This window comes from Micromonospora sp. NPDC023814 (genome assembly GCF_040639595.1).
Taxonomy (GTDB): Bacteria; Actinomycetota; Actinomycetes; order Mycobacteriales; family Micromonosporaceae; genus Micromonospora.
The window spans coordinates 1-57,671 of record NZ_JBFAAF010000048.1; the positions used below are offsets into that span (position 1 = coordinate 1).

49 protein-coding genes and 1 pseudogene (1 of these 50 running past the window's edge) are annotated in these 57,671 nt (G+C 71.6%); 19 read left to right on the forward strand and 31 right to left on the reverse strand.

The window, feature by feature from the left end:
* Positions 1-656: 656 nt before the first annotated feature.
* Positions 657-1,943 (reverse strand): tyrosine--tRNA ligase, encoded by a 1,287-nt coding sequence (gene tyrS, locus AB0G14_RS23445; RefSeq protein WP_357700795.1) that lies wholly within the window; start codon positions 1,941-1,943, stop codon positions 657-659.
* Between the two features lie 79 nt (positions 1,944-2,022).
* Here tyrS and AB0G14_RS23450 point away from each other — a divergent pair, with 79 nt between their 5' ends.
* Positions 2,023-2,433 (forward strand): PaaI family thioesterase, encoded by a 411-nt coding sequence (locus tag AB0G14_RS23450; protein ID WP_357700797.1) that lies wholly within the window; start codon positions 2,023-2,025, stop codon positions 2,431-2,433.
* Between the two features lie 140 nt (positions 2,434-2,573).
* Here the strand turns inward: AB0G14_RS23450 and AB0G14_RS23455 are convergent.
* From AB0G14_RS23455 to AB0G14_RS23465, 3 genes and pseudogenes are all read right to left on the reverse strand, one after another.
* Positions 2,574-2,633, reverse strand: a pseudogene (locus AB0G14_RS23455) (hypothetical protein); the annotation flags it as partial.
* 210 nt (positions 2,634-2,843) lie between these two features.
* A complete protein-coding gene (locus tag AB0G14_RS23460) occupies positions 2,844-3,488 on the reverse strand; it encodes a hypothetical protein (protein ID WP_357700699.1) in 645 nt (214 codons plus the stop codon).
* A 54-nt stretch (positions 3,489-3,542) separates the two neighbouring features.
* Positions 3,543-4,025, reverse strand: a complete 483-nt coding sequence (locus AB0G14_RS23465) for a GNAT family N-acetyltransferase (protein ID WP_357700701.1) — start codon at positions 4,023-4,025, stop codon at positions 3,543-3,545.
* A 156-nt stretch (positions 4,026-4,181) separates the two neighbouring features.
* Here AB0G14_RS23465 and AB0G14_RS23470 point away from each other — a divergent pair, with 156 nt between their 5' ends.
* The gene (locus AB0G14_RS23470; RefSeq protein WP_357700703.1) at positions 4,182-4,430 is read left to right on the forward strand and encodes a hypothetical protein; all 249 of its coding nucleotides are present in this window, start codon (positions 4,182-4,184) and stop codon (positions 4,428-4,430) included.
* Positions 4,431-4,481: 51 nt separating this feature from the next.
* On the opposite strand, the gene AB0G14_RS23475 is transcribed toward AB0G14_RS23470, so the two are convergent.
* The 4 genes from AB0G14_RS23475 to AB0G14_RS23490 all read right to left on the reverse strand — a co-directional run bounded on the left by AB0G14_RS23475 (position 4,482) and on the right by AB0G14_RS23490 (position 8,569).
* Entirely contained in the window at positions 4,482-5,138 is a 657-nt protein-coding gene (locus AB0G14_RS23475) for an SGNH/GDSL hydrolase family protein (protein WP_357700705.1), read from the reverse strand.
* Between the two features lie 357 nt (positions 5,139-5,495).
* Positions 5,496-6,485, reverse strand: a complete 990-nt coding sequence (locus tag AB0G14_RS23480; RefSeq protein WP_357700707.1) for a BtrH N-terminal domain-containing protein — start codon at positions 6,483-6,485, stop codon at positions 5,496-5,498.
* A complete protein-coding gene (locus AB0G14_RS23485; RefSeq protein WP_357700709.1) occupies positions 6,482-7,339 on the reverse strand; it encodes a GyrI-like domain-containing protein in 858 nt (285 codons plus the stop codon). The genes AB0G14_RS23480 and AB0G14_RS23485 overlap by 4 nt, the downstream gene beginning before the upstream one ends.
* 288 nt (positions 7,340-7,627) lie before the next feature.
* Positions 7,628-8,569, reverse strand: a complete 942-nt coding sequence (locus tag AB0G14_RS23490) for a LysR family transcriptional regulator (protein ID WP_357700711.1) — start codon at positions 8,567-8,569, stop codon at positions 7,628-7,630.
* 124 nt (positions 8,570-8,693) lie between these two features.
* Between AB0G14_RS23490 and AB0G14_RS23495 the strand changes: the two genes are divergently transcribed.
* The gene (locus AB0G14_RS23495; RefSeq protein WP_357700713.1) at positions 8,694-9,944 is read left to right on the forward strand and encodes an MFS transporter; all 1,251 of its coding nucleotides are present in this window, start codon (positions 8,694-8,696) and stop codon (positions 9,942-9,944) included.
* 118 nt (positions 9,945-10,062) lie between these two features.
* Here the strand turns inward: AB0G14_RS23495 and pdxY are convergent, their stop codons facing one another.
* The 3 genes from pdxY to AB0G14_RS23510 form a co-directional block, all read right to left on the reverse strand.
* Positions 10,063-10,914 (reverse strand): pyridoxal kinase PdxY, encoded by an 852-nt coding sequence (pdxY, locus tag AB0G14_RS23500; protein ID WP_357700715.1) that lies wholly within the window; start codon positions 10,912-10,914, stop codon positions 10,063-10,065.
* Positions 10,915-11,122: 208 nt separating this feature from the next.
* Positions 11,123-11,683: a hypothetical protein gene (locus tag AB0G14_RS23505; protein WP_357700717.1), complete on the reverse strand. Its 561-nt coding sequence runs from the start codon at positions 11,681-11,683 to the stop codon at positions 11,123-11,125.
* Positions 11,684-11,880: 197 nt separating this feature from the next.
* On the reverse strand, positions 11,881-13,434 hold the full coding sequence (locus AB0G14_RS23510; protein ID WP_357700719.1) for a sugar porter family MFS transporter: 1,554 nt from the start codon (positions 13,432-13,434) through the stop codon (positions 11,881-11,883).
* Positions 13,435-13,520: 86 nt separating this feature from the next.
* Between AB0G14_RS23510 and AB0G14_RS23515 the strand changes: the two genes are divergently transcribed.
* The 3 genes from AB0G14_RS23515 to AB0G14_RS23525 all read left to right on the forward strand — a co-directional run bounded on the left by AB0G14_RS23515 (position 13,521) and on the right by AB0G14_RS23525 (position 16,420).
* Positions 13,521-14,288: a hypothetical protein gene (locus AB0G14_RS23515; protein ID WP_357700720.1), complete on the forward strand. Its 768-nt coding sequence runs from the start codon at positions 13,521-13,523 to the stop codon at positions 14,286-14,288.
* A gap of 281 nt (positions 14,289-14,569) precedes the next feature.
* Positions 14,570-15,952, forward strand: coding sequence for a transposase (locus tag AB0G14_RS23520; protein WP_357700722.1), 1,383 nt, complete (start codon positions 14,570-14,572; stop codon positions 15,950-15,952).
* 54 nt (positions 15,953-16,006) lie between these two features.
* A complete protein-coding gene (locus AB0G14_RS23525) occupies positions 16,007-16,420 on the forward strand; it encodes a hypothetical protein (protein ID WP_357700724.1) in 414 nt (137 codons plus the stop codon).
* 179 nt (positions 16,421-16,599) lie between these two features.
* Here the strand turns inward: AB0G14_RS23525 and AB0G14_RS23530 are convergent, their stop codons facing one another.
* On the reverse strand, positions 16,600-16,962 hold the full coding sequence (locus tag AB0G14_RS23530; RefSeq protein ID WP_357700726.1) for an STAS domain-containing protein: 363 nt from the start codon (positions 16,960-16,962) through the stop codon (positions 16,600-16,602).
* A gap of 246 nt (positions 16,963-17,208) precedes the next feature.
* Here AB0G14_RS23530 and AB0G14_RS23535 point away from each other — a divergent pair, with 246 nt between their 5' ends.
* A complete protein-coding gene (locus AB0G14_RS23535) occupies positions 17,209-17,964 on the forward strand; it encodes a GAF and ANTAR domain-containing protein (RefSeq protein ID WP_357700728.1) in 756 nt (251 codons plus the stop codon).
* A gap of 90 nt (positions 17,965-18,054) precedes the next feature.
* Here the strand turns inward: AB0G14_RS23535 and AB0G14_RS23540 are convergent, their stop codons facing one another.
* From AB0G14_RS23540 to AB0G14_RS23550, 3 genes are all read right to left on the reverse strand, one after another.
* Positions 18,055-19,266, reverse strand: a complete 1,212-nt coding sequence (locus tag AB0G14_RS23540; RefSeq protein WP_357700730.1) for an amidohydrolase family protein — start codon at positions 19,264-19,266, stop codon at positions 18,055-18,057.
* On the reverse strand, positions 19,263-20,036 hold the full coding sequence (locus tag AB0G14_RS23545; RefSeq protein WP_357700732.1) for a 6-phosphogluconolactonase: 774 nt from the start codon (positions 20,034-20,036) through the stop codon (positions 19,263-19,265). The genes AB0G14_RS23540 and AB0G14_RS23545 overlap by 4 nt, the downstream gene beginning before the upstream one ends.
* A 79-nt stretch (positions 20,037-20,115) precedes the next feature.
* Positions 20,116-21,090: a LacI family DNA-binding transcriptional regulator gene (locus AB0G14_RS23550; protein ID WP_350709880.1), complete on the reverse strand. Its 975-nt coding sequence runs from the start codon at positions 21,088-21,090 to the stop codon at positions 20,116-20,118.
* A gap of 104 nt (positions 21,091-21,194) precedes the next feature.
* On the opposite strand from AB0G14_RS23550, the gene AB0G14_RS23555 reads away from it, so the two are divergent.
* The 3 genes from AB0G14_RS23555 to AB0G14_RS23565 are packed head-to-tail and all read left to right on the forward strand — an operon-like array spanning position 21,195 to position 25,264.
* Positions 21,195-22,430 carry an AGE family epimerase/isomerase gene (locus AB0G14_RS23555; protein WP_357700735.1) on the forward strand — a complete coding sequence of 412 codons (1,236 nt, stop codon included), beginning with the start codon at positions 21,195-21,197 and terminating at the stop codon, positions 22,428-22,430.
* Positions 22,427-23,737 carry an enolase C-terminal domain-like protein gene (locus AB0G14_RS23560; RefSeq protein ID WP_357700737.1) on the forward strand — a complete coding sequence of 437 codons (1,311 nt, stop codon included), beginning with the start codon at positions 22,427-22,429 and terminating at the stop codon, positions 23,735-23,737. The genes AB0G14_RS23555 and AB0G14_RS23560 overlap by 4 nt, the downstream gene beginning before the upstream one ends.
* A gap of 33 nt (positions 23,738-23,770) precedes the next feature.
* Positions 23,771-25,264: a DUF4127 family protein gene (locus tag AB0G14_RS23565; RefSeq protein ID WP_357700739.1), complete on the forward strand. Its 1,494-nt coding sequence runs from the start codon at positions 23,771-23,773 to the stop codon at positions 25,262-25,264.
* 33 nt (positions 25,265-25,297) lie between these two features.
* On the opposite strand, the gene AB0G14_RS23570 is transcribed toward AB0G14_RS23565, so the two are convergent.
* Positions 25,298-28,192: a carbohydrate binding domain-containing protein gene (locus AB0G14_RS23570; RefSeq protein WP_357700741.1), complete on the reverse strand. Its 2,895-nt coding sequence runs from the start codon at positions 28,190-28,192 to the stop codon at positions 25,298-25,300.
* On the opposite strand from AB0G14_RS23570, the gene AB0G14_RS23575 reads away from it, so the two are divergent.
* Positions 28,108-29,493: a transposase gene (locus AB0G14_RS23575; RefSeq protein ID WP_357700743.1), complete on the forward strand. Its 1,386-nt coding sequence runs from the start codon at positions 28,108-28,110 to the stop codon at positions 29,491-29,493. The genes AB0G14_RS23570 and AB0G14_RS23575 overlap by 85 nt on opposite strands.
* 13 nt (positions 29,494-29,506) lie before the next feature.
* Here the strand turns inward: AB0G14_RS23575 and AB0G14_RS23580 are convergent, their stop codons facing one another.
* The 7 genes from AB0G14_RS23580 to AB0G14_RS23610 all read right to left on the reverse strand — a co-directional run bounded on the left by AB0G14_RS23580 (position 29,507) and on the right by AB0G14_RS23610 (position 39,569).
* A complete protein-coding gene (locus AB0G14_RS23580; protein WP_357700745.1) occupies positions 29,507-31,981 on the reverse strand; it encodes a hypothetical protein in 2,475 nt (824 codons plus the stop codon).
* A gap of 85 nt (positions 31,982-32,066) precedes the next feature.
* Entirely contained in the window at positions 32,067-34,139 is a 2,073-nt protein-coding gene (locus tag AB0G14_RS23585) for a hypothetical protein (protein ID WP_357700747.1), read from the reverse strand.
* Between the two features lie 94 nt (positions 34,140-34,233).
* Positions 34,234-35,118 carry a carbohydrate ABC transporter permease gene (locus AB0G14_RS23590; protein WP_357700749.1) on the reverse strand — a complete coding sequence of 295 codons (885 nt, stop codon included), beginning with the start codon at positions 35,116-35,118 and terminating at the stop codon, positions 34,234-34,236.
* A complete protein-coding gene (locus AB0G14_RS23595; RefSeq protein ID WP_357700751.1) occupies positions 35,115-36,050 on the reverse strand; it encodes a sugar ABC transporter permease in 936 nt (311 codons plus the stop codon). Before AB0G14_RS23595 ends, AB0G14_RS23590 begins: the two co-directional genes overlap by 4 nt.
* A gap of 67 nt (positions 36,051-36,117) precedes the next feature.
* The gene (locus AB0G14_RS23600) at positions 36,118-37,380 is read right to left on the reverse strand and encodes an extracellular solute-binding protein (protein ID WP_357700753.1); all 1,263 of its coding nucleotides are present in this window, start codon (positions 37,378-37,380) and stop codon (positions 36,118-36,120) included.
* Between the two features lie 228 nt (positions 37,381-37,608).
* On the reverse strand, positions 37,609-38,613 hold the full coding sequence (locus AB0G14_RS23605) for a hydroxyacid dehydrogenase (RefSeq protein WP_357700755.1): 1,005 nt from the start codon (positions 38,611-38,613) through the stop codon (positions 37,609-37,611).
* Positions 38,610-39,569 (reverse strand): acetylxylan esterase, encoded by a 960-nt coding sequence (locus AB0G14_RS23610; protein WP_357700757.1) that lies wholly within the window; start codon positions 39,567-39,569, stop codon positions 38,610-38,612. Before AB0G14_RS23610 ends, AB0G14_RS23605 begins: the two co-directional genes overlap by 4 nt.
* Before the next feature lie 217 nt (positions 39,570-39,786).
* Here AB0G14_RS23610 and AB0G14_RS23615 point away from each other — a divergent pair, with 217 nt between their 5' ends.
* From AB0G14_RS23615 to AB0G14_RS23645, 7 genes are all read left to right on the forward strand, one after another.
* Complete coding sequence (locus tag AB0G14_RS23615) at positions 39,787-40,650, forward strand: Gfo/Idh/MocA family oxidoreductase (protein WP_357700759.1); 864 nt, start codon at positions 39,787-39,789, stop codon at positions 40,648-40,650.
* Between the two features lie 13 nt (positions 40,651-40,663).
* Complete coding sequence (locus tag AB0G14_RS23620; RefSeq protein WP_357700761.1) at positions 40,664-41,671, forward strand: Gfo/Idh/MocA family oxidoreductase; 1,008 nt, start codon at positions 40,664-40,666, stop codon at positions 41,669-41,671.
* A 15-nt stretch (positions 41,672-41,686) separates the two neighbouring features.
* Entirely contained in the window at positions 41,687-42,343 is a 657-nt protein-coding gene (locus AB0G14_RS23625) for an SGNH/GDSL hydrolase family protein (protein WP_357700763.1), read from the forward strand.
* A gap of 72 nt (positions 42,344-42,415) precedes the next feature.
* Positions 42,416-43,477: a dihydrodipicolinate synthase family protein gene (locus AB0G14_RS23630; RefSeq protein ID WP_357700765.1), complete on the forward strand. Its 1,062-nt coding sequence runs from the start codon at positions 42,416-42,418 to the stop codon at positions 43,475-43,477.
* Positions 43,474-44,964, forward strand: coding sequence for a mannitol dehydrogenase family protein (locus AB0G14_RS23635; protein ID WP_357700767.1), 1,491 nt, complete (start codon positions 43,474-43,476; stop codon positions 44,962-44,964). Before AB0G14_RS23630 ends, AB0G14_RS23635 begins: the two co-directional genes overlap by 4 nt.
* 172 nt (positions 44,965-45,136) lie before the next feature.
* A complete protein-coding gene (locus tag AB0G14_RS23640) occupies positions 45,137-46,111 on the forward strand; it encodes a helix-turn-helix domain-containing protein (RefSeq protein ID WP_357700769.1) in 975 nt (324 codons plus the stop codon).
* Between the two features lie 158 nt (positions 46,112-46,269).
* The gene (locus tag AB0G14_RS23645) at positions 46,270-48,930 is read left to right on the forward strand and encodes a S8 family serine peptidase (protein ID WP_357700771.1); all 2,661 of its coding nucleotides are present in this window, start codon (positions 46,270-46,272) and stop codon (positions 48,928-48,930) included.
* A 232-nt stretch (positions 48,931-49,162) separates the two neighbouring features.
* Here the strand turns inward: AB0G14_RS23645 and AB0G14_RS23650 are convergent, their stop codons facing one another.
* On the reverse strand, positions 49,163-49,750 hold the full coding sequence (locus AB0G14_RS23650; protein ID WP_357700773.1) for a TetR family transcriptional regulator C-terminal domain-containing protein: 588 nt from the start codon (positions 49,748-49,750) through the stop codon (positions 49,163-49,165).
* Positions 49,751-49,830: 80 nt separating this feature from the next.
* Here AB0G14_RS23650 and AB0G14_RS23655 point away from each other — a divergent pair, with 80 nt between their 5' ends.
* Positions 49,831-50,289, forward strand: a complete 459-nt coding sequence (locus tag AB0G14_RS23655) for a GNAT family N-acetyltransferase (RefSeq protein ID WP_357700775.1) — start codon at positions 49,831-49,833, stop codon at positions 50,287-50,289.
* A 171-nt stretch (positions 50,290-50,460) separates the two neighbouring features.
* Here AB0G14_RS23655 and AB0G14_RS23660 read toward each other — a convergent pair whose 3' ends face one another.
* The 7 genes from AB0G14_RS23660 to argS all read right to left on the reverse strand — a co-directional run.
* Positions 50,461-50,955, reverse strand: a complete 495-nt coding sequence (locus AB0G14_RS23660; RefSeq protein WP_357700777.1) for a hypothetical protein — start codon at positions 50,953-50,955, stop codon at positions 50,461-50,463.
* 113 nt (positions 50,956-51,068) lie between these two features.
* Positions 51,069-51,704 carry a hypothetical protein gene (locus tag AB0G14_RS23665; RefSeq protein WP_357700779.1) on the reverse strand — a complete coding sequence of 212 codons (636 nt, stop codon included), beginning with the start codon at positions 51,702-51,704 and terminating at the stop codon, positions 51,069-51,071.
* Positions 51,705-52,140: 436 nt separating this feature from the next.
* A complete protein-coding gene (locus AB0G14_RS23670) occupies positions 52,141-52,890 on the reverse strand; it encodes a hypothetical protein (RefSeq protein WP_357700781.1) in 750 nt (249 codons plus the stop codon).
* Between the two features lie 648 nt (positions 52,891-53,538).
* Positions 53,539-54,054, reverse strand: a complete 516-nt coding sequence (locus AB0G14_RS23675) for a sigma factor-like helix-turn-helix DNA-binding protein (RefSeq protein ID WP_357700783.1) — start codon at positions 54,052-54,054, stop codon at positions 53,539-53,541.
* A 102-nt stretch (positions 54,055-54,156) separates the two neighbouring features.
* A complete protein-coding gene (locus tag AB0G14_RS23680; protein ID WP_357700785.1) occupies positions 54,157-56,115 on the reverse strand; it encodes a bifunctional aldolase/short-chain dehydrogenase in 1,959 nt (652 codons plus the stop codon).
* A 35-nt stretch (positions 56,116-56,150) separates the two neighbouring features.
* Complete coding sequence (mtnA, locus tag AB0G14_RS23685) at positions 56,151-57,164, reverse strand: S-methyl-5-thioribose-1-phosphate isomerase (RefSeq protein WP_357700787.1); 1,014 nt, start codon at positions 57,162-57,164, stop codon at positions 56,151-56,153.
* An 89-nt stretch (positions 57,165-57,253) separates the two neighbouring features.
* On the reverse strand, positions 57,254-57,671 hold the end of the coding sequence (gene argS, locus AB0G14_RS23690) for an arginine--tRNA ligase (RefSeq protein ID WP_357700789.1). The gene runs 1,301 nt beyond the window's last position; the window shows 418 of its 1,719 coding nt (coding positions 1,302-1,719); its start codon lies off the right edge, out of view — the gene reads right to left on this strand; the stop codon is at positions 57,254-57,256.

A 57,671-nucleotide genomic window follows, 5' to 3' on the forward strand; every position in this document is an offset into this window, starting at 1 on the left:
CCAACAAAAACCTTTGTTGAAACAGTCATCCCGACAACAAATGTTGCCAAAGGAATCCAAAACCAGCCAAACCAAAAGGCCTGACCAGTCCCGGGTATAAATCAATTTGGCACTGGCTTATCAAGCACCCTGTTGAGTTCTCAAAGAACAACCACACACCGCCCGGAAACCCCACACCGTGGAGCCCCCGACCCGGGGCATTTCGTTCACCGCACCCGCCGCTCTCGCGCCGGGCACTTTTACTACGTTACCCGCTGGTTTCCGCCGTGTCAAACCGCTCTGTCGCGATCCACACCACTTCAACCCAATTTCCGGACACCACGAACGAAACCGGCTTGCGCCGTTTCCGATCGCAGCTTCCGACAGACCGGCCGCCGCGGTCTCCCGCGAACTCGCCCGGTTTCCTGCCGGCGTCGAACCTTACCCGGTCGGCTCCGCTTCACCAAATCCGCCTCGCGGCGAATCCGGGGCACCGCCCGGTCCCGGGTCCGAGGAGTGCAACCCCTCGAACCGGAAGCTCATTCCCACGCTCCGGCCTCAAGGACTTTCGCCCTGTTTCGTCCGTTCCGCGCTGGCAGAGAGAAAGTTACGCCCCCGGCGGATTGATCGTCAAATCCGCCGGGGGCGTCGCCCGTCACAGTCGCGCGGGCGTACGGCTAGCTGCGCAGCTCGACCCCGGCGAACGACCGCTTGCCGCGGCGCAGCACCAGGTACCGGCCGTGCAGCAGGTCCTCCGGGCTCACGGTGGCGTCGGTCTCGGTGACCCGGTTGTTGTTGACGTAGGCGCCGCCCTCGGCGATCACCCGGCGGGCCTCCTTCAGGCTCGGGACCAGCCCGGAATCGCGCAGGAGCCCGGCGACGTCGGGCAGCTCGTCGAGGTGGACGAGGCCGGCCTCGGTCAGCGCGGCGCGCAGCGTCGCCGGCGTGAGCTCCTCCAGCGAGCCCCGGCCGAAGAGCGCCTGGCTGGCGGCGACCACCTGCGCCATCTCGCGCTCGCCGTGCACGAGCGTGGTCAGCTCCTCGGCGAGCGCACGCTGTGCCGCCCGGGCGGCCGGCCGCTCCGCCGTCTCCTTCTCCAGCGCCTCCAGTTCCTCCCGCGAACGGAAGCTGAAGTAGCGCAGGTAGTGGCTCACGTCCCGGTCCTCGACGTTGACCCAGAACTGGTAGAACGCGTACGGGCTGGTCAGCTCGGGGTCGAGCCAGATGGCGCCGCCCTCGGTCTTGCCGAACTTCGTCCCGTCCGACTTCGTGACCAGCGGGGTGGTGAACGCCTGCACCGGGCCGGCGCCGCGCCGGCGGATGTAGTCCACCCCGGCCGCGATGTTGCCCCACTGGTCGGAGCCGCCGAACTGGAGCTGGCAGCCGTGCCGGCGGTGCAGCTCGAAGAAGTCGTTGGCCTGGAGCAGCTGGTAGCTGAACTCGGTGAAGCTGATCCCGCTCTCCAGCCGCGCCTTGACCACCTCCCGGGCCAGCATCCTGTTGACCGGGAAGTGCTTACCGACGTCGCGGAGGAACTCGACCACCGACATCTCGCCGGTCCAGTCGAGGTTGTTGACCAGTTGCGCGGCGTTCTCGCCCTCGTACGAGACGAAGGGGGCGAGCTGGTCGCGGATCCGGGCCACCCAGCCGGCGACCACCTCGGGCGGGTTGAGGGTCCGCTCGGCGCTCTCCTTCGGGTCGCCGATCTGGCCGGTCGCGCCGCCGACGAGCAGCAGCGGCCGGTGCCCGGCGAGCTGGAGCCGACGGGCCGTGGTGACCTGCATGAGGTGGCCGACGTGCAGACTCGGCGCGGTCGGGTCGAAACCCACATAGTAGGTGGCGGCACTGCCGTCGAGCAGCGTACGCAGCTCGTCGAGGTTGGTGGAGTCCTGGATCAGGCCACGCCACCGCAGGTCATCGGTCAGGGAGTCCCGCCCGGGCGGCGGGAGGCTGCTGTCGGTCACGGTCACCCATTCTCCCCCATGACCGGGCGCCTGCCGTAGCGGGTTTGCGCAGCGGGCGGCGGCGTAGGCTGACGACGCCATGATCGGGAAGGGGAACGCCGTGGACATGCCGGATCTGACGGGCGGCTTCGTCGCCCTGCTCGGCCTCAGGTTCGACGAGGTCGGCGGGGACCGCGTGGTGATCCGCTGGCAGGTCCGCCCCGAGCTGCACCAGCCGTTCGGGATCCAGCACGGCGGCGTGTACTGCTCGGTGGTCGAGACCGCGGCCAGCGTCGGCGGGTCGGTGTGGCTGGGCGACCGGGGGCGGGTCGTCGGCGTGTCGAACCAGACCGACTTCCTGCGCGCGGTCCGCGACGGCGAGCTGACCGCCGTGGGCACCCCCGTACACCGGGGCCGCAGCCAGCAGCTCTGGCAGGTGGAGATCACCGACGCCGACGCCCAGCTCGTCGCCCGCGGCCAGGTGCGACTGCAGAACCTCTCCCCCGCCTGACCCGCACCCCGGCCCGGGGCGCGGTGGCGACGGTCAGCCGCGGGCCTCGTCCAGCACCGGCTCCCCGGCGTCGTCGCGCGGCGGCGCAGCCGGACGCCGGTGATCGCGCGGTGGTCGATGCGGGCCACCTCCAGCTCCCAGCCGTCCACGGCGACGCTCTCCCCGGCGACGGTGGGGATGTGGCCGAGGCAGGTGAGCACCAGGCCCGCGATGGTGGTGTAGTCGCCGCCGGGGCGGCCGGGCAGCTCGACCCCGCTGGCGCTCGGCCTTGAACTGGCGCAGCGCGTCGACCACCGGCAGCGAGTCCGGCAGCAGCATCGGCGGGCGGGCGCACTCGTCGACCGGCCGGTCGTCGCGGACGCCGACGAGGTCGCGCAGGTGGATCAATCCTCGCCCGGCCCGGGAAGCGGTCAGGCTGGCTCGGCGACCGGCGGGGCCGTCAGGTCGAGCACGTACGAGCGGCCCTCGGGGCGGAAGCCGAGCCGGTGGTAGTAGGGGGCGACCATGCCGGGCGGGGTGACCACCCGGCGGAACCCCCGGTCGGTGAAGAGGCGGCTGCGCCGGTAGACGAACTCGCCCGGGGTGAAGTCCCGGAACCGCCGGGTGACGTAGTCGAGGTCGACCTGCGCCACGCCGTCGGGCTCGGCGTGCGACAGCACCACGCCGACCACCTCGTCGGCCCGCAGCACCAGGAAGGCGGAGCGCTCGGCGGAGGTGCCGGGCGGCCAGCGGAAGCCGGGGTTGAAGCGGGCGATGTCCGCGCCGTGGACGCGCAGCGTGTGGGCGAGGAACTGGTCGTCCACGCCGACCTCGACCACCTGGTAGGTCGCCTCGTCGTGGCGGGTGGCGAGCATGGCGCGCAGGTACCAGACGTTGATCACGGCCAGCACGACGTTCAGCCCGACCATCGGCCAGACCTGCACCGCGGCGTTGTAGCCGATCAGGATCAGACACCCGAGCAGGTTCAGGGCACGCAGCCGGAGAATACGCGTCTGCAGCAGCGACCAGACCAGCAGCGCCGAGCCGGTCCAGCCGATGAGTTCCAGCCAGTCCACCCCGCGAGAGTAGTGGTCACCCGGGGCAGCCCGCGCGGCGGGCGCGGGGCCGGTTCAGCGGTCGGCGAGTTCCAGCACCCACTCCTCCACCTCGGCGCCGCGGCCGTTGGCGTACCCCCTGTCCTCGCCCGTGACGACGAAGCCGCACTTACGCAGCACGGCGAGCGAGGCCCGGTTGTCCTTGGCGGCGCGGGCGTGCACGGGCCGCTGGGGCAGCTCGCGCAGCAGGGCGGCGAGCGCGGCGGTGGCGTAGCCCCGGCCCCAGCGGCGCGGGTTGATCCAGTAGCTGACCTCGGTCTTGTCGTCGACCGGGAAGGCGGTCACGTGGCCGACGACCTCGTCGTCGACGACGGCCGTGCGGGCGACGATCCGCTCGTCGGCGCGGACCCGGCGCCAGTGCGCGTCGAACCGCGCCCGGTCGGACGGGTCCTCCGGGCCGAAGGCGGCCATCCAGTTGGCCTCGACGTCCTGCTCGTGGTCGAAGAAGTGGGGCAGGTCGTCGTCGCGTACGGGGCGCAGGCGCAGGTCGGCGGTCACGGGCCCGAGGATAGGGCCAGGCGGTGACATCGCGGACCTCGCGTCACGCCCGCTCCGCGGCGTTCGCCAGGTCCGGCCGCGCCCCGATCAGACACGGACGCCCGTCGGTGCGCGATTCCGGGCACGCCGGGCCGGCGCCGCGCGGACAATGAGCGGATGACACGAGCGGTACGGGGCGCGCGGGCGGGCGGGACGCCCGTCGGCACGGCGGCGGGCGCGCGGGCGGCGGGCGCGGCGTCGCTCGGAGCGCTTGCCGTGGGCGCGCTGGCCGTCGGGGCGGTCGCCGTCGGGGCGCTGGCCGTCGGTCGGCTGGCGATCCGCCGGGCCGTCGTGCGCGAGTTGCGCATCGGTCGGCTGGAGATCGACGAACTGGTCGTGCGCGAGCGCCCCGCCGGCGACGGGTAGGAGAGGTCATCGGCGGACATCCCTGGTCCCGCCGTCTCCGCTCGCGAATCGTCACAGGACAGTTGTCGGGGCGGTTGCCAGGTCCCGGGCGGCGACCGCCCGCAGCCACTGCTGGGCCAGCAGGGCGTGACCCGGTTGCGTCAGGTGCACGCCGTCCGCCGTCCAGACCTGCTCGTCGGCTGTCCCGGCACCGAACAGGTGGTCCACCGTCACCAACGTCGCGTCGAAGTCGACGGCCAGTTTGCGCACCACGTCGGCCTTCGGCCCGAGGTCTTCGCGCCATGCCCGCTGTCCGTCGTCGAGCGGGATGAGGAAGGGCTCGATCAGGATGACGGCGGCGTCGAGCCGCCGTCGGGTCAGGTCGAGGATGTGCCGGTAGTCGCGTTCGAACTCCTCCACAGTGGTGGGATCACCGGCGCTGTACCGGCGCCAGGTGTCGTTGATGCCGATCAGCACCGACACCACCTGCGGCGCGAGCCGCAGGCAGTCGTCGTCCCACCTGGCGCGCAGGTCGCGGACCCGGTCGCCGCTGACACCCCGGTTGAGGAAGGTGACGGCGTGCTGCGGGTGCCGGGCGGTGAACCAGGCCGAGGCCATCATGGCGTATCCGCCACCGAGGTCGTCGGACCGCTCGCGGTTGCGTCCCGCGTCGGTGATGCTGTCGCCGATGAACAGCACCCGTCCGCCGGGTGGGATCTCTTCTGTCATCACGAGCCTCCATTGCTTCGCGTGGGCCGGTGCCGGAGCCGGGCAGGGCGATCGTACGCGTGCCCGGCTGGGAGGTCGGCTGGGCAGAATCGTGGTAGGGGCCGGCACGTTCCGGGCGCACCGCCCGCATCGGACGGTCGGAGGACACGTCCCTGCCGGAAACGGGACGCCGAGAGACCACGTAGCGTGGGGCGACGAACTGGCCGTCGTACGGAGGATCTTCGCCCGGTACGGATGACTGGGACCTCGTGCGCGACACGTGACCCGCGACATGCCGCTTCGAGGTGACCGACGAGCGACAGGCGATGCCGGACCCGCTGCCGTGTTCGAGCGGGCACGGGAGCCGCGTTGAGGTGGTCAGTCGGTGCGGATGCCGGTCAGGATCTGCATGGCGTGGCGTTCCCTGGCCGCGAGTTCGGTGAGGAGTACCGAGGCGCGGGTCAAATGGTCCGGGTCGCCGGTTTCTCCGGCGGCCGTGATGTGGTGGGAGACCTCGGTCCATGACGGGGCGATCTCGGCGTACAGCTGGTGACCGCGGCGGACGTTGTCGTCGTCGACGATCGTGGCGCATTCGGCGAGGAAGTCGTGGTACATGGCGCGGAACAGGGCGCCACCGGTCCCGCCGCCTTCCATCAGCGCTGCGGCCAGCGGGAGGTCGCGGGACGGGTCGCTGGAGCGGTCGAGCCATCGCGCCACCTGTCGGGCCGCCTTGTCGATGCCGCGATGGCCGAGGTTGGCGATGGGTGGATTGAGGAAGGTGTGTGCGTTGTTGCGGATGGCCGCCCGGATGGCGTGGCCCAGATCGGGCCGGCCGGTGGGGCTGGCGATGGTGTAGGAGAGGTTGCGGGCGGTCATCGGTCCGCGTTCGTTGCGGGCCCGTTCCAAGCTCGTCAGCGTGGTCGTCACGGTGCCGCCCTGCTGGGCGGTGTCGATCAGGTAGGCGTGGGTGTCGTCGTAGCCGTACATCGCGGCGAAGTGGGCCCCGAAGTGGACTTTCGTGCTGAAGTAGTCCAGGTGGTAGGAGTCCAGTTGCAGGCCGACCGGGCGTCCGGCGGTGAGGGCGGCGACCACGTTCTGCCAGGCCTTACGGGGCGAGGCGGTCTCCTGGATGTGCAGCGTCAGGCCCAGCCGGTCGGCCACGGTCCGGGTGATCGTGGTCGGTTTGGTGCGGCCGCCGAGGAACGGAAAGTCCATGCTCCTGGCATCCCAGTAGACGAAGCCCAGCCCTTCGCCGAGGCCAAACAGCATGGGCTCGGACAGGTCGACGCCCTCGTGGCGCAGCAGGGCACCGAGCGTGGTGGTCTCGCAGTGCCGACCGGCGGGGAACGCCACGTTCTCGATGATCATTTGGTTTCCTTGTCTGCTGGTCGGGACGGGCCGGACGGGGGACGGACCGGCCAGGCGATCTCTGTGCGGAGCGCGGCCGTGGGTGTGCCGGGTGCGGGCGATACGAGGTAGCGCTCCTCGGCCGGGCCCGCCAGCGCCCGGTCGTGCTCGGCGATCCAGCGTCCCAGCGACCGGTAGGCGGTCTCGATGTCGTCGTAGCCGCCCTCGTGGACGGTCGCGGCGAGCAGGCAGCCCGGCAGTTCCCCGGCCGCAATCGCCGCGGTGGGTCGGGGCGGGCGCTCCACCGGCGCGAACAGCTCGACCTCCAACTCCGCCGCATCGAGGTCGTCGCTGAGGTATCGGGCCCCGACCGGCCCCGCCGGGGCGATCCCCTGCGCGGCGAGGCCGCCGAACAGCCGCGCGAACCCGGGCGCCAGCGCCTCGGCCAGCCCGGTCAGCGGGGTACGCACCAGTATGCGGGCGGTGGGCTGGGCATCGCGCCACCGTTCGTACACGTGCAGCCAGCTCGGCACGCGTCCCGGCTCGGCCAGCACGGCCCCCAACCGCCCGGCGATCTCGTCGAGCCGGGCCGCCCGCGCGGCCACGCGTTCCCGGTGCCGCTCGATGACGGCGCGCGTCTGCTCCGGGGTTTCGGCCGCCAGGATCTCGGCGATCTCGGGCAACGGCACCTCCAGCTCTCGCAGCCGCCGGACCAGCCCCGCTCGGGGGAACTGGTCAACGCTGTACCGGCGGTAGCCGGTATCCGGATCGACCGACGCCGGGACGAGCAGACCCAGCCGGTCATAGTTACGCAGCACTCGAACGGACAACCGGGTCGCTCGCGCGAACACCCCGATCGGCATCAACCCCGTCACCGGCGCCTCCAACAGCCTCGACCCTCCCCCCGGGAGAGGGTCAACCCCGGCCGGCCCCTGCCGCGCCGACCACGGAACGAATCATCATGGAACGGGTCCGGCCGGCCCCGTACCCGGCGCGCTCGCGGGTCGCGTGCCCGGCAGCTCACCGTCATGCAGGCTGAACCGGTCGGCACGGGTCGCACGACGTGCGTTGCCGGCGGCAACGACCCCTCCGGCTCCGCGAACAGCGACCCGTACTGCCTCTTCGGGGGACAGGGGTGACGCCGGAGCGCGTCCCGTCCGGCGTCAGGCGCGGCGGCTGGCCCAGCTCGGCACCCAGACCTCGGCCGGAGTGGCCGGGCGGGCAGCCGTCAGGTGCTGGCGGAGTGCGGTGAGAGTGGGGTGCGGGTTGCCCGCGAGGCACACGAACGAGTGCGGGTAGACCGGCGTCGGGCCGTACAGCGGGATGCGGCGCAGGTCGTGGGCGGTTGGCCAGATGTACCGGTCACCGCTGCCCACGAGGGTGGCCAGGTCGGCGGAGTCGGCGATCGCGTCGAGCAGCGCCTCGGTGCCGAAGTTCGGGCCGATCGCGTCGATCCGCAGGTCGAACGCTTCGGTGAGCTCGTCGTAGTAGGCGGCCCATTCGGTGCCCCGCTTGATGCCCGGAATCCAGATGCGGTGCCCGGCCAGGTCGGCCGGGGTCAGGAAACGAGCAGCGGCAAGCGGGTGGGAGTGGCCGACGAGCAGTTGCAGCGGGTCGTCCAGGGCCCGCTCGACCAGGATGCCGTCGGGTAGCTCGCGGGCCGGTACGGGTACGGCCCGGAAGGTTCCGTCGATCTCCCTGGCGCGGACGGCCTCGATGGCCGTCTCGACGTTGGCGTTCGAAAGCGTGACGACGTCGAGCTCGATCCCCGGGTGCGCCCGGTAGAAGCGTTGCGTCGTCACGGCCGGGGCGATGCGTCGGTTGAGGACGTCAACGCGCAGCGCGCGTTCGCCCGGCCGGACCGAGGCGGCGGCCCGTTCGGCAGCTCGGAGCAGTTCGCGGGAGTGCGGGAGGAACGCCTGCCCGTCGAGGGTGAGCTGGGCGCCACGGGCGGTGCGGGTGAAGAGGGTGACTCCGAGGCGGCGTTCGAGGTTGGCCACGCGCTTGGAGACAGCCTGCTGCGTGATCTCCAGGTCGATGGCCGCTTCCTGGAACTGTCCTGCGTCGGCGACGGCGACGAAGGTGCGCACGGCCTCGATATCCACGCCCAGATCCTACGGCTGCACAAACGCTGGTTGTGGCTCGCCAGCGCGGTCGTTGTTGGATTACTGGTCACCCGAGCTGGTCGAATCGTCGCCGTCAACGATTGGTTGTGACGGGAGGGGCAGCGTGCGGCAACGTCTGGGGCGTTCGTTCGGGTGGTTGTGGTCGGCGTTCGCGGCCAGCACCATGGGTACCTGGTTGGGGTTCGGGGCGTTCCCGCTGATCGCGATCCAGGTGCTCGGCATCGGTCCGGCCGCGGTCTCCGCGTTGGCCGCGGCGGGGCTGGCGGTGGGCGCGGTGCTGGCGCTTCCCCTCGGCCCCTGGGTCGAGCGGCAGCGCAAGAAACCGGTCATGATCGCCGCGGACGTCGTCCGGTTCGCGGCCCTGTTGAGCATCCCGATCGCCTTCGCGTTCGGGCTGTTGACCTACACCCAGCTGCTGATCGTCTCCGTGGTCGGGGCGGCGGGGAACATCGCGTTCGTCTCCGCGAGCGGTGCCTACCTGAAGTCGATCGTGCGCCCCGACCAGCTGCTGGCCGCCAACGGGCGTTTCGAGTCGACCACCTGGACGGCCACCGCCGTGGGGCCGACCCTGGGCGGGGCGGCCATCAGTCTCATCGGGCCGGTCGTCACCCTGATCGCCAACGCGGTCGGGTTCCTGTTGTCCGCGCTCGGGATCGGCATGATCCGGGAGCGGGAACCGCGCCCGGCGCACGGAACGGCTACCCGGCTACGCGGTGCGGACCTGTCGGAGGGGTGGCGGTTCATCCTCGCCGACCGTGAACTGCGCGCGCTCTTCCTGAACACCGTGACCGTCAACGCGCTGATCATGGCAACCGAACCGCTGCTGGCCGTGCTGCTCCTCGGCGACCTGAGCTGGGCGGCCTGGCAGTACGGCCTGGCGTTCGGGCTGCCGTGCGTCGGCGGCTTCGTCGGCGCCCAGCTCGCCCCGCGTCTGGAAGCCCGCTACGGGCGCCGCCGGATCCTGCTCGTCTCGGGGACGCTGCGCGCGCTGTGGCCGATCGGCCTGTTCTTCGTGACGCCCGGCGCGGCCGGCGTGGTCCTGGTGATCGCGGTCGAACTGGGGCTGATCACCTGCATGGGCCTGTTCAACCCGCTGTTCGCCACCGAGCGACTCGAGCGGGTACCGGCTGACCGGGTCGGCCGCGTGCTGGTCGCGTGGAACATCGCGGGCACCGGGGCGATCGCGGTGCTCACCGCGCTGTGGGGCGTTCTGGCCGGGGCCACCGACGTACGCGTCGCGATCGGTGTCGCCGGCGTGCTGCTCCTGGCCACCCCGTTCCTGCTCCCGCGCCGCTCCGGCACGCAGTCGCCGGCCACCGGGCCTGCGCGGCCGTTCGTCAGCGCCGCTCGATGACCGGGCCGTGGCCGATCCCGGCCGGACGGGCTCTGGCCCGTCCCCCGGCTGTTCTCTGGTGGCCGGACCACGACCCGCCGGCGAGGCGTCAGACGTACCGACGCCGCCATGCTGACAGTCAGCGCAGCCGCCGGGCGGTGAACCTGGTCGGCGGCTCGGCGATCGCGTCCTGGGCCGCGATCAGCTGGATCTCCCGGGTGCCCGCCGCGAGGGTCGCCTCGAGTACGGCGAAGACGGAGGCGATGGTGCGTTCCAGTGCCGTCGCGGGCGAGCCCGTCGTCCGCAGATGCGCGAGATACAGCGCCGCGGTGACGTCACCGCCGCCGTTCGGGCTGATCGGCAGCAGCGGCGTCGTCACGGCCCAGGCGCCCTCGTCCGAGACGGCCACCACCTCCAGCGACCCCACCGGCACGTCGCCGTGGAGCACGCTGGTGACCAGGACGTGCCGCGGCCCCGTCTCGCGCACCACGTCGACCGCCTCCAGCAACTCCGTCAACGAGTTCGTCGTACGGCCGGCGAGGAAGTCCAGCTCGAAGTGATTCGGGGTGATGATGTCCGCACGCGGGACGACGACGTCCCGCATGAACTCCGGGATGCCGGGCCGGACGAACATCCCGCGGCCGGCGTCGCCCATCACCGGGTCACAGCAGTACACGGCATCCGGGTTGGCCGCCTTGACCTTGTCCACCGCGTCGAGGATCACCGCGCCCATCGCCGGGTCGCCCTGGTAGCCCGACAACACCGCGTCAGCGCTGCCGAGAACCCCGCGGTCCGCGATGCCCGCGATCACCTCGGCCACGTCGGCCGGCGCCAGCAGCGGCCCTCGCCACGCGCCGTACCCGGTGTGGTTGGAGAAGTGGACCGTCAGTACCGGCCAGACCTCGTGCCCGAGCCGCTGGAGAGGAAAGGCCGCCGCCGAGTTGCCGACGTAGCCGTAGGCGACCGAAGACTGGATGGACAGGATCTTCACCGGCTCATCATGCCGGTTCCCGCCGGTGCCACACGTACTGCCCACCGTTTCTGTCGGGTGGCCCACTCCGGGCCCTCCTGCGATGGCGGAACCGCTGACGCGGGCTTCCACCGCCGTTGACCGGCCGGGGCCACCGCAACCGTGGCGAGGCCGTCGGAACGGCCTCGCCGACAGGTCACGGCTTGTCGACCAGCTCGGCCAGGCGGCGTCAGGTCGCCGGCCCGTACGCCTCGAGTTCGAGGATCCTGGAGTAGTCACCGCTGTTGGAGCTGTGCACGACGACCCGCACGCTGTCGGTTTCCCGGACCGGGAAGGAGGCGGTGATGTGCGCGGCGGTGTTGTTCCGGAACTCGCGGACCGTCGTCCACGTTCCGCCTTCGCGCACCTGCACGTCGAAGTCCTTGATGCCCTGGCGGGACGCGGGACTGGTGGGGGTGGCGTAGGTGTGGATCTCGACGCGCTCGATCCGCTCGGGCTTCGGCCATTCGACGGCCAGCCAGTCGGGGAACACCCGGCTGGTCCCGTCGTTCCAGCCGGTGGACGTGGACCAGTTCTGCCAGGCGCTGTCGCCGTCCACCGCGCCGCACGGATCGAACCTGCCGTGGGTCGAGGATGCCGTCGCCTTCTCTCCGTAGGCGAGGTTGTCCCCCGGCTCGCGCTCGGGGAGTGCTGTCACCTCGACCGGCACGGTCACCCGTTGCCTACCCGACCGCAGCAGGATGTCGTAGGTGCCGGCGCCGTGTCGCGCGGCAAGTCTGGGATCAGCCACGACATGGTAGGTAACCGACCCATGCTGAACAGCCAGTGACGCCGAAGCTGCCGCCCGAAGGCCACCGACTCATCAGCGGAAGAACGCCGGTGTCCATGACCCGCCTCCCCCTGGGCACCTCGCCGATGATCGCCCAGGCCCTGCTGACCGTCCTCGTCGCGCCAGCGACGGCAGCACCCCCGTGGCGGCTCGGGCCGCTACATCGTCTCCAGCTCCCGTCCCCTGGTTTCGCGGACGCGTCGGACGAAGACGAGGGCAACCGCCGCGAAGGCGGTGTACATGCCGTAGGTGAGTGGGAGGCTGACGTGGGCGAGGCTCGGAAAGGTGATGGTCACCAGCCAGTTGGCGATCCACTGCGCGGACCCCGCCACCGCGACCGCGGTGACGCGGATGCGGTTGTTGAACATCTCGCCGAGCAGCACCCACAGTGTCGGTCCCCAACTTGCCGCGAAGAACACCACGTAGAGGTTGGCCGCGAGGAGGGCGACGACATCCACGCCGGGAGGGAGAGTGAGGTTCTCCCCGGTGCCGGAGGCGCGGCTGAAGCACCAGGCGAGGGTCCCCAGGGTGACGACCATGCCGGCAGCGCCGACGGTGAGCAACGGCTTGCGACCGACCCGGTCGATGAGGGCGATCGCGAGGAGAGTGCCGGCGATGTTGATGACGCTCGTGATCACGCTCGTCACCAAGGCCTCGTTCTCGGTGAAGCCGACGGCGCGCCAGAGCGTGGTGGAGTAGTAGAAGATGACGTTGATGCCGACGAACTGCTGCAGCGCCGCCAGGATGATCCCGGTCCAGACGATCGGCAACAGCCCGGAGCGGCGGTCACGAGCCGTGGCGCCGCGCAGGTCGGACAGGTCTATCGTCTCCTTCGTGCCGGCCAGTGATCGCTCGATCTCGCGCAGCCGCACACCGTCACCGACATACCGTTCCAGCACCTCACGGGCCTGCTCGCCGCGCCGGCGCCGGACCAGATAGCGCGGGGACTCGGGTATCCGCAGCGCCAGGGCAAGGTAGACCGCTGCGGGGACGGCGGCCGAGGCGAACATCCACCGCCATGCCTCACCACCCCATGGAACGTCCTTGCTGGCACCCCCGGCCGAGGCTGCCAGGGCGTAGTCGGCAAGCAGCGCGGCGAAGATCCCGGTCACGATGGCAAGTTGTTGCAGCGAGCCGAATCGGCCTCGTTTTTCCGCAGGAGCGATCTCGGCGATGTAGGCGGGCACGATCACGCTGGCCGCCCCGACCGCCATGCCGGCAACGGCCCGCCAGGCAGTGAGGCTGATCGGGCCCACCGCCAACGCCGATCCGACTGCGCTGACCGCGAACACGATCGCGGTGATGAGCATGATCCGCACCCGGCCGATCCGATCCGACAGTGGTCCGGCGAACCACGCGCCGACCGCACTGCCGAGCAGCGCCGTGGAGACCGCCGCCCCCAGGACCAGGGAGGACAGGTGAAACCTGGCTTGCACGGCATCCACGGCGCCGTTGACCACCGCCGTGTCGTAACCGAAGAGGAAGCCTCCGACCGCTGCGGCCGCGGCGATCGACAGCGCGCCGCCTCGTTTCTCGGGTGGGGTCTTGGCGGCATCATCGCCGGACGCAGGGCCCCCTTGATCCATGCTGCTCATATTGCCCGATTTGAACCATTTTTGCCCGAGGTTATGCCTGAGTTGGCTGTGGTGCCGCTGCCGAGGCGGCCTGATCGACTCAGGGCTCGCCGTTGAACGCCGCCCGCCACTCGGCACAGCATCGCGACATCGGTGTCGCGACCCCGGCGGCGGCTACGGCCGTACGGGCTGAAACGTCGACTCTTCACGGAAGGGACGACGGCGTGCACCCGACGCTACGACGGCTGGACGATCTCGCGGCCCACCTCGCCACCCTGCCGGACACGGTGGCCCTGCTCGGCCTCGGCTCCGCAGGGGACGAACACGATCGGTTCGACGCACACTCCGACCTGGACTTCTTCCTGGTCGTCGCCGACGGCGCCGTGCCACGCTACGTCGACTCGATCGATTGGCTCGCGGCGCCCTGCCCGGTGGCGTACAGCTTCGCCAACGACCGCAACGCCCGCAAGGCGCTCTACACCGACGGGATCTTCGTCGAGTACGCGGTCCTCACCATCGACGAGTTGACCCGGCTGCCATATGCCGGCGCCCGAATCGTCTGGCAGCGTCCCGACGCGCCCGCCGGGCTCGCCGGAAGCGGGCAGCCGGCGGTGTGCCCGCCGCACGACACGCCCGACTTCCACCTCAACGAGGCGCTCACCAACATCTACGTCGGCATGCACCGCGAGCTCCGGGGCGAACGGCTGTCCGCGTCGCGGTTCATCCAGTCGTACGCCGTGGACCGGGTGATCGACCTGCTCCGGCTCACCTCCCCCGGCATCCCGCACCGGCGCGACCCGTTCGATCCTGCCCGGCGGGTGGAGCAGGCGTATCCGGCGGAGGCGTTGCCGTTGGCCGCGATGGTGCCCGGCTACCGGGCAAACCGTGCGGCCGCCCGGGTCATCCTCGAATGGCTGGAGGCGCGGTTCCCGGTGGACCCGGTGATCGCAGCCGCCATCCGGAACGTATTGGCCACCTCGCCGCCATGCTGACCGGACGGGGCGACGAGCGCCGGCGTGGCGGCCTGCCGAGGTCGCAGGACGAGCGGAGTTCGGACCGGTGCACCGACGTGGGTGTTCCGCTGCCGCCACGGACGGGTCGCCTCGCTGTCGGATCCCGCGGGCCGGCGGCGACCGCGTCCGGCGCAGCGGTTAGTTGTAGTGCCTCGTCTTCGAACGTTGACCGGGTAACCCGTCGTTTCTGAAAATTGTCGTACCGGTGGTGTTGGCTTCGGTTTGTGCCTCGTCGTCGGGACCCTGCTGCGCTGCCGGTGGTGCATCGAACCGCTCGTGTCGCGCTGCGGGTGACCCCCGCGCAGCGGCGACGGTGTTTCGGGCTGCTGCGCTCGGCCGGTGATGTGTGGGCGTGTGTGTTGGAGGTCAACGCGTGGCGGCGCCGCCGCCGGGATGCGCCGCTGGCGGGCTATCAGGACTTGTATCGGGAGTTGTCGGCCTCCGGCCCGGGCACGTTCGCCGAGCTGGACTCGACTGGCGCGCGGTCGGTGTTACGGCGGTTCTCGGATGCGTGGTTTGCGGCGGCGAAACGCCGCAAGGCAGGCGACCTGTCGGCGCGGTTCCCGCGCCGGCGGCGGGGGTTGATGCCGGTGCGCTGGTACCACGGCACCTTCACCCTCGACGGCCGGCGGGTGCGCATCCCGACCGCGAAGCGCACCCCAGCGTTGTGGGTGCGTCTGGCCCGTGAGGTGCCGTATCCGGTCGAGCAGGTCCGCTCGATCACCCTGCTGTGCGAGGGCGGCCGGCTGTTCCTCGACGTCACCGCCGAAGTTCCGGTGGCGGTGTACCCGTCGGGTGAGGGGCCGGACCCCGGCCGGGTGGCGGGTGTGGACGTGGGCATCATCCACCCCTACGCCGTCGCCGGTCCCGGCGGGGAGGCGTTGTTGGTGTCGGGGCGGGCGATCCGCGCCGAGCACCGCATGCACCTGGCCGACACCAAAGCCCGCCGACGTGCCGTCGCCCGACGCGCGCCGAAGCCGGGTCAGCGCGGGTCGCGGCGGTGGCGGCAGTACCGGGCCCGGGCCCGCAGGGTGGAGGGTCGGCATCGGCGGCGGGTGCAGCAGGCCCAACACGAAGCCGCCCGCACCGTCGTCGCCTGGGCGGTCGATCAGCGGGTGGGGGTGCTGCACGTCGGCGACCCCCGCGGGGTCCTGGACGTGTCGGCGGGGCGGCGGCACAACCTGCGACTACGGCAGTGGCAGATCGGCCGCCTCCTTCAAATCCTCACCGACAAGGCCACCCTCGCCGGCATCACCGTCCACCTCGTCGACGAACGTGGCACCTCGTCGACCTGCCCGACATGCCGGCGACGCGTGCCGAAGCCGCGGGGGCGGACCCTGACCTGCCCGCACTGCCAGTTCTCGGGCCACCGCGACTTGGTCGCGGCGGCCAGCATCGCCACCCGCACCCCGGGCGGCGGATCCACCACCCCCACAGCCGTTACGCTGCCTGAGGTGGTCACGCACCGTCGAGCCGGCTGGCACCTCCCCGGCACCGGCCGGTCCCGACGTGACCCCCGCCGCCCACCGGGCGGTGTGAGGGTCCAGATGGCCGGCTGTGGCCCGCCCCACCAGCCAGTGGGGAGTCGCTCGCCAATTCGGCGAGGATCCACAACAACCCACCGAAAACCCGGTGAACGTTAATGGACACAGCACTAGTCTGCGCGTGTGCGGGAGCGATGTCCTGGAGCAACCTCGATGGCTGATGCCGACGATGTCCGTCGCCTGGCACTGGCGCTGCCTCACGTGGTCGAGATCGACAGTGACGGCTTCGACTTCCGGGTAGCCGACAAGGGTTTCGTCTGGTCCTACCCGGAGCGCAGACCCGGTGCGCCGCGCCTCATCCGCACCGACATCGCGGTGCTGTACGTCGGCGACGAAGCGGAGAAGCAGGCGTTGCTCCTCGGCGAGCCCGAGGTCTTCTTCACCACGCCCGCGTACGACGGGCTGCCCCTGGTAATGCTGCGGCTGGCGCAGGTGACCGTCGACCGCCTGCAGGAACTCGTCACCGACGCGTGGCGTATGCGCGCCCCGGACTCGCTCGCCGGCAACCTCGACGACGCGGATTCGTCGAGCCCAGACCTGAGAAAGGCCGCCCAGGAGGCCAGGTAGCACTGGCCCCAATGCCGCAGGCGGAGCCTGCGCAACGCTGCTCGACCGCTCGGCGACCCGCCAGGTTTAGGTTGATCAACTTCGGGTACGTCTGCCGGCAGGCGAGTTCGACCCGTGGTCGAGGGGCAGCACGGGTCCGCCAGCCCGGCGTACGACCGGAGAGCGGAGCGAAAGGCAGGTCACTCGGTGGTGAATTCGTCCCTGAGGCCGACCATGTTCAGGACGGCGACGGTGATCCGGGACGGCCTGCGCACGACCAGCGAGCAGCCCCGTGCGGCGACTCGCCGGCGCACGGTCAGCAGCGCGGTGATCCCGGCCGCGCAGAAGAAGCTCACCCCGCTCAGGTCGAGCACCAGCACCGGAAGCGGTCGGCCGGACGTCACCCGGTCCACGAGGTCGACGAGCAGGTCCACGGTGCCCATGTCGAGGGGCCCCCGGACCTCCACCACCGTCGCCGGGCCCTCCACGACGACCGTGAGGGACAGGATGGACTGGCGGGTAATTTCCGACGGTGCCGGGTGCGGCGCCTGATGGACGGACATGAGCTGCTCCTCGGTGAGGGTGTCCGGACCGGGTCGGTGCTCGGCCCACCGTCGGTGGGCGGCACTGGTCCTGGGCTCATGTCCGAACCCACGTCGACCCTAGCCGCATCCCGTCCGATGCGCACCCCCCTCGTCCGAGCGCGTGCGCTCGTTGATCAGATACACCGACCGGCGCGCCTCAGGGAGCGGGCCAGGACGGTACGTCACTTCAGTGGAAACCCACGGACACGGTTTCAGGAGGTAGCGGTGGTGTCCGATGCTGCTGATTCGCACCTGGCCTCGGCGTACGGCCGGCTGCTCGTCCTGCTCGTCGACTCGCCTCACGTCGACGTGTTCCTCGACCAGGTCGTCCGGGTCGCGGCCGAGGTCGTCACCCCCGCCGTGGCCTGCGGGCTGACGGTGCGCCGGGGCGGTGGCGCCTTCACCGTCGCCGCCAGCGACGACCTCGCCGCCCGGGCCGACGAGATCCAGTACGGCGCCGACGAGGGTCCCTGCCTCCAGGCCCTGCGCAGTGGACGGGCCGTCGAGGTCGTCGACCTGCGCGAGGACGGCCGCTGGTGCCGCTACCGGGAACACGCGCTCCGGCTCGGCATTGTCAGCTCGCTGTCACTGCCGATGACGGTCGACGGCGAGGCCGTCGGCGCGTTGAACCTGTACGGCACCGATCCCGCCGCCTTCGACGATCGGGCACGCCGGCAGGCCGTGACGTTCACCGACCAGGGGACAGCCGCGCTGACCGTCATGCTCCGCCAGGCCGACCAGGCACTGCTGCATCGGCAACTCACCGACGCGATGGCCTCCCGCAGCGTCATCGACCAGGCCCTCGGTGTGCTGATGGGCCAGCAGCGATGCACCGCCGCGGAGGCTTTCGCCCTGCTCCGGCAGGCGTCCCAGCACCGAAACCGCAAACTGCGTGACGTCGCCGCGGAGATCATCACGCAGGTGACCGGCACGTCCCCGCAGCCGGCTCCCGGATTCGTGGCGCCCCGCCCGCACACCTGACCGGGCAGGGCGGCAGGTTCGGCAGCACGGCCAGGGGGCGGCTGACCGGTCAGCCCGGTGGCCGGCCCTGGTCGACAGCCGCATCGGTCGTCATCCGGCGGCCCTGCCGCACTCAGCAGATGCGCCGTTGCCGGCATGGACGGCCACGCCGCCTACGATCGTGGCGAGCAGCCGGGGTTCCGCCTGCCGTGGCGGGCCGTCGGGTCCGCGGACGAGCACGAGGTCGGCTCGGGCCCCCACGGCGACGACTCCCCGGTCGGGTGATCCGAGCAGCCGGGACGGCACGGTCGACGCCATCGACCACACGTCCGCGAGACCGAAGCCGGTCTGCCGCAGCGCCCACCGGACGCAGTCGAACAGCGAACGGCCGCTGCCGGCCAGCAACTCGGTGCCGGTCAGGCTGAGCCGGCCGTCGGCGTCCACGGTGACCGAGCCGCCGACCGGGGTGCGGTACTCGCCGGGCGGGCAGCCGGCGAGGGCCGCCGAATCGCTGACCAGGACCGAGCGTTCGACGCCCTTCGCCCGCACCATGGCGGTGAACGTGTCAGCGGGGAGGTGGTGACCGTCGGCGATGAAGCTCGCCGTCAGGGCCTCCTCCGCCAGCTGCGCCCACAGGTGGTTGGGATGCCGCGGCAGGACGGCGTGCGAGCCGTTCCCGAGGTGGGTGGAGAGCCGTGCTCCCGCGTGGACCGCCGCCCGCACCTGCTCCGGTGTCGCGGCGGTGTGTCCCAGGCCGACGACGATCCCGGCCTCGGTGGCGGCGCGGACGTACCGCGTCGCGCCGGACCGTTCGGGCGCCAGCGTGACGAGGCGTACCAGGCCCGGGGCGGCGTCGAGCCACTGCGTGAGCTCCCGCGGGTCCGGGTCACGGACGTGCCGCCGGTCGTGCGCGCCACGGGGGCCGTCCGCGTCGGCCAGGTAGGGGCCTTCGACGTGTACGCCGACGACGACGTCGGCGACCAGGGGGTCGCTCGCGCGGGCGGCGGCTATCACGTCGAGGGTGGAGAGGATCTTCTCCTGGCTGGCCGTGATGATCGTGGGGCAGTACGACGTGACGCCCCGGCGGCACAGCGACCGGGTCAACTCGACCACGGTGGCGACCGAAACGTCTTCGGCGTTGACGTCCGCGCCGGCGAATCCGTTGACCTGCAGGTCAACCAGCCCGGGAAGGATCGTGGGCTGGTCCGGCGTCGGCTCGGTCTCCTCGATGGACGAGATGCGGTCGCCGGAGATCCGCAGCCGTACGGGGCGACCGTCGGCGAGCCGGCCCTCGATGCGCGTCTGCTGCCCCGGTGGGGTCACGTCAGCTCGTCCAGACCGCTCGCGGCTGCCGCGTCGGCGTGCACCGACACCGATCGGTGCGTCCGGAGCGCGCTCGCGGGGCAGGCCGGGCCGATGGGTCCGGTCAGGGCGAGCCTCAGCGCGGCCGCCTTGTGCCGGCCGTGCACGGTGACGACGATCGAGTTCGCGCTCAGCAGCGTCGGCACGGTCAAGGTGACCGCCTGGGCCGGCACGTCCTCCAGCCGGGCGAACAGCCCCTCGTCGACCTGCTGTTGACGCGAGACCGGGTCGAGTTCGACCACTCGCACGGCGGCCGGGTCGTCGAAGCGGGCGACGTCGGGCTCGTTGAAGGCGATGTGTCCGTTGACGCCGATGCCCATGCAGGTGAGGTCGATCGGGCCCTGCGCCAGCAGCGTGGCGTAGCGGACGGCCTCGGTGACCGGGTCCGCTTCGGGCCGCAGTCGCGTGAACGACCCGAGCCCGGCGACCGACAACCGCTCCTGCAACCACTGCCCGAACGCCTGGGGATGCGTCTGCGGAAGTCCCACGTACTCGTCCATGTGGAAGGCATGCACCCGGGACCAGTCGATCGAGGCATCGCGTACCAGCGCCGCGAGCATCTCCTGCTGCGAGGGCGCCGCCGCCAGCACGATCCGGGCGCTGCCACGGGCCGCGATCGCGTCACGGATGACGTCTGCGGCGACGTGTGCGGCACCGGCACCGGCGCCGGCCGGATCCGCTGTCACGTGCAGGGTCACGTCGTCCGCGCTCAGCCCCGCCGGCATGCCCATTCCGTCTCCTCAGGCTCTGCAATCGGTTGCACAGACCCTAACGACGAAGCTTCGGCGGGTCAACAGGTTGCGGCAGCGGTCAGGCGGCGGGACCGGTCGAGGCGCGGAGGGTGAGCTCGCCGTCGAGGCGGATCTCCTCGGTCGGCTCACCCGAGCCGCAGCGCTGCAGCAGTTCCACGGCCACGTGTCCCAGCCGCTGCACCGGGGCCGTCACGGTCGTCAGGCGGGGCGTGACGGTGCGCGCCAGCAGCACGTCGTCGCAGCCGATCACGCTGCGCTCCTCCGGCACCCGCACCCCGGCGTCGGCAAGCCCCGCCAGGACGCCACACGCCATCAGGTCGTCGAACGCGAAGGTGGCGGTGCAATCGGTGTCCAGCAGCGCCCTCGCCGCCGCCAGCCCACCCTCGAAGGACGCCGCGAAGGGCCCGAGGTCGACCAGCGTGACGTCGGACCGGACCGCCCACGCGTGGATCGCGTCGGCCCGCTGACGTGCCGCCCAGGAGGCGGAGGGGCCGCGCATCATGGCGACCCTGCGGTGGCCCAGCTGCTCCAGATGCCGGCCGGCGGCCTGCAGGGCGCGCGTGTTGTCGCAGGTCACGCCCGGCAACCCCCGGATCCGCCGGTTGATGACGACGCACGGCAGGTCGTTCACCTTGTCCTTGAGCCCGGACGAGGACCGGGGCGACGCCAGCAGCAGACCGTCGACCTGGCCGGCGAGGTGACGGATCAGCTGGGGCTCCGCGGCGGCCCGCTCCTCCGTGTCGACGAGCAGCACGGAGGAGTCCAGCTTGTCGGCCGCCTGCTGGATGGCCCGGACCAGGGGCGGGAAGAAGGGGTTGGTGATGTCCGGGACGAGCAGCCCGATCAGGCCCGTCCGCCCGGTCACCAGGCCGCGCGCGGCCTTGTTGGGCTGGTAGCCCACCTCGCGGGCCGCGGCGTGGATGCGTTCCCGGAGCTCGGCGTTCACCACGTGCGGCCGGCTGAAGGCACGCGAGACGGTCGACGCGGACACGCCACACGCCTCTGCGATCGAGTAGATCGTCGGCCGCTTCATTCGGTCCTCCTGTTTCGGGCTGTCGCCGCGCTCGCTGAATGTGAAGCGTGCCGCTACTCTAGCCACCGACACGGTATGCAAGCGATTGCACCAGGAGGGGTCGGATGACGGCTGAGGCCCGGGTCCAACTCGAGAACGTGATCCTGCCCTTCTGGCTGCGCCACGGCGTCGACGAGCGGTGGGGCGGCTTCCGCACCTGCTTCGACAACCGCGGCCGCCGGCTCGTCTCCACCGAGAAGTTCACCTGGTCGCAGGGGCGGTTCGTGTGGCTGCTCGCGCGAGCGGCCCGGCTGGCCACGGAGGGGCTGCTGGACGTTGACGCCGACCGCCTGGTGGCACTGGCCGAACGAGGTGCCCGGTTCCTCGCCGACCATGTCGTCCGACCCGACGGCACCTGCCACTTCGTGGTCACCGCGGACGGCACCCCCACCCACGGTCCGGCCGGCGAGACGCACAGCGTCTACGCGGACTGCTTCGTCGTGATGGGACTGGCCGAGCTGGCCCGCACGACCGGGTCGGCGGCGTGGCTGGAGGTCGCCGAGCCGCTGCTGTCCCGGGCGACCGCGGACATCCGGACGAACCGCGCGGCGACGCCGCCGTACGCCGTCCCCGACGGGCATGTCGCCTTCGGCCCCCGGATGATCCTGCTCAACACCCGCCTGGAACACGCGCGGGCCCTGCTCCACCTCGACCGGATGACCTCGGACACGCTGGCCGACCTCGCCGCCGACCGCGCCGCCATGCTCCGCCACCGCACGCCCGACGGCACCTTCCGGGAGATGATTCCCGACCTGCCCGACGACACCTCCCTCGTCGCCCGGCACCGGGTCCCCGGGCACGCCCTCGAAGGCGTCTGGGTCGCCCTGGAGGCGGGCGACCTGCTCGGCGAGAGCGACGAGGTCACCGACGCGGAGCTGCTGACCAGCATCGAGGCCCTCTGCGCATCGGCCTGGGACAGCCGGCACGGGGGGCTCTTCCGCTACGTCGACGCCGAGGGCGCCACGGAGCCGCGCGGCACCGGGGGCGACACGCCCTACGAGAGGCTGGTCCGTTCGACCTGGAGCACGAAGCTGTGGTGGGTGCACACCGAGGCGGCGTACACCACGGCGCTGGCCGCACGCCGCTACGGCGACCGCGACGCCGGGCGGTGGGCGGAGCTGATCTGGGACTACACCCTCGCGACGTTCCCCGGCCGGGACGAGGGCGAGGAGTGGGTCCAGATCCGCGACCGCGGCGGACGCCCACTGGACCAGGTCGTGGCGTTGCCGGTCAAGGACCCCTTCCACATCGCCCGGAACCTCATGCAACTGGTCGAACTCGGTGCCGAGGTGCGGAGTTGACAGCCACCGCTGACACCGACATCACCGTCCGCGACGCCCAGGTCCGCTTCCGGGAGATCGACCTGGACCAGCCGTTCATGATCAGCGGTCGCGCCATCACCTGGTTCACCCTTGCCCTGGTCGACGTGGTCGCCACGAACCGCCGCGGCGAGGCCGCGACCGGCCGGGGTGCCTCGGTGCTCTCCGTCCCGTGGTCATGGCCGACATCGCGGCTGGACGTCAGAGGACGGGACGCCGCCCTGCGCCGCCTCACCGAGCGGTTCGCGCACGCCGCGCTGGGTGCCGAGCCGGCCGACCCCGTCGGCACGTGGCTCCGGCTGCACGCGGCGGTGGCCGACACCAGTGCCGCCGTCGAGGACGTCCCGGCACCGGAGTCGATACCCCGGCTGGCGGCGCTGCTGTGCCTCGGCGCGGTCGACAACGCCCTGCACGACGCGTGGGCACGCGCGGCGGGCCGCCCGGCGCACACCATGTACACCCGCGACCACCTCGCCCACGACCTCGGCGCGTGCGTGGATCCGACGTTGGCCGGCCGCTACCCGGGTGAGTTCCTGACCGCACCGCGCCGGCGGCTGCCGGTCCAGCACGTGGTCGGCACCGCCGACCCGCTGCGGCCCGGCGACGCCGGCGGCGAGTGGTCGCTCGAGGAGTGGCTGCGCCGCGACGGCGTACGCCATGTGAAGATCAAGGTGGCGGGTCGCGATCCCGACGCCGACGCGCGGCGGATCGCGGACGTGCATCGGGTGGCATCGGCCCGGACGGCCGACGTGATGCTGTCGGTGGACCCCAACGAGGGCTACCCCGGGCCGGCGGCACTCGGAGCGATGCTGGACGCCCTGGTGGCGACGGCACCCGACGCCTTCCAGGCCGTGGCCTTCGTCGAGCAGCCCTGGCCCCGGGACAGCAGCCCGGATCCGGTCGCCGTGCGGGAGCAGAGCCGGCGCAGGCCCGTACTGATGGACGAGGGCCTGCACGACCCGGCGCAGCTTCGCCACGTGCTGAGCGACGGCTGGTCGGGAGTCGTGGTGAAGGCCGGCAAGGGCCAGACGCCCGCCCTGCTCACGTACGCCTTCGCCCGCGCTCGCGGGCTCTTCGTGACGATGCAGGACCTCACGGCGGTGGACGCGGCCCTCGCCCACTCGGCCCGCCTGGCGAGCGTTTTCGACCTCTCCGCCCCGCACCTGGAGTACAACAGCCGCCAGTACGCGCCGACCGGCAACCACGACCTCGCCGGTCGGCAGCCGTCCCTGGTCACCGTCGACGACGGCGTGATCGTCCTCGCCGAACCAGCGGCCGGCATCTACTGACGCCGCACCGACCGCGATCCCGAGGAGGACGAAATGACCCGCGTCGCCCTGCTGCCGCCGGACGAGAGACCCAACACCCGTGGCTACGCGGTCGCCATCGGGGCGTGCGCGGGGTTGGACGTCGTCACCCCACCGCCCGCCGCCATGCCGTCGTTCCGGCAGCCGGCGGACATCGCAGCCCTGGCGCGGTGGCTCCGGGAGATCTCCACGGAGGTCGACCACGTCGTCGTCTCCCTGGAGTTGCTCGTCCACGGCGGGCTGATCCCGTCGCGCAACACCGACGACCGGATCGGGCAGGTGCTGCCCCGCCTCGACGTCCTGCGCCAGATCGACGTGCCGGTCACCGCCTTCGGCGTGGTGACCCGACTGCCGTCGTACGACAACGCCGCCCGCTCCCGCCAGGAACCGGCCTACTGGGCCACGCACGGGGCGCGGCTCGGCGCGTTGTCGACCGCCTGGGACGCGCACGACCTGGGCGAGGCGACGGCCGAGGCGGTCGCCGCCGCTCGTGGGCAGGTGCCGGACGCCTACGTGACCGACCTGGTGCGCCGGCGCGCGCGCAACCACGCCGTGCTGCTCGCCGCGTTGGAGATGGCCTCCGACGGGATCCTGGACACCCTCGTGATCTCGTCCGACGACACCGCGCCGCGGGGACTGCCGGCGGCGGAGCGGCGACAGTTGCAGCGCTGGATCGATCGGCTCGGCGTCGACGTCCTCACCTACCCCGGCGCCGACGAGGTGCCCAGCGTGCTCGTGGCGCGCGTGGCGGCGCAGGCCCGGGGAATCACCCCGAAGATCGCCGTCGACTGCCCGGACGCGGACGGCCTGGACCGGATCGCCCCGTACGAGGACCGGCCCGTGCGGCTCGGCCTCGCCAACCAGGTTCGTGCCCTCGGAGCCGTGGAGGTCGCGGACGCCGACGAGGCCGACCTGGTGGTCGTCGTGCACCCGCCCGCACCGGAGCCCGGCGACTGGGTGCTCGACCCACCCGACGCGTCCGCCGACACCGGCTGGACGGCCGTGGCGGACGCGGTCGCGGTCCACGTCGCCGCGGGGCGCCGGGTGGCCGTGGCGGACATCCGCTTCGCCAACGGCAGCGACCCCCAGTTGCTCGCCGGACTCGACGACCGGGGCCTGCTGGGCCGGCTCGTGTCCTACGGCGGCTGGAACACCGCGGGCAACACGATCGGCACCACCCTCGCCGCCGGTGTCACGCCGGCGCTGTCGGTCACCCCGCGCTCGCAGGACGCCCGCGACCGGTTCCTGGCCCGCAAGGTCATCGAGGACGGGCACTACCTGCCGGTCGTGCGGCGACGCCTGCAACAGGAGGCGGCGCAGCGGGGACTGACCGACCCACCGCTCGACGAGCTGCCCGACGTGCACGCGCGGATCACGCGGGATCTGCACCGGTGGGCGACCGGCACCCGGACGCTGTCCGGCTGGACCGTGACGAACGCGCGGCTGCCCTGGTCGTACACCTTCACCGTCGACTTCGACCTGACGCCGCCGGACGGGGCGGCAACCTGACCGGTTGCCGCCCCGCCGGCGGTGCCGCCGCCGTCACATTCCGGCGCACTGCCCCAGGCTGTCGCCGGTGACGCTGTTCGGCTCGCCCCGGTCGGTCGGTTCGCTGTCGTTCCCGGTGCAGGTCAGTGATCCCGAGATCCGGTTACCCGACAGCACCACCCAGCCGCCGGTGCCGGCCACGCTCACCGCGCCGCTGACCTGGGCCCGGCGGAGCCACACGGCGCGCGCGTGGTCGGCTTCCACCCCGCCCTGCAGCTGTGAATCCTCCACGAGTACGCCCGCGCCGGGGCGTACGACGATGCCGCCGCGGACGTCGGCATTCCGGACACAGGTCGTCCCGGCCGAGACGGCGAGGTCGCCGTGGTGCGTTCCGGTGACCGTCCGGTCGCAGGCGGGCGCCACGGGCTCCGGCACCCACCGGTACAGGGTGCTGCCTCGGTTGTAGTAGTAGGAGCCGTTGCGGTCGATGGCCAGGTTCTGCATCCCGGTCTGCAGCACCGTCATCTCCAGGGTCGCGGGGTCGATCTCGAAGAGCCGGCCGGTCGAGGTGCCGACGAGCTTCCCGTGGTGCCAGAAGAGCTCCCGGCCGGTCGCGTAGATCTTGCTGTCGTCCACGCCGAAGTAGGTCTTGCGGAGCACCACCGTGCGGGTGTCCGGGTCGAACTTGAACAGCGCGTTCGCGGTGAAGCCCCACAGGTTGCCGTCGTCGTCGAAGGTGAGGGCCGAGACGTTCTCCTCCCCCGGGACGGGCACGGTCTCGAACACCACCTTCCCGGTCGCCGGGTCGAAGACGAACAGCTTGCCCTCGCTGGTGGTCGGTTCGATGCCGATGCCGCCCCAGATGCCGGTGCCGCCGTAGACGAGGCCGTCCCGGTAGGCCAGGGCGAGCGGGGTCTGGTCCTTGACGACGTCGCGGAACACCCGCAGGTCGCCGGTCGACGGGTTGAACAGGGACAGCGCTCCCCCGAGCTGCCCGTAGTCCGGCATCGAGCCGATGGCCACGACGTCACCGGCGCTGGCCCAGCCGAGTGGTCGATCCTGGTGACTGCCCAGCGAGACGACCCGGTCGCGGTCCGTCACCGGGTTCGTCGCCGGATCCCACGGCCGGGTGGTGTCGTAGGCGTAGATCCGCGCACCGGGATAGGTGCCGAAGACGAGACGGTCGCCGTGGGCGACGAGCCCCTCGGTCTGTCCGACACCGTTGAGCGGCTCGGTCGCGCCGCTGTCCACGTCCACCCGGGCGATCCCCGGCGGGGATCCGTACCCGCCGACGTAGATGTCGCCGCGCGGGCCGGTCGCCATCGACCGGATCAGGAACGGCGTCAGCTCCGCGTCGCCGCGTACCGCGACCGTCCGCCCGGTGGCGGGGTTCCAGGCGTGGAAGATCGACTTGCTGGTCGCGGTCACCACGGACGCGCCGGGGAAACCGTCGGTGCCCAGCTCCATCAGGGCCCAGCCACGGGCCGCGGATCCCTGGAGGTTCATGGAGATCCGGCGCTGCTGCCGGGTGTCGAGGTCGTAGGCGATCACCGCACCGTCGATCGGCACGATCAGCGCCTCGCGCCGGCGCACGCCACTGTCCTCGGTGCTCACCTCGGGAGACACCGCCAGACCCACGACCTGGGGTACGACGTCCACCCACGCCTGCTCGGCCAGCGAGTAGACGAGCAGGTCGGTCGAGGGCGTCGGCCGGGCGAAGAGCAGCCCGCCGGAGACGGTCACGTCGTAGAGGAAGGTGTCGGCGTCGTGCCCGGGTGGCAGCGGGATCTCCCGGATCTCACCGGTGTGCGTGTCGAGGCGGGTGAGGCTGGCCCGCAACGCGCCGCCACCGGCGTACACGTACCGGCCGTCGGAGTCGATGCTGCGCACGTAGATGTTGTCCGTGACCTGCACCCCGTAGTCCTGCCACTGCCCCGTGGCGGGGTCGTAGGCGATCACCTTGCCGTCCGGATAGGTGCCCCACACCGGCCGGCCGCGGTCGTCGAGGGTCGCCGACCACAGGTGCGTCTGACCGAACGGCGCGGTGGCGACGAGTTCGAGGCTGAGGTCGTCCGGGTCGAACCGCCACACCTCCCCCTTGGTCTGGGTGCCGATGTAGATGTCGCGGTCGGCGGTCGTGACGAACGACCAGGACATGATCACGTTCGGCATCGTCCGGCTCATCAACCGCGCACCGGTCACGATGTCCACCGCGCTGAACGTCGAGGGGCTGCCACCGCCGATGACCACCCCGATGTCCCGTCCGGCCGAGTCGGTGGTGTAACCCGCCCCGGCGTTGGTGATACCGGCGATGGGCCTGCCCAGATCCTGCTCGACGCCGGCCGGCGGCTGTGGACCGGCGCCGGTGGCGGCGAACGCGACCGAGTCGACGAGGCCGTCCGCGGTGCCGACCGAACTGGAGTAGATGGCCGGCTCCGCGCCGACCGCGTTGGCCGGCGCCGTGAACGTCGCCACCTGGCGGTCCCACGCCCCGAGTGTGGGGCGCAGCACCTGGTACGGCTGGGCGACCCTGGCGCCCGAGGAGTCGTAGAAGTAGACCGTCGGCTGCAGCACGCCGCTGGTCAGCTTCAGGTCCATCGAGAACGTATAGCTCGTGCCCCCGGTCACGGGTACGCGCGCGGGCCGCAGGCCGGCGCCGGCGGTCGTGCTCGCGTCGCGCACCCGCAGGCTCCGGTCACCGTCGCTGGCGTCGGTGTCGTCGACGGAGTAGTAGTTCTCGGAGCCGGGCCACAGCGGGGACCAGCTCGCGGGCAGGCCGTCCGGCCCCACCTCCTCGAAGCTCGCGTTCGCCAGCAGGTTCCCGCTCGTGCCCGCGGTCACGCCGGTCGTCTCGGCGCCGGCCGGTGGCGCCACGAGCGCGACCGGCGCCAGCACCACCGCGCTCAGCATCCACCGGGCCCAGGCCCGGCTCCGTCGGTTGTCGCTCACCGGATCACCGCCAGGATGCCCCGTCCTTCAGGGCGGGGAGGAATGGCGGACGCGCTGTCAACCATGACTGTCCTTTCTGGTTGGATGGGTTCTGTGCGACGGCGTACAGGTGTCGGGTGTATCCGACTCCGGAGCAGGTGGTGGTGCTGAGCCGCACGTTCGGTTGCGTCCGGGTGGTGTGGAACCGCACTCTCGCCGCCCGTCGTGCTCGTTACCGCGCTGAGGGCAGGTCGACCTCGTACGCGGAGACGGATCGGGCACTGACCGAGATGAAAAAGCAGCCCGACCTGGCGTTTCTGGGTGAGGTGTCGTCGGTGCCGTTGCAGCAGACGCTGCGGCACCAGCACACCGCCATAACAGCCTTCTTCCAGAAGCGGGCCCGGTATCCGCGGTACAAGTCCCGCCACGGCCGCCAGTCCGCGAGCTTCACCCGGTCGGCGTTCCGGATGCGTGGCGGGAACCTGTCGTTGGGGAAGACACCGGGTGTGCTGCGGTTCGTGTGGTCGTGGCCGGACGTGGACGTGACGGCACTGGATCCGACGATGGTGACGGTGTGCCGTGACCCGGACGGCCGCTGGTTCGTGACCTTCGCCGTCGACGTCGCCGCACCCGCCGCACCCGAACCCACCGGTCAGGTGGTGGGCGTGGACCTCGGTCTGACCGACTTCGCGGTGCTGTCCACCGGCGAACGCATCCCCCACCCCAGGCACATGGAGCGCCGCGAACGCCGACTCAAGCGGTATCAGCGGATGATGGCCCGCCGACAGAAGGGCTCCGCCAACCGCGCCAAAGCCAAACGGAAAGTGGCGCGCGCGCATTCGCGGGTCCGCGACGCGCGCCGGGACTTCCTGCACCAGCAGTCCACGACCCTGGTACGCCGGTTCGCCACCATCGCGGTGGAGGACCTGGCGGTGGCGAACATGGTCCGTAACCGGTCCCTGGCCAAAGCGATCTCCCGCACCGGCTGGGCCGAGTTCCGCACCCTGCTCACCTACAAGGCCCACCGCGACGGCCGCACCCTCGCCGTCGTGGACCGCTGGTACCCGTCGTCGAAAACCTGCTCCGCCTGTGGGTACCTGCTCGCCACACTTTCCCTCGGCACACGGCACTGGTCGTGTCCGGGTTGCGGCATCCGGCATGACCGGGACGTCAACGCCGCCAAGAACATCGCCGTCGCGGCCGGGCTGGTCGAGACACAAAACGCCTGCGGAGCGGACGTCAGACACGAAGGACCTCCTTCCGTGCGGTCTGCGGTGAACCAGGAACCCCAACCCGCGAGGGTGGGAATCCCCCGCGTTTAGGCGGGGGAGAATGTCAAGACGACTCTCCCTTCAGTGCGACGCACTGCCCTGACACCTGCCCGGTCACCGCGTTGCGGACGCCGTCGTCGATCGGCGCCCAGCCGTTCTCCGCGCAGGCGAGCGCGCCGTCGATGGTGTTGCCGGACAGCAGCACACTGCCGCTGGTGCCCGTGATCGACATCGCCCCGTCGACGCGGGACCGGGCGATGCTCACCACCCGGGCCTGGTCCGTGGTCACGCCACCGCGCACGTGGGAGTCCGCGATCCGGACACTCGCCCCGGCACCGACCTGGATCGGGCCGTTCACCACCGCGCCGGTGACACAGGTCTTGCCTTCGTCGACCCGGAGCGGGCCGTCGTGCGTGCCGGTGACGGACGCGTCGCAGTCGCGCGGGTCGTCGGCGGGCTCCCACCGGAACACGTTGGTGTTGTTCGCGACGTAGATCGTCTCGTCGCGGTCCATGCCGGCGATGCGGACGTCCTGCGCCAGGACCAGCCCGCGTTCGAGGGTCCGCGGGTCGAACCAGAACAGCTTTCCCCCGGCATTGCCGTAGAAGCGGGCATCCGCGGCCCGGTAGAACAGCTCGGTGCGGAAGCCCCACAGGTTGCCGTCGGCGAACCCGGCGTCGAAGGACCGGGTGACGGTGCGGGTGCGCGGGTCGAATTCGAAGACGGTGCCGTCCCCGACCAGGCCCCACACCATGCCGCCGGGGCCGACGGCGAGTGCCTGGACCACGGCGCCGCCGCCCACCACGGGGGCGCTCCAGACCTTCTCGCCGGCCTCGACGTCCCAGATGAACAGTGCGGCCCGATCCTGGGTAGGGGTGCTCGACAGGCCGCCGTGGATCGAGGTGCCGCCGACGACGAGCCCGCCCACCGTGGCCAGCGCGGTCACGCTCTGGTCCGGCACGACGTCGCGATGGAACTGGTACGCCCCGCTCGCCGGGTCGAAGACCACGAGCCCGCCGCCGAGTTCCCCGTAGTCGGGGACGGTGCCGCCGACCACCACGTCCCCCGCCGACGCGAGGGTCACCGGCCGGTCCTGCCCCAGCTCGGCGCGGCCGAGCGAGAACAGGTGCCGGGGGTTCCTGCCCCAGTCCCAGGCGACGTCACCGCCGACCTCGCCCGCGTAGTACTCCGCGCCGGGGTAGCTGCCCACCACGATCCGGTCGCCGTGGGCGATGATGCTGTCCCCCTGCTTCGGCCCCGACAACTGCTCGAGCTGGCCCGTTCCCCGGTTGACTCGGGCCATGACGCCGGCGCTGAGGTAGGCGCCGACGTACAGGTTCCCGTCGGGGCCGGTGCCTACGGAGTGGACCGTCGCCGGGGTGCTCCGGATGACGTTCGGCAGGATGTCGCCGGTGCGGTTCTGCAGGTTGTACCGCCAGATCGTGCCGTCTCCGCGCATGCCCACGAGGGTCGTGCCGGGGAACTGCGGGGTGCCGAGCTGCATGGGCTCGAAGGCGCGGGTGGTGCCGAGCGCCGCGGCGAGGGGGCTGTCCTCCCACCCGATGGACGTCGTCTGCCGGGTGGCGGTGTCGTAGCCCTGGATTTTGTCGCCGGAGGCGTAGAAGAAGCGGCCGTCCACGGCGCCGCGGGTCATGTGTCCGAAGGCGATCGGTTGTCCGACCGTGTCGGTGCAGCACCACTGCCCGGCGGACAGGTCGTAGACGAGGTGGTTGCGGCCGTCCAGGGTCGGTGAGTACTGCACGAACACCAGGTCGCCGTGCCGGGTGACCCGGTTGATGAAGCTGGCGCTCGTCGCCACCGGCTCCGGTAGCGGGATCTCGGTCTTCGCGCCGGTCGTCGGGTCGAGGCTGAACAGGTGCGGGACCGCGCCCGTGCCGACCCAGAGCTTGCCGTCGACCTCGTCGAAGCCCCAGGCGTAGTCCCCGTCGGCCGTCATACCGCCGTAGTCGCGGAACGCCCCGGTGGCGGGGTCGTAGGAGTAGACCTTGGCGTCCGGGTAGGTGGTGCCGTAGAGGATGCCGTCCCTGATCAGCAGCGTCCGCAGCATCCCCTCACCGACCACCCCCGTGGTGATCTTGGTCACCTGGTCGGTCGCGGGGTCGTACCGCCACAGGGTGCCGTCGTTGGGCGCCCGGACGCTGAAGTAGACCAGCCCGGAGTCGTCCACCACGATGGAACTGGCGACGGTGTAGCCGGGGAACGTCGTGGTGTGGAGCAGCTCGCCGGTGCGGGCGTCGATGGCGTTGAAGCTCACCGGGGTGCCGTCGCTGAAGCCGTAGACGACGGGCGTGCCGTCGGGGCGCACGTCCATCGCCGCGAGCCGCACGTTGGCCGTGTACATCGAGCCGAGGTCCACGAACTCGGCCATCGGGTCGTGCTGCGCGGCGGCGCCGCTCGTCTCGGGGGCGGGCGACGCGTGTGCGGGCCCGGCGGACGCGGCGAGTAACGCCGCGCCCAGGAGCAGGGCGAGCAGGGCCCTGCGGCGGATGCGTGGGCCGGGTCTGGATGAACCTGGCATGGTGGCACCTTTCGGTCGACGCGGGACGGGACGGTGGGCAAAACAACGCCGGCCCGCTCGCCGGGGCGAGCGGGCCGGGTGGGCGCTACTGGTGTGTCGTCGCGGGATCGAATCGGTAGACGTGGGTGGCGTCGGCGAAGTAGATCCGGCCCTGCCCGTCCATCGCCGACTCCCGTACGCCGGTCTCGACGAGCACCTCGATCGCCAGCGTCCCGGGGTCGAACCGGAAGAGCCGGCCACCGGCGTTGCCGTAGAAGAGCCCGTCGGCCGGGCGGTGGTACAGCGACGCGACCCGGCCCCAGGTGTTGGTGTTGCGCAGGCCGGTCGCGACCGACCGGACCACCTTCCGTTGACCCGGGTCGTACGCGAAGACGGTGCCGTCGTCGGCCATCCCCCACAGCAGGCCGTCGGGGCCGAACTCGAGTTCGTGGATGACGGTCGCGCCCGGCACGACCACCACGCTCCACGCGAGCCGGCCGGCCGCCACGTCCCAGGCGAACAGCCGCGCCTGGTCCTGCGTCGGCTCGCTGGACAGCCCGCCGTGGATCGACGTGCCGCCGTAGACGACCCCGTCCCGGTACGCGAGCGAGACGACGCTCTGGTCGTCGACGACGTCGCGGTGGACCTCGGCGGCACCGGTGGCGGGGTCGACGAGGGTCAGCGCGCCGCCGAGCTGCCCGTAGTCCGGGACGCTGCCGACCGCGAGCCGCTCCCCCGCCGAGGTCATGGCGAAGATCCGGTCCTGGAAGTGCGGCTCGCCCCGGCCGAGTTCCAGCACCTTGCGCGGATTGGTGCCCCAGGCCCAGGGCTGCGCCGGGTCGCCGGTGTGCACGACGGCGCCGGGGTAGGAGCTCACCGCGATCGTCCCGTTGTGGCTGACGATCGCGTCGGCCTGCTTGGGTCCGCGGATCTGCTCGACCTGCTGCGACTCCTGGTCGATCCGGCTCATCACGCCGCTACTGAGGTAGGCGCCCAGGTACACGGTGCCGTCGGGACCGACGCCCATGCTGTGTGCCCCGGCGGGTGAGCCCAGCACGTCGGCGGGGACGATCCGGGACCGTCCGGTGGCGAGGTTGTAGTGCCAGAGGCGGCCGTCGGTGTCGATGCCCACCACGGTCTCGCCGGGGAAGAGCGGTTCACGCAGGTCCATGACGCTCATCCCGTACGTGCCCACGGCGTCGGCCAGCTGGGCCGGCAGGGTGCTGTCCTCGAATCCGGTCGAGACGCTGCGCCGGGCGGGCACCTGGTAGCCGGCGAGTGTTCCGCCGGCCATCAGGTAGAAGGTGCCGTCGCGCCCCTGGGCGGTGGGTTCCGCGCCGAAGGTGTTGCCGATGACCTGGTCGAGCCACCGCTCGCGCTTCAGGTCGTACACCGCCATGTCGTACGTGCCTCGCGGGGACAGCCGCACGAAGACCAGGTCGTCGCGGGGCTCGATGCCGATGAACCAGTCGGTGTTCTCGAGCAGGGGCGCGGGCACCGACATCTCGGTGGCCCGACCGGATCGCGGGTCGACCTGGTAGAGGTGGGGCACCGGTCCGGTGCCGGCCCAGACCTTGCCTGCCACGATCCCGACCGAGAAGACGTAGGCGGCGTCGGTGGTGAGGCTGCCGTAGTCGCGGAACCGGCCGGTCGCCGGGTCGAACGACACGAGCTTCGCGTGCGGGTAGGTGCCGAAGTACAGGACGCCGTTCGCGTCGAAGGTGGCCGAGTAGAGGGCGGTCTCCCCGGCGATCCCGCCGAGATGCTCCAGCCGCATGGTGTCCGGGTGGAAGCGGAACACGGCCGCCGGCGTGGGGGCGCGTACGGAGAAGTAGACGGTGCCATCGGGCGCCACCTCCACCCATCCGCCGACGGTGTAGCCGTCGAGCGGGATGGCCGTGATCCGCCTGCCGTCGCGGGCGTCGACGACGGTGAAGCTGGCCGGGGTGCCGTTGGAGATCGCGTAGGCCACCGGTGTGCCGTCGGGCAGTGTGCCGAATTCGGCGTTGCGGACGTTCACGGTGTAGAGCGCCGGCCCCAGGTCGGTGACCTGGCCGGCGGTCGCGACGACAGCGGGGGGTGCCGCCGGGGTGGCGGTGGTCGTCAGCAGGAGAAGCGGGAGACAGGCGGCGAGGACGACGGACCCTCGCCGGAGTCCGCTGGGCAGGAGCGATCGCATGGGCACCTCTTCTGTTCGTCCGGATTGCGCCTCGCGGTGTTGCAATCGATGGCAAAGACAGGTGGAAGGGCGTGCCGCTGAGCGCGTGACGCCGCTACTTGAGGCCGCTCATCATCACGCCGCGGACGAAGAACCGCTGCAGGAGGACGAAGACCACGACGGTGGGGACGAAGGTGATGACGGAGGCGGCCATCGTGGTGGCCAGTTCGGTGTCCTGCTCCTGAAGGCTGTTCAGACCCACCGTCAGCACGTAGTTGCCGGGACTACGCTGGGACACCAGGGGCCAGAGGAAGTCGTTCCAGTGCCACAGGAAGACGAAGGTGCCGAGCGTGGCCATGATCGGCTTGGTCTGCGGCAGGATGATCGACCAGTAGACCCGGAACTCGCTCGCCCCGTCGATGCGGGCCGCCTCGAGCAGCTCGTCCGGGATCTCCTGGATGAACTGCCGCATCAGGAACATGGCCTGGGCGTTGGCGATGGTGGGCACGACCATCCCCCACATCGTGTCGAGGCCACCCATCTCCGACACCATGATGAACAGCGGGATGAGCGTCAGGTGCCCCGGCACCATGAGCATCGCGACGAACAACCAGAAGACGAACTCCCTGCCCAGGAACCGCTTCTTGGCGAACGCGTAGCCCGCCATCGAGGCGAAGAGCAGGACGAGGACCACCGACGCCAGCGAGTAGACCGCCGAGTTGAGGGCCCACTCGTACACCTGGTTGCTGCCGAGGGCGTCGGCGTACGCGTCGAAGGAGATGCTGTCCGGCAGCAACGAGCCCGGCAGCTCCACGCCCTGCTTCGGTTGCAGGGACAGCACGAGCATCGCCCAGAAGGGGAAGAACGTCACCACCGCGCAGAGCGCCAGCGGAACGTGCATCCACAGGGCCCGGCGCCGCCGCCGGTCGGGCCGCCGTACGGGCGTCTGCGGTGTGCTGGCCGTCGGTGGGGCGGGGGCCTGGGCGACCGTGGTGCTCATGCCGACTTCCCCTTGTTCATCAGGCGGTGCTGGATCAGCGAGGTGATGAGGGTGATGACCAGCAGGACCACGCCGGCGGCGCTCGCGTACCCGAAGTCGAAGTAGCCGAAGCCCTGGTCGTAGATCATGTACGTCAGCGAGTAGCTGGCGCGTACCGGGCCGCCACCGGTCATCACGTAGATGGTGTCGAACACCTGGAAGGATCCGATGATCTCCAGGACCAGGACGAAGAAGAGGGCCGGCTTCAGCAGCGGCAGCGTGACGTGCCAGTAACGGCGCCGCCACCCGGCCCCGTCGACGTGGGCGGCCTCGTAGTACTCGTTGGGGATGGCGAGCATCCCGGCGAGCAGGATGAGCATGTTGTAGCCGAAGCCCTTCCACGCGCTCACGATCGCCAGCGCGGGAATGACCATGGCCTCGCTCTGCAACCAGCCCACGTCCGGGATGCCGACGAGGTTGAGCAGCCAGTTGAGCGGACCGTCGACCTCGAAGATCCACACCCAGACGATTCCGGACATGACCGTGCTGGTGACGACCGGGAGGAAGAAGATGGAGCGGTAGATGCTCATCCCGCGCAGGGTCCGGTCGCACAGCGTCGCCATCGCCAGGGACACACCCATGCTGAGCGGGATGGTGAGCAGGGTGTAGTAGGCCGTGACCTTCAGCGAGTTCCAGAACAGCGAATCGCCGAACAGCCGGGTGAAGTTCTCCGTCCCCACGAAGGTGAAGGTGCCGGCGATCCCGTAGTCGCCCAGGCTGAGGAACATGCCCATGACCGCGGGGATGATCCGGAACACCAGGAAGAAGAGGACGTACGGCAGGATGAACAGGTAGCCGGCGAAGGCGGCCCGCGAGCGCCACCAGGGCCTTCTCGCGCGTCGTGCCCCCGACTGCGGCACTGGCTGGACTGTCCCTACGGCCTGCTCGCTCACCACACCTCCTTCGCCGGTGGTCGCAGGCGTGCCGGATGCGGCCACGCCTGCGACCGTCGAATGTGAATCAGCGGCGCTCGAGGAGCGCGTTGACGTCCTTCTCCGCCGCGGCGAGCGCGTCCCCGGGTGCGGTCTTGCCGAGCAGCACGGCCTGCAGGTGCGGCTTGATCAGGTTCATGATCTCCCGTGCCTTCGGGTGGATGACGCCCGACCGGATGACGTCCAGGTGCTTCTCGCCCTCGGCCATCCCCGGGTTGTCCGAGTACAGCCCCGTGACGGACTTCCTCGGCGCGTAGTAGCCGTTCTTCTGGTCGAAGGACCGCATGTGCTCCGGGCTGGTCAGGAAGTCGATCCACGCCTTCGACGCGGCCTTGGCGTCGCTGCCGGCCAGCACCGACAGACCACCCACCGAGCCGGCGGCGACCTGCACCTTGTCGGTGAGCGGCTGGCTGACCACCAACTCCTCCGGCTTGAACAGCTTCGCCAGGCTGGCGGTCGTGTTGTTGGGCGAGTAGGCCTGCTTGCCCTGCCCCAGCGCGCTCTGCTCCAGAGTCTCGGCCGTGGTCAGGCTCTGCTGCGAGGTCCACCCGTTGTCGACCAGCTTCTTGACGAACTCCAGGGCCCGCAGCCCCTCGGGACTGTTGAACGCCGCCTTCTTGCCGTCGGCGGTCAGGACCTCACCGCCGGCCTGCCAGAGGTAGGGGTAGAAGCTGTGGTTGAGGGTGAGGGTCTGGGCGGCCACGTAGTCGGTCGGGACGTATCCGGCCGCCTTCACCTTCGGCGCCATCTGCTCGATGTCCGCCCAGGTCTCCGGGCACTTCTGCACCCCGGAGGCGGCGAGCACCTTCTTGTTGCACACGCCGATCAGCGCCTGCATCAGCAGCGGCACGCCGTAGAGCTTTCCGTCCCACGACATCGCGTCGAGCGCCGCCGGCGTGAAGTCGTCCCGGTCGTCGGCGATGACGTCCTCGACGGGCTCCAGCACGCCCTCGACGGCGAACTTGGGGATGAAGTCGGGGTTGAAGTAGACGACGTCGGGACCCTGCTTGCCGGCGATCGCCGTGACGAGGGTTTCCTCGCGGTTGGTGAACGGTTGCACCACGACGTCGACATCGACCTTCGGGTACTTCTGCTTGAACTGCTCGACCACCGGATCCCAGTAGCTGTCCTTGCCGCTGTCCCCGATGGGGTAGGTCCAGAAGGTCACCGAACCCTCGACGGCACCCGGGTCCGTCGGCATCGCGCTGTCCCCGCCGCCGTTGCAGCCGGCGACGGCCAGCGTCACCGTCAGCACCACGGCGCCCAATCGGAGTCTGGAAATACCGCTCATGCCCGCCCCCTCTTTCTGAAACAGCCTGCCCCCGCCTGCTTTTCATCGTGCAATCGGTTGCAGAGAACCTAGCGTCGGCACCGCCACCGGTCAAGGGCATCGATAGGCCGACCTCTTCCCGGCGAGCGGGGTCGTCAGCGCAGGGTGGCCGGTCGATGACCGACGAGCGGTCGACCGCCCCGCCGGGGTCCGCACCCGACCCTCACCGCGACGCACCCGCCGGCCCGGTCAGGCCAGCAGGTCGTAGGACTCCACGCTCACCTCGTGCTCGAGCGGTTCGCCGACGACGAACCGGCGCAGCTCGTCGACCACGATCCGACCCTGCGCCCGTCGCGCCTCGACCGTGCCGCCCGCGACGTGCGGCGTGACGACGACGTTCGGCAGCCCCAGGAACGCACTCGTCGCCGGCAGCGGCTCGGTGTCGAACACGTCCAACCCGGCCGAGAGCCGGCCCGACACCAGCTCCGCGAGCAGGGCCTCCTCGTCGACGACCCAGGAGCGGGCCGTGTTGACCACGATCGCGCCGTCCGGCAGCGCGGCGAGTTCGCCCCGGCCGACGAGGTGCCGGGTCTCCGGGGTGGACGGCGCGTGCACGGCGACGACGTCGCTGCACCGGAACAGCTCCGCCAACCCGACCAGCTCCACCCCGTACCCCGCGGCCACCGTCGGGTCGGCGTACGGGTCGTACGCGCGCAGCGCCGACGCCCCCAACGCCCGCACCATCCGCGCGTACTCCCGCCCGGTGCGACCGAAACCGACGATCCCGACGTTGCGCGCCGCCAGCGCCCGACCCAGTACCGGCTGCCGTGCCGCCGCCCAGTCACGTCCCGCCCACAGGGCACGGTCGTGCCGGTGCAGGTTCCGCAGCAGGGCGAGAGTCAGGGTGAGTGCCATCTCGGCGACGGCGGGCGCCATGGCCGCCGCGCCGGCCTGGCAGACCCGCAGCCCGGACCGGAGGACCGCGGCCGGGAACAGCCGGCGGATCGAACCGGCCGAGTGCAGGGCGAGTCGCAGCCGCTCGCCACGCAGTCGAGCCGGGTCGAACGGCGTCGTGCTCCACGACGTGACGACGACGTCGAACCGGTCGGCGGCGGCCGGCGGCAGTTCCGTCCCCCGGTCGCCGTCGCCGAACTCGACGACCGCGTGGTCGTGGAGTCGCTCCTGGGACTCCGGCGCGAACAGCAGGTCGTACTCGTCGGGGGCGACGACGACGCAGAGGGTCGGCTTGGTCATGGCGGGCTGGTCTCCTCGGGGGTGTCGACAGCGGCCAGGCGCCCGCGCAACCACGCATAGCAGGCGTCCAGGACGTGGTCGGGGTGGGCGTGTCCGGTGTTGTGGTAGAGGGTCTCCAGGCCGGGCGGCCCGGGCCACCGTCGGGCGGCCCGCTCGACCAGACGGTGGTTGTGCCATCCGTCCGAGGCGCCGCCGCCGGCGAGCAGGAACGGTCGGGGCGCGACCAGGGCGAGCAGGTCGTCGTGGTCGCGGTCGGGCGGCACCGCGCCGTCGAGGTACCAGGGATCGGCCCAGTTCGAGTACGTCAGGCCCAGGCCCGGTTCGTGCGCGACTCCCGCGGCGATCCGCGTGTCCAGCGCGGTCAGGTGCAGCGCCAGCTTCCCGCCGAGCGAGTGGCCGAAGGCACCGATCCGCCGGGGCGCGACCCACGGTACGCAGGCAAGGGCGTCCACCGCGAGGAACAGGTCGGCGAGGCTGCGGCCCAGACCGGTGATCGCCAACGAGTCCGCGTGCGACGAGGCGCTCGGTCGGTACCGTTCGCTCAGCGAGGCCGTTTCCGTCGCCGGGTCGAGCACGTACTCGAACCACCACGGTACGGCGAGGACCGCGAAGCCCCGCGCGACGAGGTGCCGGGCGTACGCCTGGGATCGCCGTCGGGCGACACTTTGGCCGGCGGTGCGGGCGCAGGGCTCACCGAACAGGGTGGCCACCTCGTAGAACGGCACGATTACGGCCGGGCGGACATCCTCACCCGCCGGCCGGACCAGCTCCGCCCGCATCGTCGTCCCGTACGAGGTCAGGTCGACGGGACAGCGCACCGTCCCGTCAGCGGTCCGCCGCGCCGAGCCGATCTCCCACGACCCGTCCGGATCGCGGACCGCACCCAGCCACCGCCGCCACCAGTTCCGGCCCTGCTCCGGCTCGTGATGCTCGTCAGTGGCACCATCCGGGGTCACCGGGCCAGGGTAAGGCCACGCCCAGCTCGACTGCAATCGGTTGCTCTGAGGAGTTGACCGAGCAATCCTTGCGCACGGCACGCCCATCGGACATGGCTAACGTGCAGCAGGTCCGTTCCACGCAGGACAGACCGACAACTGGGGAGGCTCTTGACGTGCAACCGATTGCAGGCGAGGCTGGGGGCAGTTGGCCGTCGACTTCGAAGAGGGCAGTCGCGTGAGACGGATCGGAATCATCGGCACCGAGAACTCGCACGTCGACCACTTCATCCGCTTCCTGAACACCGAGCAGCGACATCCCGGCAACCGGGTGGTCGCCCTGGCCGGTGGCCCGTCCGACCGCAACGCGGCGTTGTGCGAGACCGGCGGCATCGACCTCGTCGTCGACGAGCCGAGCGACCTGATCGGACGGGTAGACGCGGCGATCGTCAGCAGCCGCGACGGACGCCACCACCGGAAACAGGCCGAGCCATTGCTGGACGCCGGGCTGCCGGTGCTGGTCGACAAGCCCCTGGCCGCATCGGTCGACGACGCCCAGGCGATCCTCGCGGCCGCCGCGCGCGGCCACGCGCCGCTGGTGTCCTGCTCGGCCCTGCGGTTCGTCCCCGAGGTCGCCCGGCTCACCGACCCACAGGACCGGATCGGTCGGCTGCGCCAGCTCGCCGTCATCGGCCCGGCCGATCCCGACAGCGAGTGGGCGGGCCTGTTCTTCTACGGCATCCATCAGGTCGAACTGGCCCTGCAACTGCTCGGCGACCCGCACGTCGAGCCGGGGTCGGCGTCGGTCGACCTGGTCCGCGAAGGCGACACCACGGTGGCCCTCACCCGGATCGGCGACGTCGTGGTGACCTTCACCTTCGTCACGCCCGCCGACGACCGCGTCCCGTTCCAGGTGGTGGCCACCGGGACGCGCGGCGTACTGACCGGGTCCCCGACGATCGGCCCCGACTACAACGCCCCCGCGCTCGCCCGGTTCGTCGACGCCTGCGACCAGGGGCGATCACCGGTCGATCCACGCACCCTGCTCGCCCCGATCGTGGTCATGGCGGCGATCACCGACGCGCTGACCAGCCGGTCCTAGGAAAGGACGGAACATGCCCCCACCCCACGGTCCACTCCGCGTCGGCGTCATCGGGGTCGGCGTCATCGGCAGGGCCCACGTCCAGCGCCTGGTCAGCGGCACCGCCGACGCGACGCTGGTCGCGGTCGCCGACGAGAACACCGGACACGCCGACGCCGTCGCGGCCGAGTTCGGAGTCGACGCCACCCGGTCGGTGCCGGAACTGCTCGCCCGCCCGGACGTCGACGCCGTGGTCGTGGCGATCCCGAGCGGCCTGCACGCGGCCGTCACGGTCGCCGCGCTCGAAGCCGGCAAGCACGTGCTGCTGGAGAAGCCGATCGACGTGACGGTCGAGGCCGCGGATCAGATCCTCGACGCGGAGAAGCGGTCGGGCCGGACCCTGAGCGTCGTGAGCCAACGTCGGTTCGCCGAGGCGAACCAGTTCGTGTTCCGCGCCGTCCGCGACGGTCACCTGGGGCGGATCACGTCCGCCACCTTCGAGGTCGCGCTCTGGCGCAGCCAGGAGTACTACGACGCCGGCGACTGGCGTGGCACCTGGGCCCTCGACGGCGGCGGCGCCCTGATGAACCAGGGTGTGCACCTGGTGGACCTGGCGCTGTGGCTGCTGGGCGAGGTCGACGAGGTGTTCGCGTACACCGACCTGCTCGCCCACGAACGCATCGAGGTCGAGGACACCGTCGCCATCACCGCCCGGCTGCGCAGCGGCGCGCTGCTGACCTTCCTGGCGACCACCGCCGCCTACGACAGCGTCCCGATCCGCTACACGGTCTTCGGTGACGGCGGCTCGGTGGTGGTGGAGGCGGAACAGCTCACCCACTACACCTCGCGGCACGGCGGACAACCACCCGGGCCGGACGGCGTACCGACCGACCAGCAGCTGGCCCAGCTCACCGATTTCATCACCGCGGCCCGCACCGGTGGCCCGCCGCTGGTCACCGCCGCGCAGGCGCGGGCGGCCGTGGCCTTCATCGAGGCGGTCTACCAGTCGGGTCGAACCGGGAAACCGGTACGCATCCACTGACAGAGGGAGCTAAACGTGGACCCGCACCCCGCACTGACCGCCGTCATCGCCCGGCAGACGCCGCTGACCTGGACGTTCATCGGCGACAGCGTGACCGCTGGGACCTGGCACACCTACGGCGCCCGGTCGTACCCCGAGCTGTTCACCGAACGCCTGCGCGAGCTGGGTCGGACCGCGGACGCGTTCGTCAACACCGCCGTGAGCGGCTACACCGTCACCGACCTCGACGAGCGGCTCGAGCGACTCGCCCTGCGCTTCCGACCGGACGTCGTGGTGGTGGGCATCGGACTCAACGACACGAAGCACGGTGAGGCCGGCCTGGCCACGTTCTCGTCCACCTACCGGTCGGTCGTCGAGCGGCTCCGCACCGGGGCGGACAGCCTGGTCGTGGTCCAGACACCGAACGACACCCTGCCGACGGCTCCCGAGCACGTCGTCGAGCACCTCCCCCGCTACGTCGACGCGATCCGGGCCGTCGCCGCCGACACCGCGGCGCCCCTGGTCGACCACTACGCCGGGTGGACCGACACCGACCGCCCAGCGCCCGAGCACTGGTACGCCATGGGGTGCCACCCCGGCCAGCACGGCCACCGGGCCATGGCCCGCACCCTGCTCGGCGCCTTCGGGGCCTGGGATCCCACGAGCCGCTCCGGCCGCCTCACGATTCCCTGACCCACGGACGAAGGCAGGAGCAGCGTGCCGGGCAGACCCACTCGATTCCAGACGCGGAATGAAAAGGTGCCGATGACCACGACGGTGCAGGCCAGGACGACCGACCCGCTGACACTCTTCCGTACCGGCACGGTGATTCCCGCGCACCCCCTGGCGCTGGACGCCCACCTCAAACTCGACGAGCGCCGCCAACGCGCCCTCACCCGCTACTACCTGGAGGCCGGCGCCGGCGGCGTCGCCGTCGCCGTGCACACCACCCAGTTCGCCATCCACGAGCCCCGCCACGGCCTGCTCCGGCCCGTCCTCGAACTGGCCGCCACCACCGCCGCCGAGTACAAGACCCGCGACACCATCCTCGTCGCCGGCGCCTGCGGGCCGACCGGGCACGCCGTCGCCGAGGCGGAGCTGGCCGCCGAACTCGGCTACCACGCGATCCTGCTCGCCCCGTACGGCGCCGGCGACCTCACCGAGGACGAACTGGTCCAGCGGGCGGCGGCGGTGGGCGAGGTGCTGCCGGTGATCGGGTTCTACCTGCAACCGGCCGTCGGCGGCCGGGTTCTGTCCCGGTCGTTCTGGACCAGCCTGGCGGACCTGCCGTCGGTCATCGGCATCAAGGTCGCCCCGTTCGACCGGTACGCGTCGCTCGATGTGATCCTCGGCGTGGCCGCGTCGGGGCGCAGCACCGAAATCGCCCTCTACACCGGCAACGACGACCACATCGTCGGCGACCTGCTGTCCCGCTACCCCGTCGACGGCTCCCGGGAACTCGAGTTCGTCGGTGGGCTGCTCGGTCAGTGGTCGGTGTGGACGCAGCGCGCGGTGCACCTGCACCGGACCGCCCGGCGGGCGAAGGCCGGCGACCCGGACGCCCTACGCGAGGCGTTCGCCACCGAACTCGCCCTCACCGACGCCAACGCCGCCATCTTCGACGTCGCCGGCAGGTTCCACGGCTGCCTCTCCGGCATCCACGAGGTGCTGCGCCGGCAGGGGCTGCTCGCCGGGCTGTGGTGCCTGGACGAGCGGGAATCGCTCAGCCCGGGTCAGCTCGCGGAGATCGACCGGGTGTGGCGGGCGTACCCGCAACTGCGCGACGACGACTTCGTCGCCGAGCACCTCGACCGCTGGCTGTCGTGAGCGCCACGGCGGAGTCGGGGCCGCGGCTGTCGCTGGGCGGTCTCGCCGCTGCGCCGCGGGGGTGCGGTGGCTGGATCGGGCCGGCGGTGGATCCGCGCGCGGTGCGGGTCGGCATGGTGCACCTCGGCATCGGTGCCTTCCACCGGGCACACCAGGCGGCCTTCACCGAGCTGGCGGCGGCCGCCGCCGACCGCGACGACTGGGGAATCACCGCGGTGACGCAACGCTCCGCGGTCGTACGCGACCAGTTGACGGCGCAGGACGGCCTCTACTCGGTGTTGGAGCGCGGGCCGGCAGCCGCGCCCCTGCGGGTGGTCGGCAGCGTCCGGGAGATCCTCGCCGGGCCGCACGATCCGGCGGCGGTCGTCGACCGGCTCGCCGATCCCGCCGTCCGGCTGATCACCCTCACGGTCACCGAGAAGGGCTACCGGCGAGGTGGCGACGGCCGGTTGGACCTGACGGATCCGGAGGTCGTCGCCGACCTGCGGGGCCGCCCGCCCCGTACCGCCGTCGGTCAACTCGTCCGCGGGCTGCGCCGACGGCGGGCACTCGACGCCGGTCCGGTCACGATCCTGTCCTGCGACAACCTGGTCGGCAACGGCAAGGTCCTGCGCCACCTGGTGCACGACTTCCTGGCCGCGCTGCCGTCGGCCGAGGGCCACGCGCTCGCCGACTGGATCGCCGGGGCGGCACGTTTTCCGTCCTGCGTGGTCGACCGGATCGTCCCGGCCACCACCCCCCGGGACCGTGCCGAGGCCGCGACGATCCTGGGCCTGCGCGACGAGGGCCTCGTGGTCACCGAGCCCTTCCAGCAGTGGGTGATCGAGGACGACTTCGCGGCCGACCGACCGGCCTGGGAACTGGCCGGAGCGGTGCTCACCGATGACGTCGCCGCCTGGGAGGCCGTCAAGCTGCGCATGCTCAACGGCACCCACTCCCTGCTGGCCTATCTGGGCGCGCTGCGCGGACAAGAGACGATCGCGCAGGCGCTCGCCGACGACGACCTCGCCGCGGCCGCCGACGCGCTGATGGCCGAGGACGTCGCACCCACGCTGCGCGTCCCGCGGGGACTGGATCTGGACCGGTACCGACGCGAGGTCCTCACCCGCTTCGCCAACCCGGCGCTGCGGCACCGCACCGCCCAGGTGGCCATGGACGGGTCCCAGAAGCTGCCGGTCCGGCTGTTGGACACCGTCCGGGACCGCCTCGCCGCCGGTGTGGTGCCCCGCCATGCCGCGCTGGCGATCGCCGCGTGGATGACGTACGTCGCCGACGCCTGCGACAGGGCGGTGCCGTTGGCGGACCCGTTGGCCGACCGGCTGCGCGCCGCGGTGGCGGCCGGCGGTACCGACCCGCACCGCCTGGTCGGCTCCTTCCTGGACGTCTGGGAGATCTTCGGGGCTGACCTTCGGGACCACGACGGTCTGCGGGCCGCCCTGGTCGACCACGTCGCCCGCCTGCGGTGCGACGCCACCGCTCCGGCATAGCGTTCGGCGACCGTGGCGCCCCTGGCGAGACCAAGGTCAGCCAATTGCTTGACACCGCCCGCCCGCTGTACGAGTCTCCAACCACAGCTCACGACGGGAGTCGGTCGACCCGCCACCGGGGAACAACAGGGGGTTGCCGTGCGCGCACCTACCGTCTGGGTCCTCCGCTGACATGCTCGAGAGCATCGGGATCGGCCCTCACGAGGAGCAGATCTACGCGGAACTCGTCGCCGGGCCGGCCACGGACGAACACGAGTTGGTCGACCGGACCGGGCTGCCCGAACCGGATGTCGAACAGGCCCTCGCCCAGTTGGAGCGCAGGGGTCTGGTGGTGGTGCATCCCGAGCAGCAGCACCGCCTGCACGCCGCGCCGCCGGACATCACCCTGAAGCTGATGGCGCTGCAACGCCTGGACGACCTCCACAAGGCGCAACTGGCCATCGCACAGCTGTCGCAGCGGTATCAGCAGAGCGGCGTACCGGGTGGCTGGACCGAACCGATCGAGGTGGTCGAGGGCGCGACGGCGATCGCCGAACGCTACGGTCAGTTGCAGCGGAACGCCCGCCGGGAGATCCAGTCTCTGGTGGCGGCACCCGTCATCGCAGTGCCGCCCACCGCCAACTCCGGCGAACACGACGCGCTGCGTGCCGGTGTGCGCTACCGGGTCGTCTACGAACGGACGACGCTGGAGGGGGACGGTCAACCGACCCCGCTGCTGCTCGAAGAGTGGGCGGCGCTGGGTGAGGAGATGCGGGTGGCGATCGAGGTGCCCTTCAAGGGAAGCATCTTCGACGGAAAGGTCGTGCTGGTCGTCCTTCGCCACCTCCCGCCCGGCGCGGCGGCGAAGGCAGTGGTCGTCCACACCCCCGCACTGGTCGATGCCCTCTGCTGGGTCTTCCGCAGGGTCTGGGAGTCCGCCGTGCCGGTGCCCACCGCGCTGGCCACGCCCGCGGACGGCCCGCTGGCCCCCGACGACCGACGGCTGCTCTCGTTGCTCCTGGCCGGATACACCGACCAGGCGATCGCCACACAGGTGGGCGTGAGCATGCGAACCATCCAGCGGCGGGTTCAGCGGCTACTGGTACTCGCCGGGGTACAGACCCGGATCCAGCTCGGCTGGCAGGCGGCCCGCCGTCGCTGGATCTAACGCGGAACGGTTGCGACGCCGGCATCCCGGACTGTCTGCCGGGACTCCGCGTCGCATTCCCGCCAATGCACAAAACCGCCAGCTCCGAGGGCTGATCAACACGGCTGTGCCGGTGGCAGGATCCCTCCATCCGTCCCCCTCACAGCACAAGGATGCCAATGCCACGTCACACAACCGGGTACCCGTACCGGCACCGGCGAACCGCGGCGGCCCTCGCCGCCATCGTCGCGGCCGGCGGCCTGTCGATCCTTGCCGCGCCAGCCCAGGCGCAGCCGCCGACCGGTACGGGCGACAAGCTCGGCAGCCACGACCGGGCCCTCATCGCGCAGTACGCCCGCCAACGCCTCCTGCGGAGCACCCCGGCCGGCGCCGACCGGCCGGCCCCCGACTTCGTCACCCTGATGATCGCCGTCCGGGACGGCCGAACCGAACAGGCCGAGCGGGAGCTGGTCGCGCTCGGCGCCGACGTCACGAGGACGGAGTCCCGGGTCGGCTACCTCAAGGCCAACGTGTCGTTCGACGACGTCGAAAAGGTCGTCGCCCTCGACGACGTCGTCAGGGTGGACGTCGACGAACTGCTCAAGCTGGAAGAGACCCGTCCGGACCTGGGGGTCACCGCCACGACGGTCGCCGCCGCCGATTCCGGGGCCAAGCCGTCGGCGCCCTCCGCGACGACCCCGGCCGACAACGCCTACCTGCCGACCAACGAGACGAAGTCGGTCGACTTCAAGGCCACGCATCCCACGTACGACGGTCGCGGCGTGACCATCGGCGTCATGGACACCGGGATCGACCCGACGCATCCGGCCCTCACGACCACCACGACCGGCGAACACAAGCTCGTCGACACGGTCGTCGCCACCTCCCAGAGGAACTTCATCGACCTGCTGTTCGACCCCACCTGGTACAGCATGACGCCGGGGAACCGGGTCACCGGTCCGACGTTCACCGATCCCCTGCTCAGGCAGACGTGGACCGGCCCCGCCGACGATGACCTGCACATCTCGGTCAAGAAGATCTCGATCTCCAGCCTGGCCGGCACCTACGTGGGCGTGCTCTACCGGGAGTCCGACCAGGCGGTGTGGGTCGACACCGACCAGGACCGTGACTTCACCGACGAGGAGCTGATGCGGCCGTTCAAGGCCAACCGCCAGATCGGCTACCTGGGCACCGACGACCCGGCGACCAAGGTCAACGAGCGGGTTCCCTTCACCGTCGACCTCGAGCTGGACATCTCGTCCAACGGGACCGACGCGGTGAACATCAACACGCTCAACGAGGGCCACGGCACCCACGTCGCCGGCATCGCCGCCGCCAACGGCATGTTCGGCGGCGCCATGGACGGCCAGGCTCCCGGTGCCACGCTGGTGTCCATGCGGGCGTGCCACTCCCTCGGCTGCTCCACCGCCGCCCTCACCGACGGCATGATCGAGCTGGCCACGACCCACGGCGTGGATGTCGTCAACATGTCCATCGGCTCCAGTCCGGCCCTCAACGACGGCCAGAGCGCGCAAGCCCTGCTCTACAACCGGCTGATCGACGAGACCGGTGTGCAGATGTTCATCTCGGCCGGGAACTCGGGTGCGGGCGCCAACACCGTCGGCGACCCGACCGGCGCCGACAAGGTGGTCAGCGTCGGGGCGTCGGTCTCTCGGGACACCTGGTGGGTCAACTACGGCTCGAAGGTCGCGGTCGACCACGACATCATGCCGTTCTCCTCGCGGGGTCCGCGCGAGGACGGCGGCTTCAAGCCCGACATCACCGCTCCCGGCTCCGCCGTCGCTCCGACACCGGACTGGATCCCCAGCGCGTCGGTCGCCGAGACCGGCTACACCCTGCCACCGGGCTACTCGATGATGAACGGCACCTCGATGGCGTCCCCGCAGGCCGCCGGTGCCGCCGCGCTGCTGCTCTCCGCCGCCCGGCAGTCGGGGGTCGGCGTGACCTCGGCCGAGCTTCGCAAGGCGATCTACTCCTCGGCCGACTTCCACCGGAACGTGGACGTCATCGCACAGGGCCGCGGCCAGATGAACGTCAAGGAGGCCTGGAGGTACCTGCGAAAGGACGACAGGGGTGTCGCCAGCGACGACGTGACTGTCTCCGCCCCGGTCTGCACCGTGCTGTCCGGCCAGTTGCGGACGCCACACCGCGGCAGCGGCCTGTTCAACGACTGCGCGCCGGGCAGCGGCGGCCAGCGCGTCGGCGAGTCCCGCGACTACGCGGTCACCCTGACCCGGACCAGTGGCCCTGCCGGCCCGGTGGAGTACCAGCTGCGGCTCGTCGGCGACGACGGCACCTTCGCCACGCCGAAGACCGTCGCCCTGACGAAGGACGTCCCCGCCACGATCCAGGTGACCGCTACTCCGCGCACCCAGGGCACCCACGGCGCCATGCTGGTCGTCGACAGCGCCCGGACCAAGGCCGTCGAGCAGCACGCCATGCTCGTGATCGAGGCCGCCGCGCCGCTCACGGTCGGTACGACCTGGTCGGCCGACGGAACGGTGTCCCGTAACGGCACCGTCCACTACTCGGTGGCGGTTCCCGCCGGCACCAAGTCCATGACGGTCGACCTGTCCCGCCTCGCCGAGGGCAGCCAGACCCGCTGGTGGGCGTTCAGCCCGCAGGGAGTCAACGGCGAGGACTCGGCCGCCGGCACGATCTACTGCTACGCGAACTACCTCGACGGCAACGGATGCGACCCGCTGCGCCGCACCTACGTCGACCCTGAGCCCGGGGTATGGGAGTTCGTGGTCGAGTCCCGGCGCACCAGCCCGCTGGGCAGCAACCCGTTCCACCTGGAGGCGTCCATCGTCCAGTGACGACGGTGGACCGGACCGACCGGCTGGAGCCTGGCTCCAGCCGGTCGGTTCCCTCGTCGGCTGGCCGTTGACCGATCAGGCGGGATCGTGCCCCGGCACGGCCACCCCGGGACGGCGAGCTCGCCGCCCCGGGCCCGCACGTCCTGTCAGCAGTAGCTCGAGCCACCTGGATGCGCCACGGGGCTGGTCCGGCACCGACCGATGAGGCCGGGGTGCCGTGCGGTGGTGATCGTCATTCGGCACGGATCTGCCGCAGCGCGGCCTCGATGGCTTCCTGCTGTGCGGCGGCGGAGTACGTGTCCGGGTCGACGGCCGCCAGGGCGTTGAGCCCTTCCACGAGCGAGACCAGGGCCTTGGCGCTTCCCACGGTCTGGTCCTCGCTCCAGCCGGGACGGCAGGCGGCCAGGAGGTGCTGGATCCGGCGCAGGAACGCGCGGTTGTGGGCCTGGTGCAACCTGGCGAGTTCGGGGTCGGCGAGCGCGGCGGCCAGGAAGCCCACCCACACCCGGGCCTCCTCGCGTTTGTCGTCGCTGCCGGACGCCGCCTGCATCAGCACGGCACGCAGCGCGTCCAGGGGTTCGAGGCCGGATGCCTGGGCCGCGTCGGCGCGTGCCGCGGTGCGTTCGTGCAGCAGGGTTCGGGCGTGGACGAGCAGGGCCTGCTTGTCGGGGAACGTGTGCAGCACCAGCCCCGTGCTGCATCCGGCACGCTCGGCCACCGCACGAAGGGTCAACCCCGCCAGCCCGTGTTCGGCGAGCACGGACCAGGTGGCGGTCGACAACCGTTCCTGGTGACCCTCAAGATCACGTCGTCTGGCCATCCCCGCTCCTTCGCCGCCGCCCGCCGATAGCGTAGCATCCGTTACCGGAACGCTTGTTATGGATCGTGGAGGGTGTGGGTGTGCGCGTCACGGTGAAGTCGGAGTCATGGGACGGCGTCGACGGGGTGCGGCTGCGCGCCGCGCAACGCGCCGAGCTGGATGCCCGGTACGGCAACGACGACCACGAGCCGGGGGTCCCACCCACCGCTCACGACGTGGGCGTGTTCCTCGTCGCCCGCGACGCGCACGGCGCGGCGGTGGGATGCGGCGGGCTGCGGCTGCTGGGCCCGGACTCGGCGGAGATCAAGCGGATGTACGTCGAGCCGGCGGTCCGCGGCACGGGGGTGGCGGTGGCGATCCTGCGCGCCCTGGAGCACGAGGCGCGCCGCCGTGGCATGACGAAGCTGCTGCTGGAGACCGGCACAGCCCAGCCGGACGCGATGCGCTTCTACGAGCGGGAGGGCTACCACCGCATCGACAACTTCGGCCCGTACGCAGGTGAGCCGCTGTCGGTCTGCTACGCCCGCGAGCTTCGGTGACCACCGCGACAGTCAGCCGTTCGCTGCCGGCGAGGGTGGCAGGCCGCGAGCCCGGTGCTGCGTCCGACCGACCCCGTCGCGCGGGCGTCGACGGTGTCGACCATGGGCTCGGCGCGCCCCGCTCGTCGTCACCGCCACCGCGGTCGAGCACGGGGACGGTGGGATGGGTCATCACGATTCTTCGAGAAATGGCACCTGGCACTCGCTCCAGTCGGGCGAGCCGTGCTGCCAACCAGTTGGCCGTCTTCTCACCTGAAGCGGGATGATCGGCCCCCCGTCGGCGAGAGCCGCGTACAGGCCGGGCTGTCCGGTGAGCAGGTGGCACTCGTTGTCGACGGCGGCGAGCAGAGCGCTCGCGGCGTCGAAGCGCCCCAGCATGAGGTGAGTCATGGCGCACGCCCGCCAGTTGAGGGGGTCGACCGTCAGCACCGCGGCGGCCGGGTGGTTGACGACCATGTCGAGACGGTCCGCGTCGGCCAGCCGAAACGCCTCGGCAAGGCACGCCACCGGCAGCCCGAACATGCACCCCTCGTCGGCCACCTCGGCGATCACCTCGCCCACGTCGATCGACTCCTCGGCGAACGCGAGGATCGCCGAGGCGTCGAGGATCACCCGGATCGGGAGGTCGTTCAGACGGCGCGTACGAGAAATTTGGTCTGCCGGCACCTCAGCGCCCCACTCCAAGCGATCCTGTCGTAGTTGGTGTCGACACCGGATTGATCCCTCCTGAGGTGCAGGCGAGCGGAAGGCGGACAGGCACGGCGGTGCGTGGGGAGGGGTCAGCGGCCGACAGCTCCGCGTCGGGTGAGCGGTGACGGCGTCCTGTCCGCTCCTGGGCTGCGCCACATCGGGTAGGCGGTGCTCCCGTCGGGGAGCGTGAAGGGCTCATGGGCGACATAGCCGTGCCGGGTGTAGAGGTCACGCTCGTTGAGGGTGGTCGCCTCGGTGTAGGCGGGCAGCGAGGCGTGGTCCATCCGGGCGTGGCTCGTGGTGAGCAGGGCGCCGGCGCGGTTGGCGCCTCGCCGGTCCGGCGTGGCAGCGAAGAACGCCAGGTGGTTGTGGGGGCCGGTGGGCCGATGGGCGGCCAGGACGCCGTCGAGGCAGAGGAAACGATCGAGGTGGTCGCCGCAGGCGACGGCGAGCCGCTCGCCGTATCCGGTCGGTGGCGGGATCCGGCCGTACCGGTGGAACCAGACCGCGGCGGCGGAGTGGTCGTCGAGGAGGTATGCCTCGCCGAAGAGGAGCGCGTGCTCGGTCCAGATCCGGGTGACGGCGCGGAGCACGTCGTGCCTACGGCACTCGTCGGGTACGAGCCATGCCCCGACGGCGCTGGTGGCGAGGGCATCGGCGACGAGGTGCACGACCTCGCCGATGTCGCACCACCGGGCACGTCCGAGCGGCAGGGTTTCCTTCACAGCTTCTCCTCTTCGCAGGTACGGCTGCTCGACAGACGAAGTAGCCGCGGGGCAGATGGACTTGGTCGATCAGGCCGACAACGGCGCCGGGAGTCCAGGCAGCTCGATCAGGACGGGAGGCGCCGCGTCGAGGCAGGGCAGCGCTCCCGGCCCGGACGCGAGCCCACGGCCCTCGTCGTGCGGGCACGGCATCTGGTCGTTCGCCCGCCCCGAGTCCGGTGGCCACAGCGGCGACCCGTCAGCGGACCGTCCAGGCGATCGTGGTGATGCCGGCGCCGCCAGCGGTACGGATCGTCATCGCGACAGCGACCACCACTGCACGAAGGGTTGCCGACATGCGAGCCGCTACCCGTACGCCGTCCCTTGAGGTTTGTTGCGCCTCCGATGACTTCCGCTGGTGACGGCGACGATGCGTCCGAGGGCCGGGCGGGAGGGCTCAGGCGGGTCGGGTATCGGGCTGGCGCGGCCGGTCCGCGAGTTCCTCGCAGCTGGTCGCGCACCAGCCCTGGGACTCCCGGTCCGGGGTCCACGAACCCAGCGAGGTGTCGACGGCGGCGGTCCACCCGCCGGCGGAGCTGGTGCCGGCCGAGTTGCCGGACGCGGCCGGCGTGACACCGGGAGTGTGGGCCGGCGGGGACTGCCGCATCGGGTGGTTCGCCTCGGTTGCGCCGGCGCCCGGCGCACCGGCGGACGTCGACTCCCCCGGCGTCGCGGGTGACGTGGTTGCCATGCTGCCCGGGATGCGTGGCGTGACGCCGCGATTCATCGGCGGCACGGGCAGCGGGCCCTCGTCGGTGGCGGGCGCCGTGACGGCCGGCACGTCTTCGGCCGGCGCAGGCCCGACGTCCGCCGGATCGCCGGCCGGAGGCGGGGGCGCAGCGGGTGGGCCGATGATCGGCCGGGTCAGCTCGATCACCGGCGCCAGGTCGGGTGCCAGGGCCTCGACGACCGGCTCGACCACCGGACGAACGACCGCGCCGACCGGCTCGGCCAGCGGACGAACGACGGCGCCGACCGGCTCGACCACCGGACGGAGGACCGCGCCGACCGGCTCCAGCAGGCCGGCCTCGGCGGCCTCCCGCACGACGGGCGGGGCATCGCCCACGACCCGACGCGTCACCGGTTCGGCCACCTCGGCGACTGAGTCCACTCCGTCGGACGGGATCGCGTCCACCGCCCGGCGCATTGGTGCCCGCACCTTCGCGAGCCGCACACCACTGGGCACCCGTACGGAGATCCCCACCTCCGGGTGTGCCGGCGGCGCGATCCTGCCGGTCTGCGACGTCGTGCCCGGCCTCCAGCTCGCCCATCGCGGCTTCCCCGGCCCCGCCGGGCCGACGCCCACACCGGCGACGGCCGGGGATCCACGGTCGGCGGACGACGAAGCCGCGCAGGACAGCGATCCGTCCACGACGGCCCCGGCGCCGTCCAGCAGGTCGCCCAACGTACACAGGCGAGGCGATCCGACAGCGTAGGCAGGCTCTTCCGCTGCCGCCTCGGCCACGCCCCAGGCTCCGAGGACGCCACCGACCACCAGCGCCCCACGCAGCATCGTCCGGGCGAATCGGCCGCGAACCCGCACCACACGCACCTCCGGGGACTGCTCTTCCCGACGACGCCGATTGTGCCAACAGTGAACGCATCGACACGCTCCGACACGCGAACGGACGACACCCGCCTTCGAGGCGACGTCCCGGCCCGGCCGAGGCGGGCCTGCTCGCGGCGGCGAATCCATTGGGGCGTCGAACGCCACCAGCGGTACGGCGAGCCCGAACAGGGCCCGACCCCTCCGACCGCGCCCAACCGGTGAAGAGAGGCGCGGGCTCCGGCCGTCCTACACCGGCTGGCGCCCGCGCCTCTCAATCCCCTCGCCGCGTGACACATACGTGTCAAACAACCCGCCAGGAGTCTGCCATAAGGATGACGCCGCCGCCACCGAACAGTCAATCCCAGGTAATCCGAACGGATGAGGTCGGACCTCGTTGGACGACGTCCGGCGCGAGCACGTCCAGCAGCCCTGCACGTCGCCACCGCGCACGGTCGCCACGAACGCCTCCACGACGGCCTCCTGCCCGGCCCGGCTCACCCGCACCCGCGGCCGGTCGCGCGGCCACTGCTCCCGGGCGCGGTGTGCGAACTGCCGCACCGCCGCCGGCGTCCTGCCGACCGCCTCCGCGATCTCGTCGTACGGCGGCTCGAACACCTCGCGCAGCACGAACACCGCCCGCCCGGTGGGGCCCAGGGTCTCCCGCACGGTCAGCATCGCGAACGAGACGCTCTCGGCGAACTCGACGTCGGGGCCCGATCTGTGGCAGCACGGCGGATTCCCGCTCGACGGGACCTTCGTCACACCCCGGTCACCAGAGCCCGCACCGAAGCCACGCACACCGCGCCCGAGCAGGCCAGGTCACCGAGCGGACCTGATGCCGCCGCGGGCCGAGGCGTCAGCGCCTCAGATCACCCGCTCGTTCCCCCCGTCCACGGTGATCTGCGCGCCCGTGGTGGCCGCGAACGTCTCCCCGCAGAGCGTGGCGGCCAGGTCGCCGACCCGGGCGCTGGTGATCTCCGTACGGAGCAGGTTCCGGCGCGTGTACTCCGCCACGGTCAACCCGTAGCGCCGGGCCCGAGCCTCCAGCAACTCCGCACTCCACAGCCCGGTGTCGAAGACCGCGTCGGGATGCAGCACGTTCACCCGGATGCCGTCGGTCGCCCACTCCAGCGCCGCCACCCGGGCCACCTGCGTCACCGCCGCCTTCGATGCGGAGTAGGCGACGGCGCCGGGCCCGGGGGCCAGGGCGTTGCGCGAGGCGACCACGACGACCCGCCCGCCCCGGGGCGCGAGCGCCAGCAGCGGGTGGGTCCGGGAGAACAGGTACGCGACCGACTCCGCGTTGACCGCCATCGTGCGTTGCCAGTCGGCCGGGTCCAGCCCGGCGATCTCCCGGCTGGCCGGGAAGATCCCGGCGGCCGCGACGACGATGTCGACTCCGCCGAACCGGTCCACCGCCGTGTCGAGGGCGGCTTCGACGGCCGCGGAGTCGGTGACGTCGACGGTCAGGCCGAGCCGGGCCGGGCCGTCCGACGCGGCGACCGACGGGTCCCGGTCCAGGCCCACCACGCACGCCCCCCGGGCCAGGAGCGCCTCGGCGCAGGCCCGGCCGATGCCCGAGGCAGCCCCGGTCACCACGGCCACCTCGCCGGCGAACTCCGGCACCGGGCCGCCCCGCCGCAGCTTCGCCTGCTCCAGCTCCCAGTACTCGAGGTCGAAGATGTCCTGCGCCGACAGGGCCTGGTAGCCGCCGACGGCCTCGGCCGCCTCGATCACGTCGACGGTGTGCCGGTAGATGTCTTGGGCCATCATGGTCTCGGCCGCCCGGCGGCCGGCGGTGAGCATCCCCAGCTCCGGATCGAGGATTACCCGGGGCGCGGGGTCGAGCGTGGTCAGCGCCGTCCGGGCCCGGGAGCGATTCTGCTCGACGTACCGGCGGTAGTCGTCGGCGTAACCGGCCACGTCGGTGCCGACCAGCGGGATCCGCTTGGTGCGCAGCACGTGGTCCGGGGTGACCGGGCCGCGGGTGGCGACCGCCGCCAGGTCGGGCCGGTCGAGGAACGCCCGCACGGCCGGGTCCTCGTAGCGGCTGAGCAGCATCGGGGCGCCCGCCGCGGTGGAGACCTCGTGACGCAGCCGGGCCAGGCGCAGCCGGTCGACCGGACGGGGCGTGGCGGGCGCGACCCGGGGCCGCGGCAGGGCCATCCGTTCCTCCGCCAGGGTGACCAGCTCGATGTGCCGGCGGTACGCCTCCTCGGCGTCCGCGCCGAAGGTGAACAGCCCGTGGTTGAGCAGGACCACGCCGACCGTGCCGGCGTGGGCGCGCGCCGGGTACAGCTCCGCGCAGAGCCGGGCCAGGTCGAAACCGGGCATGACGTACGGGACCACGACGACGCTGTCGCCGTAGACCTCCTCGACCAGCCGGTCACCCTTCGGCTGGTTGGTCAGGGCGAGCAGCGCGTCGGCGTGGCTGTGCAGCACGGCCGGGTACGGCAGCAGCGCGTGCAGCAGCGTCTCGACGCTCGGGTCCGGCGCGGTCGCGTCGAGGCGGGCGCAGCGCAGCTCGTTCATCATGTCGCTGTCGGCGAGCCGCTCCAGCCGCAGCAGCGCCCGCAGCCGGTCCAGCCGCAGCGCGGTGAAGCCGGACGCGTCCATGGTCGCCAGGTCGGAGCCGCTGCCCTTGACGTGGAGCACCTCCACCGGCTCCCCGGTGAGGTCGGCGACCGTCGTCTTGACCGAGGTGTTCCCCCCGCCGTGCAGCACCAGGTCGGTGTCGGCACCGAGCAGCCGGGACGCGTACACGAGTCGCGCGATCGGATCGGAGGCGTCCGGGGCGTCGGCGGCGGACCAGCGGTCGAGCATGGGGGGCGGCTCCTCGCGGGAGGGGTCGGGGTTGGTCAGGCCCGGGCGGTGGGGTCGTCGGGGCGGCCGCCGGCGGCCGGCAGGATGACCCGACGCTCGGTGACGATGGCGGTGACCAGGTCCGCCGGGGTCACGTCGAAGGCGTAGTTGAGCGTACCGGTGCCCTTCGGCGCCAGGTCCGCCGCACCGAGGGCGGTGATCTCCTCGGGGGCGCGTACCTCGATGTGGACGTCCCGGCCGGTCGGGGTGGCCAGGTCGACGGTCGACTCCGGGGCGGCGACCACCATCGGCACCCCGGCGCGGGCCGCCGCCAGGGCCAGCGGGTAGGTGCCCACCTTGTTGATCACGTCGCCGTTGGCGGTGATCCGGTCCGCGCCGACCACGACCGCGTCGACCAGGCCCTGGGCCAGCACCGACGCGGCGGCCGAGTCCACCACCAGGGTGTGCGGCGCGCCGATCTGGGCCAGCTCCCAGACGGTCAGTCGCGCGCCCTGCAGCAGCGGGCGGGTCTCCGAGGCGTACACGTGGGTCAGCGCCCCGTGCTCCTGGAGGGAACGGACCACGCCCAGCGCGGTGCCCCACTCGACGGTGGCCAGGGCCCCGGCGTTGCAGTGGGTCTGCACCGCCACCTGCGGCCCCACCGTCTCGACCAGCCAGCGGGCACCCCGCTCGCTGAGCGCACGACAGCAGCGGACGTCCTCCTCCAGCACGGTCAGGGCCTCGGCGAGGGCCGCCTCCGCGCCCTCGGCCTCGAGCCGGATGCGGACCCGGTCGACGCCCCAGGCGAGGTTCACGGCGGTGGGGCGGGCGGCCCGGATCGCGTCGACGGCCCGTCGCAGCTCCGCCGGGTCGTCGGGATACAGCCGGGCGGCGAGGGCCACGCCGAGCGCCCCGGCGACACCGATCGCGGGTGCGCCCCGGATCGCCAACGACCGGATCGCCGCGATCAACTCCTCGACGGTCCCGATCTCCAGGAACTTGACCTCGTGCGGCAGCCGGGTCTGGTCGATCGCGATGATCAGACCGTCCCGCCAGTCGATGGTCCGCATCCACACCCCTCACTGTCCGGAGCCCATAACCTACGGTGGCCACCCGCTCCCCCGCTACCTCGCTGCTGGTCCGTGACCACGCCGTGGGGTCACATCCGTTCGAGGGTTCGGATGCCGAGCAGGTGCAGCCCCTGCCGCAGGGTCCGGGCGGTCAGGTCGGCCAACAGCAGCCGGCTCTGCCGCAGCTCGTCGGGGGCGCGCAACACCGGGCAGCGTTCGTAGAACGCGCTGAACGCGGTGGCGAGCCGGTGCAGGTGGCTGGCGAGGTGGTGGAACTCCAGGCTCCGCTCCACCTTGCCGACGACCCCAGCGAAGCCGAGCAGCTCGATCGCCAACGCCCGCTCCGACGGCTCGGCGAGCACGACTGGCGCGCCGGGCCGCGGGGCCGTCCCGGCCCGCCGGAACACCGACCGGATGCGGGAGTGCGCGTACTGGAGGTAGGGCGCGGTGTTGCCGTCGAGCGACAGCATCCGCTCCCAGTCCAGGACGTAGTCCCTCCTGCGGTCG

What these genes read in the sequence shown, in the direction of transcription:
- AB0G14_RS23450 (WP_357700797.1), top strand. Translation starts at nt 2,023, where the DNA reads ATGATCGGGAAGGGGAACGCCGTGGACATGCCGGATCTGACGGGCGGC.
- AB0G14_RS23470 (WP_357700703.1), top strand. Translation starts at nt 4,182, where the DNA reads ATGACACGAGCGGTACGGGGCGCGCGGGCGGGCGGGACGCCCGTCGGC.
- AB0G14_RS23475 (WP_357700705.1), bottom strand. Translation starts at nt 5,138, where the DNA reads ATGACAGAAGAGATCCCACCCGGCGGACGGGTGCTGTTCATCGGCGAC.
- AB0G14_RS23480 (WP_357700707.1), bottom strand. Translation starts at nt 6,485, where the DNA reads ATGATCATCGAGAACGTGGCGTTCCCCGCCGGTCGGCACTGCGAGACC.
- AB0G14_RS23525 (WP_357700724.1), top strand. Translation starts at nt 16,007, where the DNA reads ATGGCTGATGCCGACGATGTCCGTCGCCTGGCACTGGCGCTGCCTCAC.
- AB0G14_RS23530 (WP_357700726.1), bottom strand. Translation starts at nt 16,962, where the DNA reads ATGTCCGTCCATCAGGCGCCGCACCCGGCACCGTCGGAAATTACCCGC.
- AB0G14_RS23545 (WP_357700732.1), bottom strand. Translation starts at nt 20,036, where the DNA reads ATGGGCATGCCGGCGGGGCTGAGCGCGGACGACGTGACCCTGCACGTG.
- AB0G14_RS23550 (WP_350709880.1), bottom strand. Translation starts at nt 21,090, where the DNA reads ATGAAGCGGCCGACGATCTACTCGATCGCAGAGGCGTGTGGCGTGTCC.
- AB0G14_RS23555 (WP_357700735.1), top strand. Translation starts at nt 21,195, where the DNA reads ATGACGGCTGAGGCCCGGGTCCAACTCGAGAACGTGATCCTGCCCTTC.
- AB0G14_RS23565 (WP_357700739.1), top strand. Translation starts at nt 23,771, where the DNA reads ATGACCCGCGTCGCCCTGCTGCCGCCGGACGAGAGACCCAACACCCGT.
- AB0G14_RS23580 (WP_357700745.1), bottom strand. Translation starts at nt 31,981, where the DNA reads ATGCCAGGTTCATCCAGACCCGGCCCACGCATCCGCCGCAGGGCCCTG.
- AB0G14_RS23585 (WP_357700747.1), bottom strand. Translation starts at nt 34,139, where the DNA reads ATGCGATCGCTCCTGCCCAGCGGACTCCGGCGAGGGTCCGTCGTCCTC.
- AB0G14_RS23590 (WP_357700749.1), bottom strand. Translation starts at nt 35,118, where the DNA reads ATGAGCACCACGGTCGCCCAGGCCCCCGCCCCACCGACGGCCAGCACA.
- AB0G14_RS23600 (WP_357700753.1), bottom strand. Translation starts at nt 37,380, where the DNA reads ATGAGCGGTATTTCCAGACTCCGATTGGGCGCCGTGGTGCTGACGGTG.
- AB0G14_RS23605 (WP_357700755.1), bottom strand. Translation starts at nt 38,613, where the DNA reads ATGACCAAGCCGACCCTCTGCGTCGTCGTCGCCCCCGACGAGTACGAC.
- AB0G14_RS23620 (WP_357700761.1), top strand. Translation starts at nt 40,664, where the DNA reads ATGCCCCCACCCCACGGTCCACTCCGCGTCGGCGTCATCGGGGTCGGC.
- AB0G14_RS23630 (WP_357700765.1), top strand. Translation starts at nt 42,416, where the DNA reads ATGACCACGACGGTGCAGGCCAGGACGACCGACCCGCTGACACTCTTC.
- AB0G14_RS23640 (WP_357700769.1), top strand. Translation starts at nt 45,137, where the DNA reads ATGCTCGAGAGCATCGGGATCGGCCCTCACGAGGAGCAGATCTACGCG.
- AB0G14_RS23645 (WP_357700771.1), top strand. Translation starts at nt 46,270, where the DNA reads ATGCCACGTCACACAACCGGGTACCCGTACCGGCACCGGCGAACCGCG.
- AB0G14_RS23650 (WP_357700773.1), bottom strand. Translation starts at nt 49,750, where the DNA reads ATGGCCAGACGACGTGATCTTGAGGGTCACCAGGAACGGTTGTCGACC.
- AB0G14_RS23670 (WP_357700781.1), bottom strand. Translation starts at nt 52,890, where the DNA reads ATGCGCCGGGCGGTGGACGCGATCCCGTCCGACGGAGTGGACTCAGTC.
- AB0G14_RS23680 (WP_357700785.1), bottom strand. Translation starts at nt 56,115, where the DNA reads ATGCTCGACCGCTGGTCCGCCGCCGACGCCCCGGACGCCTCCGATCCG.
- mtnA (WP_357700787.1), bottom strand. Translation starts at nt 57,164, where the DNA reads ATGCGGACCATCGACTGGCGGGACGGTCTGATCATCGCGATCGACCAG.